Source organism: Castellaniella defragrans (assembly GCF_014203015.1).
Lineage (GTDB): Bacteria > Pseudomonadota > Gammaproteobacteria > Burkholderiales > Burkholderiaceae_B > Castellaniella > Castellaniella defragrans.
The window spans coordinates 1-57082 of the sequence record NZ_JACHIB010000021.1 but is presented as its reverse complement, the minus strand read 5'-3'; the positions used below and the strand labels follow the sequence as shown (position 1 = coordinate 57082).

Sequence of the window (57082 nt, the reverse complement as noted above, 5' to 3'; positions counted from 1 at the left end):
TCCTCTTGAGTGTGACCAACCCGGCGTCGTTCGACAGCCGGTATTTCGGGCCGGTCAGCGCATCCGCCGTGATCGGCGTCGCGCATCCGGTCTGGCTGGAATCCCGCCCATGAAGGCCGTCGATTCGCTGCACGTCGCCGTGCATCTCATCGTGCCATCGGGCGTGTCGTTCTGCTGTTCGTCGCCGTGTCGTCGCGCGTGCAGTGCGGGTGCCAATCCTACGCATTGGGCACCGCACTTCGCGTTGCCTTCGGCGCAGCCGTCCAACGTGCAGGCGTCTTGCCTCGAACGCGCCCGGCCTGCGGCCGTGTCCGCGTTCGCCGGCGCGCTGGCTGCTCGCGCAGCAGCGCCGCCGGGCCGCCGCTGCCCGGAGCGCCAGCGAGGGGCAAAGGCGGAAGGCAAGACAAAAGGACGCGGCACCGGGCCGCGTCAAAAGCCAGTCTGCACATGGGGGTTGCGCGGCACGCAGCGGCTTCGCCGCCGTGCCGCTTGTGGCGCGAAGCCGGCGCCGATGCGGGCATGTCTGCGTGCTTCGCACGACCGGACACGCCGGAGCTTGCAGGGAACGCAGCCATGACCGACCGCCGCGACGACGATTTCCGCATCCGCCCCAGCGCCCCGAAGAATCGGGGCCAGGGCTTCGTCTCCAAGGTGCTCAAGCAGGCAGGCAAGGCCAGCAGCGGCAAGTCCGCTGTGCGCCGTCCTGGCACTGCCAGCGGCACCGGGAGGGGCACCGGCCAGCGGCCCGGCTCGCGCCTGGGGCGCGGCCACACGGCGGCGCGCTTCGCCGGGGCGAAGCTGACGCCCATGTCTCGGCGTGTGACCATCAAGACGCTGTTGGTCAACCAGCGCCAGGCCAGCCCGCAGTCGCTTGCCAAGCACCTGCGCTACATCGAGCGCGACGGTGTGGGCCGCGATGGCGAGCCGGGCCAAGCCTACGGGCCGCAGACCGATGCCGCCGACCTCGACGCCTTCAAGGAACGCTGCGCCGACGACCGGCACCATTTCCGCTTCATCCTCGCCCCCGAGGACGGCGCGGAACTGGAAGACCTGCGCACCTACACGCGCCACCTCATGGGCCGCATGAAGGCCGATCTGGGCACCGGCCTCGATTGGGTGGCGGTCAACCACTGGAACACCGACAACCCGCACACGCACATCGTCGTGCGCGGACGTGACGACACGGGCAAAGACCTCATCATCGCGGGCGACTACATCGCCGACGGCCTCCGCCACCGGGCCGCCGAACTGGCGACCGAATGGCTGGGGCCGCGCACCGAGCTGGAGATCCAGCAGACCTTGCAGCGCGAGGTGGAGCAAGAGCGGTGGACGAGCCTGGATCGCACCTTGAAGCGCGAGGCCGGCGACGATGGCCTGGTGCATGTCGAACGGCTCAACGAACCCCGCTTGCAGCGCCAACGCCTGCTGCTGATCGGCCGCCTGCAACGCTTGCAGCGCATGGGCCTGGCCGACGAGACGCAGCCGGGCACCTGGGCCGTTCATGCCGATGCAGAGAAGACCCTGCGCGCCCTGGGCGAGCGTGGCGACATCATCCGCACGATGCAGCGGGCAATGAGTGGGCAGCCGCGAGAACTGGTGGTGTTCGAGCCGGGCGACGATGGCCGAACTATCCTCGGGCGCGTGGCCGCGAAGGGGCTGGCCGACGAGCTGCGCGACCGGGGCTATCTGGTCATCGACGGGGTGGACGGCAAGGCGCACTACGTCGCGCTCAATGCCCGCGACGAGCTGGCGAACTACCCGACCGGGGCCGTGGTGGAGGTGAAGGGATCGGCCGACGTGCGCGCGGCCGACAGGAACATCGCCGCGCTGGCGAGCAATGGCCTGTACCGTACCGACCATCACTTGGCCGTGGCACAGGGCCAGGCCGTGCCGGGCCGCGACCCGCAGGAGGTTGTGGCGGCCCACGTTCGCCGGCTTGAAGCCCTGCGCCGGGCCGGCATCGTGGAGCGCGTGACCGAGGGGCTATGGAAGGTGCCGGGCGATCTGCCCGAGCAAGGCCGCCAGTACGACGCGCAGCGCCTGGGCGGCGTGGCCGTGGAACTGAAATCGCACCTGCCCATCGAGCGGCAGGCCCGCGTGATCGGGTCCACCTGGCTCGACCAGCAGTTGATCGGCGGCGGCTCGGGCCTGGGCGATCTGGGCTTTGGTGGCGACGCCAAGCAGGCCATGCAACAGCGCGCCGACTTTCTGGTCGAGCAGGGGCTGGCCGAGCGGCGCGGGCAGCGCGTGATCCTGGCGCGCAACCTGCTGGGCACGCTGCGCAACCGGGAGTTGGCACAGGTCGCCAAGGACATTACGGCCGAAACGGGCCTGGAGCATCGCCCCGTGGCCGACGGACAGCGCGTGGCTGGCATCTACCGGCGCTCCGTCATGCTTGCCAGCGGGCGCTATGCGATGCTCGATGACGGCATGGGGTTCAGCCTGGTGCCCTGGAAGCCGGTGATCGAGCAGCGGTTAGGGCAGCAGATTGCAGCGACAGTGCGCAGCGGCAGGGCGACTTGGGAAGTTGGTCGGCAACGCGGGCAATCAATCGGCTAACCACTTGCTACCGATCACAGTATTCAGTTCAAGCCGTTTGTCGTTCCTTGGCGATGAATCTCAGTCCAACCCCAGGTTCAGTCACGATATAACGGGGTGCGGAAGCATCGTCTCCAAGTTTGTGACGCAACTTGCCGACAAGAATGCGTAAGTAGTGAGCATCTTCGTCGTGCGTCGGTCCCCACAGTTCCCTTAAAATTTGCGTTTGCGTGATCAACCGTCCTGGTTGGAGAGCCAATAGAGACAGTAGAGAAAACTCCTTACGACTTAAAGTGACGATCTGGCCATGAACCGTCACTTCCCGGTTTACCAGATCTATGCTGACAGTCCCATCGTCATAGACTGGACCTTCCTCCAGACCAGATCCTACGGTTCGCAGGAATGCGCGAATACGCGCCATGAGTTCCTCGACACCGAATGGTTTGGTCACGTAATCGTTAGCGCCCGCATCTAACAAGGCTACCTTTTCCTCCTCGCCGGACCGCACCGTCAACACTATGACAGGCACGCGTGACCACTGCCGAAGCTCTTTGAGAACTTCCTTTCCGTCCTTGTCCGGCAGCCCCAGATCAAGAACGACGAGATCCGCCCCCTTACTGGCTAGCAGCGTTAGTCCCTCGCGTCCCGTTCCTGCCAACAGGGTGGCATAGCCCTGCGAACGCAAACTGATGTCGATGAACTTGCGAATCTGCGGTTCATCATCGATTACAAGAATCCTGGCAGCCGGCGCGCTCGCAGTCGATTCATTAGGTCGTCCCATCATCTTCTTTCGCCTCTTGCTTGGCATATTCGCCCCACGGCAAGGTCAGACGGATCGTGGTTCCCTTGCCTTCCCGTCCGGGCAGTGCCTGGACGCTGCCCATATGGGCGCCCACGATGCCTTGGACTATCGTCAATCCCAGACCAGTCCCTTGCTTGCCCCGGTCGCCACGCTCCACGCTGTAGAACATATCGAAGATGCGTCGTCGTTCGTCTTCTGGAATGCCGGGACCACGGTCCGAGACGTCTACTTGCAATTGACCATCTTCATTGCGCTGGACCTTCACGTGGATGGGAACTTCCAGAGGGGAGAACTTTGCCGCGTTTTCCATCACGTTGAACAAAGCCTGCTCGATTAGGGCGGGATGGACATGAATCGGCGGCAGCCCCGAGGGAATGTCGAGCTCCAGGCGGATATTCGGCTCGTACCGTTGCAGACGCCTTGACGCCGACCCCACTAATTCGTCTATACCGATCCAGTCGCGCGTCAACGTCAGGCCCTGCTGCCCAAGTCGCGTCATGTCGAGCAGGTTCTGAATGTAGCGATCCAGGCGTTCGCCCTCAATATGAATGGTTTCCAGCAAACTCTGCTGATCCTCCGTTCCCATGTTCTTGCCGTACCGCGCCAGACTGTCGGCCGCCCCTATCATCGATGACAAGGGCGAGCGCAGATCGTGCGACACGGATGACAACAACGCGGACCGCAGACGCTCCGTTTCTCCCGTGACCCGCGCCTCCTCCAATTGTGATACCAACCGCGTGCGTAGCGCCGCCTGACCAATGTCTTCCACCATGCTTTCTGCGAGGCGGCGCTGCTCAAACGATAGACGACCCATATCCGACCGGAACCTTAGTCCGGCCACGCCTAGCGCGTCTTTGTCCGAACGCACTGGGAGGAACAGCCAACTGGAACTACTCAAGGTGTCTGTGTAACGCCCGCTCATTTGTCCGTGTTGTTGCGTCCAGTCCGCCGCCATCAAATCTTTATCGGTAAGCGGGGTTGTGGCTGCGGTAGGCCCCGATTCCCCGTTGATGCGTATCCATGCTTCGGCATGAAGGGTCGATCTTAGTATCGAGGCGCCTGACGCAATAACCTGTCCAAGATCGGCTGCCTTGGCAAGTTGGCGTCCCAATTTCTGCATTGCTGTAGCGTGAGTGTTGGCGGCTCGCAGTGCCACTACTTGTCTGCGTAGTTGCGAAGCCAAGCGCCCCGCGATCAGTGCTGCTGCGAGAAACAGCATTACGGTTGCGACGCCCCGAGGGGCGCTGATCAGAAAGGTAAGCTTTGGCTCGATAAAGAAGAAATCATAGGCCAAGAAGCAGAGAACTGCAGTGATAACTGCTGACGCCATGCGAGTGCGTGACGCGACCAGCACAACGGCGACGAGAAAGATCAGCGACAGATCCTGTAATCCTAGAACTCGTTCAGCCAAGGCTGCTGAACCTATGGCGGCAGCGCTGGCCAGAAGAATCAGCGAGACTTCCCGTTTCGTAATTCGGCTGCTGGCCGTGTCCGTCCAATATATCGTCTGCTGCCGCGCCTGCGGTGTGCTGACAATCGTCAGTTCGTAGCGAGCGCCGCGCTGAAGCAGTTGCTGCGTCAATGTACGGTTGAACATTCGGGCGAAAGGACGCTCGCGTGTGCGACCGATCACAATGGATCTTGCGCCGCGCGCTTCCGCAGCGTCCAGCAATGCCTGCGTGACGTCGGTGTTGTTCATCACCTCCGTCTCCCCGCCAAGATTGCGCGCTAGCGCAAAAGCCTTGTCGATCTCCATCAAACGTTGCTGCTCAGCACGCGCGTTCCTTCTGAGCCATGAGATCGGCTGGGCGATGCTGCCTACTTGCTGTGTCGCGTCGGCAGACCTTCCTGTGTCTACGGTGACCACTGACCATGGCGAGCCACGTCGCTCGGCCATTCTGGAACCCGCTCTCACGAGATATTCGGATTGTCCCCGGCCATCAATGGCGATCAGCACATGGTGTTGGATGGGACTGCCTGCCAGCCCGCGTGCGGCACGCTTTTCGCGAAGGTCGACATCGACGTGCTCCGCCACCGTTTGCATTGCAAGCTCACGCAAGGCGGTGAGATTGGACGGTGAGAAGAACGCCTGTAGCGCTCTCGCAGCCTGTTCGGGAATATAGACTTTCCCATCGTTCAGACGTTCTATCAGTTCGCGCGCAGGCAAATCGACCAGACGAATGTCACGCAAACGCTCAAAAATAGTGTCAGGAACAGTCTCGCTTACTCGAATACCTGTAATCTGGTGCACAACGTCGTTCACACTCTCCAGATGCTGGATATTGACCGTCGTGTAAACGTCGATACCGGCGTTGAGCAATTCCTCCACATCCTGCCAGCGCCGCTCATGACGGCTTCCAGGGGCATTGCGATGGGCCAGCTCATCTACTAAGGCAATTGCCGGCTTGCGTGCTAGCAAGCCATCCAGGTCCATTTCCTCCAGTTGCCGCCCTCGATACTCAATTGTTTTGCGAGGCAGCAGTGGGAGCCCCTCGACCAGAGCCCGGGTCTCGCCACGGCCATGGGTTTCGACGATACCAATAACGACATCCACCCCTTGGCGGTGCAGTTCTCGCGCACGGGCCAGCATGGCGTAGGTCTTGCCAACGCCAGGCGCAGCACCCAGAAATACCGTCAACCGCCCGGCAGATTCTCGCTTGAGTTCACCCAGTATGGCGTCGGATTTTATGGGTTGGGTCGCTCCCATAAGGCGGTCCTCGTAACTCGGTAACGTCCTAGAGTTTTGGGCAACGTTTTTAGCGTTGCCCAATTATTCCATAGGATTAAATTTCAGAAGAATGGGGTCAGTAGAATGTCTATCAGCTTGATTCCAATGAACGGCGCGATGAGGCCACCGACCCCGTAGATCAGTAGATTGCGCCTGAGCAGGTGGGATGCAGGTTCGGACCGATATTTCACGCCACGTAGGGCAAGCGGTATCAAGGCGACGATGATCAGCGCATTGAAGATCACCGCGGATAGAATCGCCGAGCTGGGACTGTGCAAGCCCATCACGTTCAATGCTCCCAATGCCGGATAAGTGGCGACGAACGCGGCCGGAATGATCGCGAAGTACTTCGCCAGGTCATTCGCTACACTGAACGTGGTCAATGCCCCTCGCGTCATGATCATCTGCTTGCCCACCTCGACGACACGCAGAAGCTTGGTGGGATTGCTGTCCAGATCCACCATGTTGCCCGCTTCTTTCGCGGCTTGAGTGCCGCTGTTCATGGCCACTGCCACGTCAGCCTGTGCAAGGGCGGGTGCGTCGTTGGTGCCGTCTCCCGTCATCGCCACCAAGCGGCCTTCGGCCTGGTATTTGCGGATCAGGCTGAGCTTGTCTTCAGGCGTCGCTTCTGCAAGAAAGTCGTCCACTCCAGCATCAGCGGCAATCGAGGCAGCGGTAAGCCTGTTGTCACCCGTGATCATGACCGTCTTGATGCCCATGGAACGCAGCTGGGCGAAGCGCTCCTTGATTCCATGCTTGATGATGTCCTTGAGTTCAACCACACCGATGACGCGGGGGCCGTCAGCCACAACCAGGGGGGTGCTGCCGCGCCGAGAAATTTCCTCGACTGTCAGATTGACGGCCTCAGGGAACGTCCCACCGGCATGCTCCACATAGGCACGAATCGCCGATGCAGCCCCTTTGCGCAGTTGCCGATTATCGATGTCGATGCCACTCATGCGTGTCATCGCACTGAATGCAATGGGCTGCGCACCATCCAGTGTCCGAGGCTTGACATTGAAGCTGCGCTTGGCCAGCGTCACGATGGAACGGCCTTCCGGCGTTTCGTCGGCCAGCGAAGCCAGGTAGGCAGCGTCGGCAACAGCCTGCTCCGAGAGGCCTGGAGCGGGTACAAACCTGACGGCTTCACGGTTGCCTAGGGTGATTGTGCCAGTCTTGTCGAGCAGGAGCACGTCAACGTCACCAGCAGCTTCGATCGCACGGCCGGAGGTCGCCAGAACATTGGCGTTCATCATCCGGCTCATGCCGGCGATGCCGACCGCCGATAGCAGCGCGCCGATGGTGGTCGGGATCAGGCACACGAGCAAGGCAATGAGGACCGTGATGCTCACCGGCTGCCCTGCGCCATTGACCTGTACGCCGAACATGGAGAACGGCAACAGGGTCACGCACACCAGCAGGAAGATCAGCGTCAGGGCGACCAACAGGATGTTCAGCGCAAGCTCGTTAGGTGTCTTGCCTCGCTTGGCACCCTCAACCATGGCGATCATGCGGTCAAGGAACGCCTCACCAGGCTTCGCTGTGACGCGCATGATGATCCAGTCTGAGAGCACGCGGGTTCCGCCGGTAACTGAGCTGAGATCGCCCCCAGCCTCGCGGATCACCGGGGCCGACTCCCCTGTGATGGCTGACTCATCGACGGAGGCAACCCCAACCAGTACCTCACCGTCCGCTGGGATGGTTTCTCCGGCGTTGACGTGGACGTAAGCACCCACGGCCAATTCGTCGCTGGGGACGGGCCAGCTCGTACCGTCTAGCTTAGGTTCCTTGAGCACACGGGCAACCACTCGCCGCCGAGAGGCGCGCAGCGCTTGAGCATGCGCTTTGCCGCGGCCCTCGGCCAATGCCTCGGCTGCGTTGGCGAAGAGCACGGTGAACCAGAGCCAGGCAGCCACTGCAAAGATGAAGCCCGCCGGGGCGTCGCCATCTCCTCGCACAGCCTGAATCCCCAGAACCGTTGCCACGATGCTGCCGATATACACGACAAACATCACTGGGTTCTTCATCTGCACCCTTGGAGACAGCTTACGGAACGCTTCACCAATAATCGAGGACCATGGCAGGGCGCCGGGCTGAGGGTTTGGCGGCTTACCAGATGGGCCGGTGCTATTAGTAGACGTGATGACTTTTGTTTGGGACATAAAAACTCCCAGCTTTATTGAGTGACTGGCCGGGCCTTGAAGGCCTCGTCCAGTGCAAGGTTGAGTTCCAGCACATTGACGCGGGGTTCGCCAAGAACGCCGAGCTGACGTTGCGCTGTGTTCTGTTCCAGCACCGACAGCACATCCTTCTCAGGCACATTGCGCGCCTTTGCCACCCGGGGCACTTGCAGCCGGGCGTTCGCTAACGAAATGTGCGGGTCAAGGCCGGAGGCAGATGCGGTCACCGCATCGACCGGTACCTTCGCGTCAGCTGCCAGACCGTTTTCCTCCCGGTAGGCTTTGGTGCGCTCTGCCACGGCGTCGAGCAGTTTCTTGCTCAGCGCCCCCTGGTTGCTCGCGCCGCTGTTGGCAGCGTTGTACGGCTGGTCGATCGAATTGGCTGGATCGTTCGGGTCAGTGCCGGAGGTGGCACTGGGGCGGCCATGGAAATACTGAGGCTGCGTGAAAAGCTGGCCAATGACACGCGAGCCGACGGCCTGTCCGTTGCGAGTAATCAAACTGCCTTGCGCCTGATCGCTAAAGAGCAGTTGGGCCACACCAGTAGTGGCCAGTGGATACACCAGTCCGGTCACGATCATGAAGAGCACGGCAGAAACAAGCACCGGGCGGGTGACACCGCTGAATGCCGATGTCACAGCCGGGCTGACTTGTGTTTGAATTTCAGTCATAGCTACTCCTTAGAAGGTCTGGCCCGTGAGCAACAGTAAGTGCTCCACGATGGGACCCAGAGCGAGAGCGGGCAGGAAAGTCAGTCCGCCGACGATGAGGACGATGAAAACCAGCAGCCCCGTGAACAGGGGCGTGGCTGTCGAGAGCGTTCCTGCGCTGGCCGGAATGCTGTTCTTGGCTGCCATTACTCCAGCGACCGCGAGCATGGGCAGCAGCGTGAAGTAGCGGCCCACGAGCATGGCCAGGCCGATGGTCGTATTGAAGAAAGGCGTATTGGCATTCAGGCCCGCAAACGCAGAGCCGTTGTTCGCCGTGCCTGACGTATACGCATACAGGACTTCACTGAAGCCGTGTGGCCCGAGGTTGGCCAAGCTTTCCATGGTGGCCGGGACCAGGCATGCGATGGCCGTGAATCCGAGGATGCTCAACGGATGGGCGAGCACGGCGATCATCACGTACTTCATCTCCCGTGCCTCGACTTTCTTGCCAAGAAACTCAGGAGTGCGGCCGATCATCATGCCCACAAGGAACACCGTGAGGATGGCGTAAGTGACCAGATTGATCAGACCCACGCCATCACCACCGAATACGTTGTTGAGCATCATCTGCGCCAACGGAACGAAACCGCCCATCGGGGTGTAGGAGTCGTGCATCGAGTCCACCGAGCCGGTGGTTGCGGCTGTGGTTACTGCTGCAAACATGCTGCTTTGAGCCACGCCAAAGCGCAGTTCCTTGCCTTCCATGTTGCCGCCACCCTGCAGAGCGCTTTGCGTCTGATCCACGCCCAGGGGCGTCAACATCGGATTGCCGCTATGCTCCGCGTTGTAGATCAACGCAAGAAAGCCTACGAACATCACAACGAAGGCGCCAAAGAAGGCCCAGCCTTGCCTGCGGCGCATGATCATCGAGCCGAACGTGTAAGTCAGCGCAGATGGGATCAGCAGCATGCTGAGCATGTGCAGCGTGTTGGTCAGCGGCGTCGGATTCTCGAACGGATGTGCGGCATTCATGCCGAAAAAGCCACCGCCGTTGGTGCCGATGTGCTTGATCGTCTCGAAGCTCGCGACCGGCCCCATGATGATCTGCTGCTTGGCTCCTTCGAGCGTGGCGACAACTGCGTCGGCACTCAGCGTTTGCGGCATGCCTTGCCAGACATAAACCAGTGCCATCACGAAGCACAGTGGCAGCAGGAGCCGATAGAGCACACGAGTGAAATCCACCCAGTAGTTACCGATGTCGCCGGTGGACCTGCGGCTCAGGCCCCGGATGAACCCCCCTGCGGCAGCCACGCCCGTTGTTGCGCTAACGGACATCAAGAAGGTGATGACCGCCATTTGTGAGAAGTTGGACAGGCTGCTTTCGCCTGAATAGGCTTGCCAGTTGGTGTTGGTGATGAAAGAAGCCGCAGTATTGAATGCCAGATCAGGCGTTTGAGACGCCCTCTCCAGCGCATCGCCAGGCAAATACTGCTGCACGCGCAGCAGAACGTAGCCAAGGAGCATCATGGTGGCGTTGCTCAGGACGAGCACCATCCCGTAGCGTTTCCATGACATCTTCTCCGACGGGTCAACGCCAAGAACTCGATAGGTACCACGCTCCAGAAAACTATGCGCAGGACTTGTGAAAAGACGTGCCATCCATTTCCCGAGCACCACGACCAGGCCGGTCATGATCACAAGGATGATGGCGAATTGGACAATGTCGACAGTCATCTTGGACTCCGATCAAATTTTTTCGAGGCCAACGATGAACCCCGCCGTGATTACGAAAAATCCGCAAGCCAATGCCAAAAACAAGAAATCACCCATAAATGCACCTCGATTGATTTGAATAATTTTGTGATCAGAATTTTTCAGGCCTAATCAGTGCGTAAAGCAAATATGCAAATAATCCGAACGATATCAATCCGATAATCAAATTCATGATCCACCTTTATTGAGAATTGCCAGGCTGCTGGCAAGTTAATGATTTCTAGAAAGAGGCTTGCAGAGCGAACTCAACACGAGAGCCCGCCATACTGGGAAACATTCTTTTTGCGGCGGAGTCCGTCCCGTGCAGCGTCAGCCTTGCCTCGAATGGGGCTTGAAATCCCCACACCACGCCCAGGGAGCCGTGGGTGTAGCTATCCGCGTAGGCGCTGTCCAGGAAGTAGCGCGCTAGCGTGCCCTCGAAACGCCATTTTTCATTGACGGGGTATCGCACGCCGATGAGCGCATAGGTACCAGTTGTCTTGCTGGCCATCGCGTTCGTGGAGCGCCCCACCGACAGCCAGTAGTTGTCGCGCCAAGTAAGCGCCGCGTTGACTTCGTTCCAGTTGGGGGAGCCTTGTGTACCGGGGTATTGATAGCGCAGGTAATACGCATCAAGCGCCCAGTCTTCTGCCAGCTTGCCGCTCCAGCCCAGAGCGATATCGAATTCGCTACTGGCATTGTTATCTGGCTTGAACTTGACGTTGGAACCCCAGGCCGAAGCATAGAAGCCGGAGTCGTGGGCGTACTTGACTCCTGCTTGAACCGCTGGCTTCTCACGTGTCTGTGAAGAGCCGCGCCACACGTAGTCCGACGTCAATGCAACATTGCCGGAGACTTGCGCTTGAACGCTGGTTGCCGCCCCAAGCAGCAGCACGCTGATCGCAGCAACGACCTTTCTAATCGCCTGAATTTTTTCGAAATGCATGATTTTTCTCGCGAACGAATAGCGAAATGCCCATGCAACCAAGTATTCAGTGAAGGCGCGTAAATTTTCCATTCATGAACAATCTCCACGCATAAATTCTACGTAAATTATGAGGATCTTCGCTGTCGCACACGAGTTTAGTGAAGTCGGTCAAGCGCCTCGACGTTCGCGTACGCGCGCGGCGGCTGTGATCGTAAATTTATGTTGAATTTACGACGAGCGGAGTCTGCTTGAGGTATGGTTTTCAGGCCTCCGGCGTAAGAGTATTCAATCAAATACAAGACGCTATCCTCATTGACACTGTTGTGGTTGGATTCGTCTCCTTTTTGCGCACTGCAAAAATGAGCTGCATGGCTTGCAAGTCGACTTAAAGAATCGCTACCGAGCTGAAATTTTCAAATATGCGCCAATCTTCTTAAAGCTGCATATATGGGTGATTGATTTGACCGAAAATGAAACGTCAGCGAGATAGAAAGAATGGAGTTACGCCACCTTCGATACTTTCTCGCAGTTGCAGAGGAGCTTCGCTTTGTTCGTGCTGCCGAGCGACTGCACATCGAGCAATCACCGTTGTCGCGCGCAATCAAGGAGCTTGAGGAGGAGTTGGGTGTCCTGCTATTTGCGCGCACCACGCGCAGCACGCAATTGACCCGTTCTGGCAAGTTGTTCTTGGAGCATGTGCGCCGTGTATTCACCGCCTTGGAGCAAGCACGGGATAGCGTGCGAGCGGCAGCTAACGGCTTTCACGGACAATTGCGCGTAGCATTATCGGACGGCATTACACCGTCGCGCTTGCCGGCATTGCTGGCGCAATGCCGGCAGGAAGAACCCGAAGTGGAACTCAGATTCTTCGAGATTCCACTGTCGCAGCAGATCAAGGGACTGCATGACGACTCGTACGACGTGGGATTTGCGCAGTCCGACGAGGTAGGCGATGGCATCTTCGCTCTACCTGTCTGGAGCGATCCGCTCATGGTTGCGGTGCCAGCTCGGCATCCACTGCTGGCCCACAAGCGGATTCCTCTGGACGAACTGCTGCGCTATCCGCTTGTCCTGTGTGACCCACAAATCTGTGAAGGCCATGCCAAGCATGTCGAGCGAGTATTGCGCCGTACCGAAATGGAGCCGCTGATCGCGGAACGAGTGGCATCCGCCGACCTGATGATGGCGCTGGTGGCGGCAGGCTTTGCGCTTGGGCTGGCAGGTGCGGCGCGCATTGCTGCCAGCCGTGAACCTGGCGTAGTGGCCCGGCCTCTGGCGTCGCGCGTACCGCCGCTGACCACTTATTTGCTGTATCCCGAAAGTGAGCCGCTGGAAGTGCTAGAACGATTTATTGGGCGCGTACAGGCGATCGAATCCCTGGAATCTCCCAGGCCTATGCGAGGCCGCTGTTCTGACATATCGGAGGAACCCGCATCATGAGGAAGATACTTCCGCTTTTACTGGCTGCCGCGTTGACTGCTTGCGGCCCGTCTGAGATGCCTCAGAAGGCCGACACCTCGGAAGCGAATATCCCGACGGTGGAAGAACTGGCGGCCAATCCCGAGCGGCTCAAAGAGCTGCGCCAGCAATGCAAGACCGACCGACCGAAGCTGGGCGACTTGCTGTGCAACCGGGTGACCGAGGCCACGCGCAAGCGGTTCTACGGCGATGGCGAAACCCCTTACACGCCGCCGAAGGAATCGCCCAAGTTCTGATTGTTGGTGGATAGCCGCTTCGCCTTCATTTTTTTGTTCGACACGCCGCAACGCGCCTTCGCTTGCGGCGTTTTTCTTTGGTTAGACACCGCGCGAACTCTGTCCTTTTGCTCGACCTTTCTGCTGAAAACGGTCTTTGACCGGCACTGACCCGGCACCGAACCTGACGCCTGCGGCACGTCCTTGTGCCGCTCTTTCCATGAGGAAAAAGCGCAGGAGAAATCGGAGGCCAGGTCATGCAAGGGACGAACGTGCTGTTCGGTCAGATCGCCGTGGTATTCGGCATCGTGATCGCCGGAGTGTGGGGCGCCACACAATGGACAGCAGCGGCCCTTGGCTACCAAGTACGCCTTGGCTCGCCCTGGTTCGACTTTCTTGGCACGTCGATCTACCACCCGTGGAAGCTGTTTGAGTGGTGGTTCTTCTTCGGCGCCTATGCGCCGGAAGTCTTCGACACCGGCGGCGCCATTGCCGGTGCCAGCGGCATGGTCGCCGTGGGCGTTGCCATCGCCATGTCGGTCTGGCGCTCGCGCCAAGCGCGCCTGGTCACGACCTACGGCTCCGCGCGCTGGGCCAACGCACAGGACATTCGCAGGGCTGGCCTCACGCAGCCTGCCGGAGTGTTCCTGGGCCAGCACGATCGCCAGTACCTGCGACATGAAGGCCCGGAACACGTCCTGACCTTCGCGCCCACGCGCTCGGGTAAGGGCGTGGGCCTGGTAGTTCCCACCTTGTTGAGCTGGCCCGCGTCGGCCGTCATCCACGACATCAAGGGCGAGAACTGGCAGATCACCGCCGGCTGGCGCTCGCGCTTCTCGCATTGCCTGCTGTTCAACCCCACGGATGCGAAGTCGGCGGCCTACAACCCGCTGCTGGAGGTTCGGCGCGGCATGCATGAAGTGCGCGACGTGCAGAACATCGCGGACATTCTGGTCGATCCCGAAGGCGCGCTGGAGAAGCGCAACCATTGGGAAAAGACCTCGCACGCGCTGCTGGTTGGCGCGATCCTGCATGTGCTCTACGCGGGTGCAGACAAGACGCTGCGCGGCGTCGCCAACTTTCTGTCCGACCCGGCCCGCCCGTTCGAGCTGACCTTACACCGGATGATGACCACGCCGCACCTCGGCGATGGGCCGCATCCGGTCGTCGCATCGGCGGCGCGTGAAGTCCTCAACAAGAGCGACAACGAACGCTCGGGCGTTCTGTCCACGGCCATGTCGTTCCTCGGCCTGTACCGCGACCCGACCGTGGCCGAAGTCACCTCGCGCTGCGACTGGCGCATCGCTGACCTGATCGCGGCCGAGCATCCGGTATCGCTGTATCTGGTGGTGCCGCCTTCGGACATATCGCGGACGAAACCGCTCATTCGCCTGATTCTCAACCAGATCGGGCGGCGCCTCACCGAATCGCTCGATGGCTCCGATGGGATCGAGCGCCGCCACAAGCTGCTGCTGATGCTCGATGAGTTCCCTGCGCTGGGGCGCCTGGACTTCTTCGAGACGGCGCTGGCCTTCATGGCGGGCTACGGCATCCGCAGCTTCCTCATCGCGCAGTCGCTCAACCAGATCGACAAGGCGTATGGGCAAAACCACTCCATCCTCGACAACTGCCATGTGCGCGTGACGTTCGCCACGAACGACGAGCGCACCGCCAAACGGATCTCCGAGACGCTGGGCACGGCCACCGAGCTGCGCGCCCAGCGCAACTACGCGGGCCATCGGCTCGCGCCGTGGCTGGGGCACCTGATGGTGTCGCGCCAGGAAACCGCGCGCCCGCTGCTGACGCCGGGCGAAGTCATGCAGCTTCCGCCTGAGGAGGCCGTGGTGATGGTGTCCAGCGTGGCGCCGATCAAGGCGAAGAAGCTGCGCTACTACGCGGACGCTAATTTCAAGCGTCGCGTGCTGCCACCGCCCGCGCTGGCGGATGGGCAGTACGCCGACGCGCCGCCATCGCGGCCCGACGACTGGAGCGGGCTGGCGATTCCTGCCGTGCCCGCCACACCGGCCACGGCATCCGCCGATGGCCTGGAGAACTTGGGAGCAGCCGACGACGGCGGCCCGCGCCGTCAGCCCGAACTCTCCGAAACCGTCGCCTACGACCCCGAGCTGGCCGCGCCTGTGGCCGACCTCGGCCTGCTGGACGACGACGACCTGCCGCTTCCCCTTCCTCGCCAGCTTGATCCGGCCATGCAGCGCACGGCCCGGCTGGCTTCCCTCGACCCCAACGACGGCATCGAGCTATGACCCAGCACCGTTTGAATCTCTTCATTCAGCCCGAGCACGCCAAGCGGCTGGACGAACTGGCCGCCAAGAAAGGCGTGTCCAAGTCGTCCATTGTCGCAGCGGCGCTCGCATCGTGGCTGTCGCCCGATGCCGCCGACCAGCGCGAGGCGGCCATCGCCAAACGCCTTGATCGCCTGTCGCGCCAGGCGGAGCGCATGGAACGTGACCAGAACATCGCCATCGAGACGCTGGCACTGTTCATTCGCTACTACCTCACGGTCAGCACGCCAGTCCCCGAAGCGCACCAAGAGGCCGCTCGCGCCCAGGGGAAGGCGCGCTTCGAGCAGTTCGTTGAACAGTTGGGCCGCCACCTGCTGCGCGGGCGCAGCCTGGTGCGCGACGTGGTGGAGGAGCTGCATCCCGACCCGATGCGGATGGAGGACGCGGCGGCAGCCGCGCAAGCGCGGGAGCGTGCGTCATGAGCGCCGCTCCGCAGTCCATGAGCGCCACGTCGCTCGACCGCCGCATCCAGATGTTGCGCACGGCGATGGGGCCGCTGATCGCCACCGCGCTCGAAGACCCGGACGTGGTGGAGGTGATGCTGAATCCCGATCGCACCCTTTGGGTGGATCGGCTGTCCAGCGGGCGCGCACCGATGGGCGTGGAGCTGTCCGAAGCGGACGGCGAGCGAATCATCCGCCTCGTGGCCGCCCACGTCGGCGCGGAGGTGCATCGCGGCCAACCACTGCTGTCGGCCGAGTTGCCCGAAACGGGCGAACGCTTCGAGGGCATCTTGCCGCCCGCCTCACCGGGGCCGGCCTTCGCGTTGCGCAAGCGCGCCATCGGCGTGATCCCGCTGGAGCGATACGTCATCGACGGCATGATGACCAGCGCCCAGGCGGGCTTTCTCGTTCGCGCGGTGCGCGAGCGGCAGAACGTCTTGATCGCCGGCGCCACCAGCAGCGGCAAGACCACGCTCGCCAATGCCTTGCTCGCGGAGATCGCCGCCACCGGCGACCGCGTGCTGGTGCTCGAAGACACGGTGGAGCTGCAATGCGCGGCTCGCGACCACGTACCGCTGCGCACGCGCGCAGGCGTGGTGTCCATGACGGAGCTGGTGCGTTCGTCCATGCGCCTGCGCCCGGATCGTGTCGTCGTCGGCGAGGTGCGCGGCGCCGAGGCACTGGATCTCATCAAGGTGTGGGGCACGGGCCACCCCGGCGGCATCGCCACGATCCATGCCGGCTCCGCGCTCGGCGCGCTGCTGCGCCTGGAGCAACTGATTCTCGAAGTGGCGGTGAACCCGCCGCGTGCGCTGATCGCCGAGGCGGTCAACGTGGTGATCCACATCGCCGGGCGCGGGCGCAAGCGCCGCATCGAGAGCATTGCCCGCGTCGTCGGCTTCGACGGCGTGGGCTACCAACTGGCGGATGCCCTGGAAACGCCGTTCCCCGAGCTGCTGCCGATCCCCGATGCCGCACCTGCTGCGGCGACATCCCTGTCCCCTGACTCTCTTGGAGAACTGCCATGACACACGCCCATGCTTTCCGTGTTTCCGTAAATCCGCCTTCCCACCTGGCCGAGCTGTCCGGCTTCGCGCGGTTGCGCAGTCTGGCCCGCCCTGCGGCGCAAGGGCTGCTGCTGGCCGCGCTGCTGCTGTTCCTGGCCGGAACCGCGCAGGCCGCCGGTTCCTCGATGCCGTGGGAAGGCCCGCTGCAATCCATCCTTGAATCCATCCAGGGGCCGGTGGCGCGCATCGTCGCGGTCATCATCATCATCGCCACCGGCCTCGCGCTCGCCTTCGGCGACACGTCGGGCGGATTCCGCAAGCTGATCCAGATCGTGTTCGGTCTGACTATCGCATTCGCGGCTTCGAGCTTCTTCCTGTCGTTCTTCAGCTTCTCCGGCGGGGCCGTCGTATGAGTGCCCCGGATACCTTCGCAGCCGGCTTCGAGGTGCCGCTGCATCGCTCGCTGACCGAGCCGATCCTACTGGGCGGCGCACCACGAACGGTCGCCATTGCGAACGGCACGCTGGCCGCCGCTGTCGGGCTGGGCCTGCAACTGTGGATTCCGGGTGTGGTGCTCTGGATCGTCGGCCATTCGCTGGCGGTGTGGGGAGCGCGCGTCGATCCGCAGTTCATGGCCGTGTTCGCCCGGCACATCAAGCACCGCCCGCTGCTGGACGTGTGAGGGGACGCCGCCATGCTGAACCTTGCCGAATACCGCCAGCGCCCGGCCTTGCTCGCCGACTGGCTGCCGTGGGCCGGATTGGTTGCGCCGGGCGTCGTCTTGAACAAGGACGGCAGTTTCCAGCGCACGGCCCGGTTTCGTGGGCCCGACCTCGACAGCGCGACGCAAGGCGAGCTGATCGCCACGTCGGCACGGTTGAACAACGCGCTGCGCCGCATGGGATCGGGCTGGGCGCTGTTCATCGAAGCCGAGCGTCGGCCTGCGGCCGATTATCCGCACTCGGAGTTTCCCGAGCCGCTTTCCTGGGTGGTGGAGGAAGAACGCCGGGCCGCCTTCGAGGAATCGGGCAATCACTTCGAGAGCGGCTATCACCTGACGCTGCTTTACCTGCCGCCGGAAGAATCCCGCGCCCGTGCAGCCAAGATGCTCTACGAGAACACGCCAACGAATGGCGTGGACTGGCGCGAGCGGCTGCAAGCCTTCGTCGCGGAAACGGATCGCGTCTTTGACCTGCTCGACGGCGTGATGCCGGAGATTGACTGGCTCGATGACGCGCAGACGCTGACCTACCTGCACGCGACCATCTCGACGCGGCGCTATCGCGTCGGCGTGCCCGAAGTGCCGTTCCACATCGACGCGCTGCTGACCGACTCGCCGCTGGTCGGTGGCCTGGCGCCCATGCTGGGCGACCAGCACCTGCGCGTGGTGTCGGTGCGGGGCTTCCCGACCTCGACCTGGCCGGGGATTCTGGACGACCTCAACCGCCTTGGCTTTGCGTACCGCTGGAGCACGCGCTTTCTCTGCCTCGACAAAGCCGAGGCGGAAAGAGAACTCGCCCGCCTGCGCCGCCAGTGGTTCGCCAAGCGCAAGAACGTCATCGCGCTGCTACGCGAAACGATCTTCCAGCAGGAAAGCCCGCTGGTCGATACCGACGCCAACAACAAGGCCGCCGACGCCGACGCTGCCTTGCAGGAGCTGGGCAGCGATCAAGTTGCCTTCGGCTATCTGACGGCGACCGTCACCGTCACGGACGAGGACGCCGCCGTCGCAGACGAGAAGCTGCGCATGGTGGAGCGCGCCATCCAGGGCCGGGGCTTCGTCACCATCCCCGAAACGCTCAATGCCGTGGATGCCTGGCTGTCTTCGATCCCTGGCAACGCCTATGCGAACGTGCGCCAGCCCATCGTCTCGACGCTGAACCTGGCGCACATGATGCCGGTGTCGGCGGTATGGGCCGGGCCAGAGAAGAACGACCACCTCGCCGGCCCGCCGCTGATCGTCACGCGCACCGATGGCGCGACGCCGTTCCGGCTGGTGACGCACATCGGCGACGTGGGCCACACGCTGGTCGCAGGCCCGACCGGCATGGGCAAGTCGGTCTTGCTCGCCACGCTGGCGATGCAGTTCCGCCGCTATCGCGGCTCGCGCATCTTCGCCTTCGACATGGGCCGCTCCATGCGGGCCGCCATCCTCGGCCTGGGCGGCGAACACTACGACCTGGGCACGGATGGCGAAATCGCCTTCCAGCCGCTCGCGCGCATCGACCGCGAGGGCTACCGCACCTGGGCCGCTGAATGGATCGAAGGCCGCTTGCTGCACGAAGGCGTGGCGGTCGGCCCCGATGAGAAAGCGGCCATCTGGTCGGCGCTGGGAAGTCTCGCCGGTGCGCCGCTGGAGCAGCGCACGATGACGGGGCTTTCCGTGCTGCTGCAATCGAACGCGCTGCGGCAGGCGCTGTCGCCTTACGTGCTCGGCGGCGCCCACGGCAAGCTGCTGGACGCCGATCACGATCGGATGGGCATGGCCGACGTGCAGTGCTTCGAGATGGAGGAGTTGATGCACAGCAAGGCCGCCGTCATGGCCGTGCTGCATTACCTCTTTGCGCGTTTCGATGAACGCTTCGACGGTGCGCCCACGCTGCTGATCCTCGATGAAGCCTGGCTGTTCCTCGATGACCCGGCGTTTGCCGCGCGTATCCGCCAGTGGCTCAAGACGCTGCGCAAGAAGAACGTCAGCGTCATCTTCGCCACGCAGAGCCTCGCCGACATCAAGGATTCGAGCATCGCGCCCGCGATCATCGAGAGCTGCGCGAGTCGGATTTTCTTGCCCAACCCGCAGGCCACCGAACCGCAGATTCGCACGATCTACGAGGGCTTCGGCCTCAACAAGCGGCAGATCGAAATCGTCGCCACCGCGCAGCCCAAGCGCGACTACTACTACCAATCCCGCCTCGGCAACCGCCTGTTCGACCTCGACCTGGGGCCGGCGGCGCTGGCCTTCGCGGGCGCATCCACGCCGCAAGACCAGCGCGACATAGACCGCGTGCTGCTGGACGCCGGCGTACCCGGTTTCGCGGGCGCGTGGCTGCGCCATCGCGGCCTCGATTGGGCGGCCGACCTGCTGCCCTCGTTCCCCGGCCTCGCGCCGGGTTCCCTCGCTGACCAACCCCAGGAGAACCTGCCATGAAGAAGCGCCTTATCGCCGCCGCCATCGCGGCCATGCTTTGCACTGCCACCGCCCATGCGCAATGGGTGGTGATCGACCCCACGAACCTCGTGCAGAACACGCTGACTGCAATCCGCACGCTGGAGCAGATCAACAACCAGATCCAGCAGCTTCAGAACGAAGCGCAGATGCTGATGAACCAGGCGCGCAACCTCGCCAGCCTGCCGTCCAGCGTGGTCGGCCAGTTGCGCGCCAATCTGGCGACGACCGAGCGGCTGATCGCCCAGGCTCGCGGCTTGGCCTACGACGTGACGAATCTGGATCGGGAGTTCGCGCGCCTGTATCCCGAGCAGTACGCCGCCACGGTGAGCGGCGACCAGATGTACCGCGACGCGCAGGAGCGTTGGAAGAACACCCTCAACGGCTTGCAGACCACGATGCAGATGCAGGCCCAGGTGTCGCAGAACCTGGGCGAAGACGAAAGCGTGCTGGCCGATCTCGTGGGCAAGAGCCAGTCGGCTCAAGGTGCGTTGCAAGCCATGCAGGCCATGAACCAGTTGCTGGCATTGCAGGCCAAGCAGTCGATCCAGTCGCAACGGCTCCAGATCACGCAGGATCGTGCGGCCTCGCTGGAACTGGCGCGGCAGGCGGCGGCCACCGAGCGCGCCCGCGAGGTGCGGCGACGTTTCCTGGGCGATGGCACGCAGTACACGCCGCAGCGCGTGGATTTCTACGGCAACTGACGGGAGGCCGCCATGCGATGCGTCCTCGCCCTTGGTGTCGTGCTGCTGGCCGCTTGCGGCGAGCAGCCGGCCGACCACCATGTCGATGCCCTGGCCGCCGATCCCATGCGGCTCAAGGCATTGCGCGCGCAATGCGCGGCCGACCGGCAGGCCACGGGCGAGGACGCTTGTCGCGCCGCCGCCGAAGCCTTCCGACGGCGCTTCTTTTCCGGCGAGGCCGGGCCAGATGAATACCAGACGCTGGCCGACCTGCCGTCGATCCCACCGAGCTTCGATGAGCCAGCCGATGGCGTAGCGCCGGCACCGCCGACCGAACCGGAGGGCACGCCATGAATGACGTGACCATCATCGACCAGTTCCTCAACACCTTCTCCGCCTACATCGACTCGGGTTTCGGGCTGCTGCGGGGCGAAGTGGCGTTCCTCACGGCCACGCTGATCGTCATCGACATGACGATCGCCGGCCTGTATTGGGCCATGAGCCACGCCACCGGCCAGGGCGAGGACGTGATCGCCAAGCTGCTGCGCAAGGTGCTGTACGTCGGCGCCTTCGCCTACATCATCAACAACTTCAACTGGCTGGCGAGCATCGTCTTCCGCTCGTTCGCGGGATTGGGCATCACCGCCACCGGCTCTGCCATCACGATGGAGAACTTCTTGCAGCCGGGCCGGCTGGCGAAAACCGGCCTTGACGCGGGCGGGCCGATCTTCCTCCAGCTCGACGACATGATGGGATTTCCCGAGGTGTTCTTGAACCTCGATGCCATCTTGGTGTTGTTCCTCGCCTGGCTGGTCGTGGTGCTCTGCTTCTTCGTGCTGGCGATCCAGCTATTCATCACGCTGATCGAGTTCAAGCTGACCACGCTCGCGGGCTTCGTGCTGGTGCCGTTCGCGCTTTGGAACAAGACCTCGTTCCTGGCCGAAAAGGTCTTGGGCAACGTGGTGGCCTCCGGCGTCAAGGTGCTGGTGCTGGCCGTGATCGTCGGTATCGGCTCGGGCCTGTTCACTCAGTTCCAAGTCCATCCCGATGAGCCGTCGCTCGACCACGCACTGGTCATCATGCTGGCCTCGCTCACCTTGCTGGCGCTGGGGATCTTCGGCCCTGGCATCGCCACGGGCCTTGTGTCCGGTGCGCCGCAGCTCGGCGCGGGTGCGATGGCCGGTGCTGCTGTCGGCGCTGCCGGCACGGCCGTCGCCATCGGCGCTGCCGCGACGGGCGTAGGCGGTGCCGTGGCCGCTGGCGCGCGCATGGCACCGGCTGCCGCCAAGCTGGCCGGCGCTGGTGCGCGTGCGGCCACGTCGGCGGCTGGCAGTGCGAAATCGGCGTTCCAGGCTGGCTCCGCCGCCGCAGGCGGTGGTGCGAAAGGCGCAATGGCAGGCCTAGGCAACGTCGCCAAGACCGGCGCGCAGGCAGCCGGGCGAGGCGCGGCATCCCGCGCCTCCGCTGCCGGGCAGCGCATGGCCGCTCCCTTCCGCGCTGGCTGGAATGGCGCTGCTGCCGATGGCAGTGCGGCATCCGGTCAGGGTGGCGCAGGCGAGGCCGCAGCCAGCGCCGCTACCGCACAGAAACAGGAACAGCCCGCTTGGGCCAAACGCCTGCATCGCCGCCAGCAACTCACCCATGCCGCGACCACCACCGCCCACACGCTACGCGGTGGCGATGGCGGCGGCTCCGGCCAGGGGCCGAGCCTGCGCGATTCCGATTCATAAGGAGAACTGACCATGCGATTCAAGAAACCGCAGGTGCGCTATGCCGACACGCCGCAGCCTGCCACGCCGTACCAAGCTGCCGGCCAGGTGTGGGACGAGCGCATCGGCTCGCCGCGCGTGCAGGCGAAGAACTGGCGCCTCATGGCCTTCGGCTGCCTGACGCTCGCGTTGCTGATGGCTGGCGGCCTGGTGTGGCGCTCGGCGCAGTCCTTCGTGACGCCCTACGTCGTGGAGGTGGACAACGCTGGCCAGGTGCGCGCCGTGGGCGAAGCCGCCACGCCGTACCGGCCCAACGATGCGCAGACCGCGCACCACATCGCGCGCTTCGTGACGCTGGTGCGCTCGCTGTCCATCGACCCCATCGTCGTCCGCCAGAACTGGCTGGACGCCTACGACTACACGACCGACAAGGGCGCGGCCGTGCTCAACGACTACGCGCGGGTCAACGACCCGTTCGCGCGCATCGGCAAGGAGTCGGTGACGGTACAGATCACCAGCGTCGTGCGCGCCAGCGACACGTCTTTCAACGTGCGCTGGACGGAACGCCGCTACGTCAACGGCGCCGCGGCGGGCTTAGAGCGGTGGACGGCCGTGGTGTCCATCGTGCTCCAGCCGCCGCGCACCGAAGAACGCCTGCGCAAGAACCCCCTGGGCATCTACGTCAACGGCCTGTCGTGGAGCCGCGAACTGGATTCTTCCGAAGGAGCCAAGCCATGAATGATCTTTTCCGTAAATCCGCCTTGCCGGTGATCTTGCTTGCCCTGGCGGGCTGCGCCACGCAGGGCAAGCCACCGCCGACCATCTCGCTCGATGAGCCGGTGCAGGCCCAGCCGCTACCCGAGCCACCCGCGCCGGTGGAGGTGGTGGCGGTGCCCGAGGTGCTGCCGATGCCGGCGCAGTTGAAGCCATTGCCCGAAGCCGAGGACACCAAGCCCACGCCGGAACCAGCCGACGAGAAGGTGCGCGTCTCACGGGCCAATGCCGAGGCGCGCGTCGCACCCACGCGCGAGGGATACGTCAACGCGATTCAGGTGTGGCCGTTCACCGATGGCGCGCTCTACCAAGTCTATGCAGCCGTGGGCCGCGTGACCGTGATTTCGCTCCAGCCGGGCGAGGAGCTGGTGACGGTGGCCGCTGGTGATACCGTGCGCTGGATCGTGGGCGATACGTCGAGCGGCAGCGGTGCTGACCTGCGCGTCAATGTGCTGGTCAAGCCGATCCGCTCGGGCCTCAAGACCAATCTCGTCATCACCACCAACCGCAGGACGTACCTGCTGGAGTTGGCTTCGACGGAAAAGACGTGGATGGCGTCGGCTTCTTGGGAGTATCCGCGTGACCGGATGCTGGCCTTGCAGCGCCAGGCGCAGGCGGCCAGCGCCGCCGCGCCGGTGGACTCCGGCTTGTCGCTGGAAAACCTGCGCTTCCGCTACGCGGTCAGCGGTAGCAACCCGCCGTGGAAGCCGCTACGCGCCTTCGACGACGGGCAGAAGGTCTATATCCAGTTCCCCGCCGGCATCGCGCAAGGCGAGCTGCCGCCGCTGTTCGTGATCGGGCCGGAAGGCGACGGGCAACTGGTCAACTACCGCTTCCGTTCGCCGTACTACATCGTGGATCGGCTGTTCGGTGCCGCCGAACTGCGCCTGGGCGGGGACAAGGGCGACGTGGTGCGAATTGAGCGCACGGACGGCGTTGCGCGGAGGAACTGACCATGAGCCAGGACGACACCCCCGACCTCGCCACGCCGCAGGCAGGCAAGGTCGCGCCGGAAGCGGTGGCGCTGCGCGCCCAGCCGCGCCCGGTCACTCGCCTGAACCGGCGCACGCTGGCCATCCTCGTCGGCGGCCTGTCGGTCGCCGTCCTTGGGGCCACGATCTGGTCGCTACAACCGCAGCGACGCAGTGCGGGCGAGCAAACCGAGCTTTACAACGTCGATCGCGTCTCGAAGTCCGAAGGGCTGGATGCGCTGCCGACGGACTACTCGAAGCTGCCACCAGCCTTGCCGCCCGATGTGCCCGAGCTGGGGCCGCCGCTGCCCGGCGACCTTGGCCCGGCCATCGTCGCTTCGCAGCAGCCGGTGACGCCGGGCTATTCGCCGCCAGGCCATGATCCCGAAGATGCCTTGCGCAAGGAGGCGGACGCGGCGGCGGCCTCGTCGGTGTTCTTCCGCTCGGGCGGCCAGGGCCAAGCCGCCGCCACGGTTGCGCAAGCTGCGCCGGGTGCGCCTGGTGTTGCAAACACACTTGCGGCCTTTGATCCTCTCGCTGCCGGGCCTGCCTCGACGGCGGCCCAGCCCGCCGACCCGACGACCGTGCAGAACCGGCAAGACCAGAAAGAGGCGTTCCTGAAAGCCGGTTCTACGGAAACCCGCAATTCCGGCAATCTGGCGCTGCCCGCGTCGCCTTATCAGGTGATGGCCGGAACGGTGATCGCCGGCGCGCTGGTGACAGGCATCAAGTCGGACTTGCCGGGCGACGTGATCGGCACTGTGACGGAGCCGGTCTATGACACAGCCACCGGCAAGTTCCTGCTGATTCCGCAGGGGTCGCGCATCCTCGGGCGCTACAACAGCCAGGTCAGCTACGGACAGAGCCGCGTGCAGGTGGTGTGGAATCGGATCATCCTGCCCGACACGTCCTCGCTGACGCTCGACAACCTTGTCGGCACCGACCCGGCCGGCTACGCGGGCTTGGAGGATGACGTGGACTGGCACTGGAACCGCATCTTTGCCGGTGCGGTGCTGACGACGCTGCTGGGCGTCGGCGCAGAGCTGGCCGCGCCAGAGAACCGCCAGGACGGCAACCGCATCGTCATTGCCGGGCGTGACAGCGCCCAGGACAGCATCAATCAGGTCGGCCAGGAGATCACCCGACGCAACATGAACATCCAGCCGACGCTGACCGAGCGGCCTGGCCTGCCCGTGCGGATCATCGTCAACCGGGATCTGGTGCTGCGGCCGTACCAGCCGCTGTTCTTCAATCGGGGAGCTTCGCAATGAGCACGACCAAGAAGCTGCGGCTCGGGCCGCTGCCCAAGACCGAGAACGTCAAGCTGACCTTCGCGTGTCCGGCCAGCCTGAAAGCAGACCTCGATCGCTACGCCGCGCTGCACGCGCAGGCGTATGGCGAGGCGGTCGATGCCGTGACGCTGATCCCGCACATGCTGGAGGCGTTCATGGTGGGGGATCGGGGATTCAAGCGCACACAGCCCAAGAACGGAAAAGCCGCCCCTGCGTGAACAGGGGCGGCTTTGGATTGGTGCCCGAGGCCGGAATCGAACCGGCACGCCTTTCGGCGAGGGATTTTCTTACCACTTCGACTTTCGCCGCCGCCCTGCTCAACGCAGGGCGTTCGTGGTCTGGAGCACGCCTTCACCATAGCCTTGCGGCCGTAGGTGCCCGCCGTCTGCTCTCTACACCTTCCCAAGCTGTAGCTTGGGCTTGGCTCGGCGTTGGCTCGGATGCAAAAGCATCCAGGGCGTTCGCCGACTTTGACGGGCTTCACTTCGGGCGTTTCCCCCCGAAGGCTCAAATTGTTCAAGTCCCTTGTGTCTACCGATTTCACCACTCGGGCGTAGTGCTCAACACACTGAAAACACCTACCTCCATCTACTGGCGCCTAGCTGGCCCCTGGCCGTCAAGCCTAGCTGCAAAGCTACAGCTCGGATGCCCGCAAACCGTTGTCACTATTGACCTTCTGGCTCGGCAGTTCTAGCAGGAAGGACTTGACAAAACAGATTTTAAGTCCCTTGTGTCTACCGATTTCACCACTCGGGCGCGATGCGATGCGGCATTGTACCGAATGCTCAATCCAGCACGACGGCGTGGACGCGATCCCGCCCCGCCCGCTTGGCGGCGTACAGCTGCGCATCGGCGGCGGCCAGCAGATCCTGGGCGCCGGCGTGGCCGCCCGCCAGGGTGGCGATGCCGATGCTCAGGCGCACGGGAGCGTGGTCCGCCTCGGGGACGCCCGGCAGGGCGAGCCGCGCCACCTCCTCCCGGATGCGCTCGGCCACGGCCCGCGCGGCCTCGGAACCGGTGTCGGGCATCAGGCAGGCGAACTCCTCGCCGCCGTAGCGCGCCGTCAGGTCGGCGGGCCGGACCACGCTGCTGCGCAGCGCCTGGGCGATGGCGCGCAGATAGTCGTCGCCGACCTGATGGCCGTAGTGATCGTTCACGCGCTTGAAATGATCCACGTCCAGCAGCATCAGACTCAGCGGCGCTCCCGTGCGCCGCCAGCGTGCGTGTTCGCGCGCCAGCGCCTGGTCGAAATGCCGGCGGTTGGCCAGCCGGGTCAGGCCATCGGTCTGGCTCTGCCGCTCCAGCTCCCGGTTGGCGGCCCGCAGGGCCTCCTGCTGGCGCAGGATGTACTGGTTGCGCTCGGCCAGCAGGCGGGACAGGCGGCGGTATCGGCGCAGGGCCAGAAAGGACGCCAGGGCCAGCAGCACGGCGACGCCGCTGGCGACCTGCAGCAGCACCCGCTGGCTGCGCTGGGCCACGTAGCGCTCGATGAGCTGGCTCTCGCCCTCTTCGTGCTGCGCGACGGAGTCCGACACGTCCATCGCCGCGAGGTAGCGATCGAACGCCCGCACCAGGCGCCGGTGCTCGGGCGTGTCGCTGAAGTAGAACCGGTAGGCACGCGGGTATTCGCGCAGGATCAGGACGACTTCCAGGTCGAAATACTCGTGGCTGTAGCGCTTCTCGGCGAAAATGCCCCGGTTGTACACCGCCACGTCGATCGCGCCCTCGCGCAATGCCTCGAACATCCCGTCGCTGGAGGCCTGATCGTAGGCGACCAGCCGCTCCGCCGGCACGAGCCCCCTGAGGATGGGCTCGAACGCGACGCCGTGCACGACGCCGACCCGGTAGCGCGCCAGGTCTGCCATCTGGTGGATCGCCAGTTCCCGCCCCTTGCGGGCGATGATGGCGTAGCGGCTTTCGTAATAGGGCCGGGTGAACAGGCCGCGCCGTGCGCGCTCGGACTGCAGGCTCAGCGGCACCAGGACGTCGGCGCCGCCCTCCTGGATCCGGCCGATCTTCTCCGCCACCGTCAGGCCCGGTTCCGGCTCGATCACGTAACGCAGACCGAGCCGCAGCGCGACGAAACACCACACGTCGATGCCGATGCCGGTATAGGTGCGTCCATCCGCCTCGCGGCGCGCCATGGGCGGCGCATCCAGCGCGAGCACGCGCAGGGGCGGCAGGGCGCTGAATTCCGCCAGCGCCTCGGGACTGACGACGACGGATTCCCGCAGGTGCACGCGCCGCGCGCCATCGCAATCGGCGACCGCCGCCGCCGACGCGGGCGCCTGCTGCAGGCCTCCCAGCAGCAGGCCCGCAATGGCCGCCGCCGTCCTCGGGCTCACAGCAGGGAGCCTTCCCCGGTGTCCAGGAAGCGCTCGATGCGCGCGCGCCAGCCACCGATGTCCAGCCGCTGCGCGCGCAGCCAGCCCTCGTCGTAGTAGCTCGTGGCGTACCGGTCGCCGCTGTCGCAGATCAGGGTGACCAGCGAGCCGGTGCGCCCCTGCTCGCGCATGAGCGAGGCCATGCACAGCACGCCCATGAAATTCGTCCCCGTCGAGCCGCCCACGCGGCGGAACAGGCGGTCGGACAGCACGTGCGCCGCGGCGATCGAGGCCTCGTCGGGCACGCGGATCATCTCGTCGATGACGGTCGGGATGAAGGAGGGCTCGACGCGCGGGCGCCCGATCCCCTCGATGCGCGAGCCGGTCGCGGTGACGTCCATGTCGCCGCTCTGCCAGGCCTCGTAGAAGGCCGAGCCCTCGACGTCGACCACGCACAGCCGGGTGTCCAGGTTGCGGTAGCGGATGAAGCGCCCGATGGTGGCCGAGGTGCCGCCCGTGCCGGCGCTCATGACCACCCAGGCCGGGACGGCGTGGTGCTCGCCCGACATCTGGCGGAAGATGCTTTCGGCGATGTTGTTGTTGCCGCGCCAGTCCGTGGCCCGCTCGGCGTGCGTGAACTGGTCCAGGTAATAGCCGCCGGCCTCGTCGGCGATGGCCTGGGCCGCGCCGTAGACCTCGCGGGCGTGCTCCACGAAATGGCAGCGCCCGCCGAAGCGCTCGATCGCCTGGATCTTCTGCTGGCTCGTCGAGCGCGTCATCACGGCGACGAAGGGCAGCCCCAGCAGGCGGGCGAAATAGGCTTCCGACACGGCCGTCGAGCCCGAGGAGGCCTCGACCAGGAGAGTGCCCTCGCGGATGCGGCCGTTGCAGATGCCGTACAGGAACAGGGAACGCGCCAGGCGGTGCTTGAGGCTGCCGGTGGGGTGCGTGCTCTCGTCCTTGAAGTAGATGTCGATGCCGCGCAGCCCCGGAAAGTCCGGCTTGACCAGGTGCGTATCGGCGGAACGCCTGCCGTCGGCTTCGAGCACGCGGATGGCCCGGCGCGTCCATTCCCGGTTTTCCGGCGTCAGCGCGCTGCGCCCCTTGATGCAGTGATCCATGTCGTGGCTTCCCCGATCAGTGGCGGAAGCGGTGAGATTCGAACTCACGGATGGGTTGCCCCATCGCCGGTTTTCAAGACCGGTCCATTCAACCGCTCTGGCACGCTTCCGCATCGAAGACCGAAAGTGTAGCGCATAATGCCCCGTGCACATTCCAAGGAGCGCCATATGCAAGCCATTGAAATCACTGCGCCGGGCGGCCCCGAAGTCCTGCGCATGGCGGACCGCCCCACCCCCGTTCCCGGTCCCGGCGAAGTCCTGATCGAGGTCGAGGCCGCCGGGGTCAACCGGCCCGACGTGTTCCAGCGCCAGGGCAGCTATCCGCCTCCGGCCGGCGCATCCGACCTGCCCGGCCTGGAAGTCGCCGGCCGCATCGTCGGCGGCGCGCCGGAATCCGCCGGATTCAAGCCGGGCGACGCGGTCTGCGCCCTGGTGGCCGGCGGCGGCTACGCGCAATTCTGCACGGCGCCGGCCGCGCAGTGCCTGCCGGTGCCGGCCGGGCTGTCCATGGTCGAAGCCGCCGCGCTGCCGGAAACCTATTTCACCGTCTGGAGCAACGTCTTCGACCGCGGCGCCCTGGCGCCCGGCGAGACCCTGCTGGTCCACGGCGGCGCGAGCGGCATCGGCACGACGGCCATCGCGCTGGCGCGCGCCTTCGGCCACACGGTCTACGCCACCGCCGGCAGCGCCGAGCGCGTGCGGGCCATCGAAGCGCTGGGCTGCACGCGCGGCATCGACTACCGCGCGCAGGACTTCGTCGCGGAAATCAAGGCGCTGACGAACGGACGCGGCGTGGACGTGATCCTGGACATGGTCGCGGGCGACTACCTGGCGCGCAACATCGAGGCCCTGGCCGACGACGGCCGGCTGGTGATGATCGCCCTGCTGGGCGGCGCGCGCGGCACGCTGAACTGCGGCCAGGTGATGCGCCGCCGCCTGACGGTGACGGGCTCGACGCTGCGGGCGCGCCCGGTGGAATTCAAGGCCCGCATCGCCCGCGCGCTGCGCGAGCGCGTCTGGCCGCTGCTGGAATCCGGCGCGGTGCGGCCCTCGATCCACGCGACCTTCCCGCTGTCCGAGGCCGCGCGCGCCCACGCCATGATGGACGCGGGCGAACAGATCGGCAAGATCGTGCTGACCCTGCGGTAGCGCGGCGTGCCTGCGGGGGCCGGCCCGGCCGCCGCCGCGCAGCGGTCCGGCGAAGGGGGCCTCCACCCATCGCACGGCCGGGCCCGGCGCCCCACGGCGGAAACACTCATTTACCAATGGATCACTGAACTTTTCCGCCGGGCCGCTGCCCCAGGGAAACCGCTCACCGGAGTTCATCATGGCCTTGTCCGCAATTTCAGCCGGTTCCTCTGATGTCTCCACGATTTCGTCGCTGGGCGTGGGCTCGGGCCTGCCGCTCGGCACCCTCCTCGAACAGCTGGAAACTGGCGAAGACGCGGCCTTGCAGCCCATCCAGAACCAGGAAGACTCGCTCAACGCCACCCTGTCGGCCTACGGCAAGCTGCAAGGCGCACTCGGCGGCCTGCAGACCGCCGCGCAGACCCTGGCCGACGCGTCCGCCTTCGACACGCTGCAGGCCAGCGTCGGCAGTCCCGCCTTCACGGCCAGCGTCGGCAGCGGGGCCATCGCCGGGCAATACAGCATCTCGGTCGATCAATTGGCAAGCGCGCAGACCCTGGCGAGCGCCGGGCAAGCCAGCCGCACCGCCAGCAACGGCACGGGCGGCACGATCACCTTCACCCTGGCCGACGGCACGAGCCACGTACTCGACCTCACGGGCAAGGACACTTCGCTCGGCGGCCTGGCCAGCGCCATCAACGCGGATGCGTCGCTCGGCGTATCGGCCACGATCATCAACGACGGCTCGGGCACCCCCTATCACCTGCTGCTCATCGCCCGGCAGACCGGCACCCAGGCGGCGGTCGCCAGCATCGGCAGCGACAACGCCAGCCTGCAGGACATCCTGGGCTTCACCCAGGGCGCCGGTTCGAGCGTCACCGAAAACCCGGCCAGCAACGCCCTGCTGCACATCGACGGCATCGCCATCACCAGCCAGAGCAACACGGTGGACGGCGCGGTGACGGGCGTCACGCTCGACCTGAACGCGGTGGACGCCTCGCCCGCCACGCTCTCCCTCACCCACGACGACGCGCAGACGATACAGGCCGCGCAAGGCCTGGTGACGGCATACAACAGCGTGCTCTCGACCCTGCAGTCGCTCACCGCCTACGACACCACGACCCAGACCGGCAGTCCCCTCACGGGCGATCCGCTCGCCCTGGAAGTCCAGGAACGGCTGTTCGACGCGCTCGACACGTCCGTCCCGGGCGGCGCCATCGGCTCCCTGTTCAACCTCGGCCTGAGCACCGATCCCGCCAGCGGGCAGCTTTCGCTGAATGCCGATACCCTGTCCGACCTGCTCGCCAGCGATCCCGCGGACGTGCGAAGCCTCCTGGGCGGATCGACCGGCATCGGCGGCGCCTTCCAGACCCTGACGGCCGATCTCCTGCAAAGCGGCGGGTCGTTTTCATCGGCCACCGCCGGCGCCAACGACATGTTGAACGACCTGAAGGCCCAGTACGACCAGACCTCCGACCGCATCGCCGCCCAGATGGACACCTATCGCCAGCAGTTCACCGCGCTGGACGCCGCGATGGCGCAGATGAACTCATTGAGCACCTACCTGACGCAGCAGCTGTCCGGCCTGGGATAGGCGGGCGCACAGACAGGCGGACACGCGGGCAGGCGCCCCGCGCCACGGCGCAAGACACGCGGCGCACGCCCGAAGACACGCGGCGCACGCCGGTTTTCCGGCGCCACATGCGCCTTTTCTCCGGCCGGAACGAAAAAAACGCCACGAAGGCGTCTTTTTCGTTCGCTTCCGCGGCCCCGCGGGCCGCGGAGACGATGCGGGATTACTGCGCGGCCGGAGCGGAGGGACCGCCCTGGGCCTCGATCCCGCCGATCGCCTTGACCGACAGGCGCAGGCGGCCGCGTTCGTCGGCTTCCAGGATCTTGACGCGCAGCGTCTGGCCGACCTTCAGCACGTCGTTGATGTCGGCGATGCGGTAGTTGGCGATCTCCGAGATGTGCAGCAGGCCGTCGCGGCCGGGCAGGACCTGGACGATGGCGCCGAAATCCAGCAGGCGCTGGACGGTGCCCTGGTATTCCTGCCCCACCTCGACGTCGGCGGTCAGTTCCTTGATGCGGCGCTCGGCTTCGTGGGCGCGGTCCAGGTCGGCGCTGGCGATGGTGATGCTGCCATCGTCGCTGATGTCGATCTGGCAGCCGGTTTCTTCGGTCAGCGCGCGGATGGTGGCGCCGCCCTTGCCGATCACGTCGCGGATCTTTTCCGGGTTGATCTTGATGCTCAGCATGCGCGGCGCGAAGTCGGACAGTTCCTGGCGGGAGCCGTCGATGGCCTCGCGCATCTTGCCCAGGATGTGCAGACGGCCTTCGCGGGCCTGGGCCAGCGCCACCTGCATGATTTCCTTGGTGATGCCCTGGATCTTGATGTCCATCTGCAGGGCGGTGATGCCGCCGACGGTGCCGGCCACCTTGAAGTCCATGTCGCCCAGGTGATCCTCGTCGCCCAGGATGTCGGTCAGGACGGCGAACTTGCCGCCTTCCTTGATCAGGCCCATGGCGACGCCCGCCACGTGGTCCTTGACCGGCACGCCGGCGTCCATCATGGACAGGCTGCCGCCGCAGACCGAGGCCATGGACGAGGAGCCGTTGGACTCGGTGATCTCGGACACCAGGCGCAGGGTGTACTGGAAGTCTTCCGCGGCGGGCAGCAGCGGCGACAGGGCGCGCTTGGCCAGGCGGCCGTGGCCGATCTCGCGGCGCTTGGGCACGCCGAAGCGGCCGGTCTCGCCGGTGGCGAACGGCGGCATGTTGTAGTGCATCATGAAGCGGTCGCGGTACTCGCCCATGATCGAATCGATGATCTGCTCGTCCTGCTTGGTGCCCAGGGTGGTGACCACCAGCGCCTGGGTTTCGCCGCGCGTGAACAGCGCCGAGCCGTGGGCGCGCGGCAGCACGCCCAGGCGGATGCTGATCGGGCGCACGGTGCGCGTGTCGCGGCCGTCGATGCGCGGCTCGCCGTTCAGGATCTGGCCGCGGACGATTTCCGATTCCAGGGCGAACAGCATGTTCTCGACTTCGACGCTGTCGGGGGCGTCGTCGCCCCGGGCCGCCGCGTGCTCGGCCAGCTTGGCCTTGACGTCGGCGTAGACCTGGCGCAGGCGCGTGGTGCGCTCCTGCTTGTCGCGCAGCTGGTAGACGGCCTTCAGGGGCTCGAAGGCGGCCGCGCGCACGGCGGTGGCCAGGACCTCGTTGCGCGGGGCGGGCTGCCAGTCCCATTCGGGCTTGCCGGCCTCGGCCACCAGTTCATGGATGGCGTTGATGGCGGCCTGCATCTGCTCGTGGCCGAACACCACGGCGCCGAGCATGACTTCCTCGGACAGCTGTTTGGCTTCGGATTCGACCATCAGCACGGCGGCCTCGGTCCCGGCCACCACCAGGTCCAGCTGGGATTCGCCACGCACCTGCGAGGCGCTGGGGTTGAGGACGTACTGGCCGTCGATGTAGCCCACGCGGGCGGCGCCCACCGGGCCGTTGAAGGGGATGCCGGAGATCGCCAGGGCGGCCGATGCGCCGATCAGGGCGGGGATGTCGGGATCGACTTCGGGATTGACCGACACCGTATGGATGATGATCTGGACTTCGTTGTAGAAGCCTTCCGGGAACAGCGGACGCAGCGGACGGTCGATCAGGCGGGAGGTGAGGATTTCCTTTTCGGAGGGCTTGCCTTCGCGCTTGAAGAAGCCGCCCGGGATCTTGCCGGCCGCATAGGTCTTCTCGACGTAATCGACGGTCAGCGGGAAGAAGTCCTGGCCGGGCTTGGCGGTCTTGGCGGCCACCACCGTGGCCAGCACCACCGTGTCGTCGACGGACACCATCACGGCGCCGCCGGCCTGGCGGGCGACTTCGCCGGTTTCCAGGACGACAGTGTGCTGACCGTACTGGAACGACTTGCTCACTTTATTGAACATTTTCTGATCCTATAAAAGGGGCGCCCGCGAGGCTCCTGCCCGCGACCCGCCCACCGGAGGCGGGGCTGATTGCGGCGACCCATGACAAAAAGCCGCGCACGCTGCGCAAAACGATGCAGCGGGCACGGCTCGTGCGAAGGGGAGCAAAGCCCCCGGGCATTACTTGCGCAGGCCGAGTTTTTCGATCAGCGCGCGATACGAATCCGGGTTGCGGCCCTTCAGGTAGTCCAGCAGCTTGCGGCGGCGGCTGACCATGCGCAGCAGGCCGCGACGCGAATGGTGGTCCTTCTTGTGGGTCTTGAAGTGGCCGGTCAGCTCGTTGATGCGGGCCGTGAGCAGGGCCACCTGGACTTCGGGAGAGCCGGTGTCGCTGGCGGCGCGCTGGAATTGCGCAACGATGTCGGATTTGACGATATCTGCAACAGACATTTTATTCCTCAATGGACAGGCGGCAGCACCGAGGCGCGCTGCCGTGGGATGAAATGAAAACGCCACGCAAATCGTGGCGCGGGGAAGATTATAGCGGATTGCGGCCCGGAACGCGCACATCCGTTCAGGATGGCCCGCTCCCGGCGTCGTCGGCGCCTTCGGCGCTGCGCATGCGCTGCCCCAGGCGGCGCGCCCGGCGCACGCGCCACAGCAGCAGCACCCAGCCCGACAGGCTGTAGAGCACGAACAGGGCGAACAGCACCACCGGCGGATCGCTGGAGACGAAGACGAACACCGCCACCACCACCAGCATGACCCAGAAGGGCACGCTGCGGCCCAGCGCGAAGGACTTGCCGCTGAAGAACGGCGCGTTGGACACCATGGCCACGCCGGCGTAGACCGTCATTGCGAAGGCGGCCCAGGGGATGACGCCGTCGGACAGGGACAGCTTGTTGTCCACCGACAGCCAGACGAAGCCGGCGACCAGCGCCGCCGCCGCGGGGCTGGGCAGGCCCTGGAAGTACTGCTTGTCGACCTTGCCGATGTTGGCGTTGAAGCGCGCCAGGCGCAGGGCGGCGCCCACCACGTAGACGAAGGCGGCCAGCCAGCCCCAGCGGCCCAGGCCCTGCAGCGACCATTCGTACATCACCAGCGCGGGCGCCATGCCGAAGGAAATCATGTCGGCCAGGGAGTCGTACTGCTCGCCGAAGGCGGACTGGGTGTTGGTGAGCCGCGCCACGCGCCCGTCCATGCTGTCGAACACCATCGCCAGGAAGATGGCGATGGCCGCCACGTCGAAGTGCTGGTTCATGGCCTGGACGACGGCGTAGAAGCCCGCGAACAGGTTGGCGGTGGTGAAGGCGTTGGGCAGCAGGTAGATGCTGCGGCGGCGCTGCGGTTCGTCAGGCATGGATTCAGGCTGCTGAGGCGTCATCGCGGGGCGGGACGGGCAGTTCGGCCAGGACCGTGCGGGTGGCCTTGACCTTGTCGCCCAGGGCGACCCTGGGCCGGGTCCCTGGAGGCAAGTATACGTCCACCCGCGAACCGAAGCGGATGAAACCGTAGCGCTGCCCCGCGTACAGCTTCTGCCCCACCTGGGCATGGCACAGGATGCGCTTGGCCACCAGGCCGGCCACCTGCACGGCCGTGACGATGTGGCCGCCGGGCGTGCGCAGCACCATGGCGTTGCGCTCGTTCTCCAGCGAGGACTTGTCCAGGGCCGCGTTGAAGAACCGGCCCGGGAAGTATTCGATGGACTGGACCTCGCCGTCGACCGGGACGCGGTTCGAGTGGACGTTGAACACGTTCATGAAGACGCTGATCTTCAAGGCGGGACGCCCGCCCGCGTAGGGATCGGCCGCGTCCACGACGCAGACGACGCGGCCGTCGGCCGGGCACAGCACCAGGCCTTCGCCCTCCGGCGCCTCGCGCGCGGGATCGCGGAAGAACTGCAGGGCGAACAGCGTGAACACCCAGAACGGGATGGAGACCCAGGGCGACCACCAGGTCACCAGCAGGGAAACGATCGCCGCGCCGGCCAGGATGAGCCAGCCCTCGCGGGCGATCAGGGGATGGGGATACGGGGGGATTTTCATGGTAGGCGCAAGAATAACCCAATTCGGCATGGGGAGACACGCAAGCGGCATGCCGCCGGATGCCGGATGCCGGATGCCGGACGCCGCGCCGGATCCGCGCCGCGCGCGGGCCGGGCCGGGCCGGCGCGGGGGCATGCCCGCGCGCGGACCCGCCGGCGCCCCAACGAAAAACAGCCGGCCCCTCGGCAAGGTGGCCGGCTGTCCGCAGCGTGGAAAGGATCAGTTCTTGGACTGGTCCACCAGCTTGTTGGCCGCGATCCACGGCATCATGGCGCGCAGCTTGGAGCCGACCTGCTCGATCTGCGATTCCGCGTTCAGGCGGCGGCGCGAGGTCAGTTCCGGGGCGCCGGCGGCGTTTTCCAGGATGAAGTTCTTGGCGTAGACGCCGGACTGGATGTCGGCCAGGCACTGGCGCATGGCGGCGCGCGTCGCGTCGGTGACGATGCGCGGGCCGGTGACGTACTCGCCGTATTCCGCGTTGTTGGAGATCGAGTAGTTCATGTTGGCGATGCCGCCTTCGTAGATCAGGTCCACGATCAGCTTCAGCTCGTGCAGGCACTCGAAGTAGGCCATCTCCGGCGCGTAGCCGGCCTCGACCAGGGTCTGGAAGCCGGCCTTGATCAGTTCGACGGTGCCGCCGCACAGCACGGCCTGCTCGCCGAACAGGTCGGTCTCGGTCTCCTCGCGGAAGTTGGTCTCGATGATGCCGGCGCGGCCGCCGCCGTTAGCCATGGCGTAGGACAGGGCCAGGTCGCGGGCCTTGCCCGAGACGTCCTGGTGCACGGCCACCAGGTGCGGCACGCCGCCGCCCTGGGTGTAGGTGTTGCGCACGGTGTGGCCCGGGGCCTTGGGGGCGATCATGATGACGTCCACGTCGGCGCGCGGCACGACCTGGCCGTAGTGCACGTTGAAGCCGTGGGCGAAGGCCAGCGCGGCGCCCGCCTTCAGGTGGGCGGCGACTTCGCTGCGGTAGACCTGGGCGATGTTCTCGTCGGGCAGCAGCATCATGACCAGGTCGGCGCCCTTGACGGCCTCGGCGACTTCCTTGACGGCCAGGCCGGCGTTCTCGGCCTTCTTCCAGGACGCGCCGCCCTTGCGCAGGCCGACGACGACCTTGACGCCGGAATCGTTCAGGTTCTGCGCGTGCGCGTGGCCCTGCGAGCCGTAGCCGATGATGGCGACGGTCTTGCCCTTGATCAGGGACAGGTCGCAGTCTTTGTCGTAGAAAACTTTCATGTTGGATACTCCGATTTATTGATTCTGAAACGAGAGGTTGGGATGAGGGGGGGACATGAAATAGCCCCTGCGGACTATTTCATGCCTGAAGCATCCGAGCGGCATGCAAGCCGCGAGACGGGCCGCAGCAGGGGGCTCACAACTTCAATACGCGCTCGCCGCGCCCCACCCCGGAGACGCCGGTGCGGACCGTCTCCAGGATGGCGCTGCGGTCCAGCGCCCCGATGAAGGCGGCGATCTTGTCCTGCACCCCGGTCAGCTCGATGGTGTAGGTCTTGTCGGTGACGTCGATGATGCGCCCGCGGAAGATCTCCGCCATGCGCTTCATTTCCTCGCGTTCCTTGCCGACCGCGCGCACCTTGATCAGCATGAGCTCGCGCTCGACGTGGGGGCCTTCGGACAGGTCCACGACCTTGACCACGTCCACCAGCCGGTTCAGGTGCTTGGTGATCTGCTCGATGATCTCGTCGGAGCCGACCGTGACGATGGTCATGCGCGACAGGGTGGCGTCCTCGGTGGGCGCGACGGTGAGCGTCTCGATGTTGTAGCCGCGCGCCGAAAACAGCCCCACCACGCGCGACAGGGCGCCGGGTTCGTTTTCCAGCAGGATGGAAATCACGTGTTTCATGTCTTATCCCCTCACAGATCCTCGGAACCCAGCAGCATCTCGGTCAGGCCGCGGCCCGCCTTCACCATGGGCCAGACGTTCTCGGTCTGATCGGTGATGAAATCCATGAACACCAGACGGTCCTTGTATTTCGTGAACGCCTCGCGCAGGGCCGGCTCGACGTCGGCCGGCTTGTCGATGCGCATGCCGATGTGGCCGTAGCTCTCGGCGAGCTTGACGAAGTCCGGCAGGGCGTCGACGTAGGATTCCGAATAGCGCGAACCGTACTCGATTTCCTGCCACTGGCGCACCATGCCCAGGTAGCGGTTGTTCAGGCACAGGATCTTGGGCGTGAGGCGGTACTGGCTGCAGGTGGACAGCTCCTGGATGTTCATCTGGATCGAGCCCTCGCCGGTGATGACGGCGACGTCGCGGTCCGGATTGGCCATCTGCACCCCCATGGCGTAGGGCAGGCCCACGCCCATGGTGCCCAGGCCGCCGGAATTGATCCAGCGGCGCGGCTCCGGGAAGGGATAGTACTGGGCCGCCCACATCTGGTGCTGGCCCACGTCGGACGTGACGAAGGCCTGGCCGCGCGTGATTTCCCACAGCTTCTGGACCACGAACTGGGGCTTGATCACCGTGTCGGACGCCTCGTAGTCCAGGCACTTGCGGCCGCGCCAGGCGTCGATCTGCTTCCACCAGGCATCCAGGCGCCGTTCCGCCGCGCCCTGTTCGGCCATGGACTGGGCGTACAGGCCGAGCAGGTCCTGCAGGACTTCCTTGACGTCGCCCACGATGGGCACGTCCACCCGCACCCGCTTGGAGATCGAGGACGGGTCGATGTCCACGTGCACGATCTTGCGCGGCACCTGGGCGAAATGCTTGGGATTGCCGATGACGCGGTCGTCGAAGCGCGCGCCGATGCCGATCAGCACGTCGCAGTGCTGCATCGCCATGTTGGCTTCGTAGGTGCCGTGCATGCCGGGCATGCCGACGAAGCGCTCGTCCGTGCCCGGATAGGCGCCCAGGCCCATCAGGGTCGTGGTGCAGGGCGCGCCGGTCATGCGCACCAGCTTGCGCAGCTCGTCGGCGGCGTCGGCCAGCACGACCCCGCCGCCGGCGTAGATCATCGGACGCTCGGCGGCCAGCAGCATCTGCACGGCCTTCTTGATCTGGCCCTGGTGACCCTTGGTGACCGGCGCGTAGGAACGCAGCTGGACCGGGGCGCGCGGCGGCGTGTACTTGCACATCGCCACGGAGACGTCCTTGGGGATGTCCACCAGCACCGGGCCGGGACGGCCGGAGCGCGCGATGTAGAAGGCGCGGCGCATGGTCTCGGCCAGGTCCTTGACGTCGCGCACCAGGAAGTTGTGCTTGACGCAGGGCCGGGTGATGCCGACCGTGTCGCATTCCTGGAAGGCGTCCTGGCCGATGGCGTGCGTGGGCACCTGGCCGCTGATCACGACCATGGGGATCGAGTCCATGTAGGCCGTGGCGATGCCGGTGACGGCATTGGTCACGCCCGGACCGCTGGTCACGAGGCAGACGCCGACTTTGTTGGAGGAGCGGGAATAGGCATCGGCGGCGTGGACGGCCGCCTGTTCGTGCCGCACGAGCACGTGCTGGAATTTGTCTTGCTTGTAGATCGCGTCGTAGATGTAGAGGACCGCGCCGCCGGGGTAGCCAAACACATGGTCTACGCCTTCCTCGATCAGACAACGCACGACGATGTCGGCGCCATTGAGTTCCATGATGATTCCTTTCTTGACCCGTATCGAGCACCAAGCGGCCTGATCGGCGGCCCGGGCCAGTCCCGGCGATCCGCGACATGATCCGACGCTGGGCGATTCACGGAATCGCTTTGCCCGGACACATTGCGGGACCAGTCTGCGCCCCTTGGCACAAGACACACGCGCCCATGGGGCGCAACGTGGTGGAAATGGACGCCCCGGACCGCGCTTGTGACACATCCTGGGACATAAAGACGGAAGACGAAAAAAACCGGGCGTGTGACCCGGGAGCATTCGCCGTATCGGATGGCCGCCATGGGGCCGGCCGATGGGCTAATTTACCGCGTTGCAACATCGGCCGCAAGCGAGCCGGTGCACGGGCCGTGCAAGAGCCGGTGCGCGGGCGGGTCCATGGACCGCGGCAAGGGCCGATGCGAGGACCGGTGCGAGGACCGGTGCAAGGACCGATACAAGGACCGATGCACAAGCCGGTGCGCGGGCCGGTGCCAGGGTGCAAAGACGCAGCCGGACACCGTTTTTCGCCGCGCACCCGGCCGATCCGGCGGCAATTTTCTATACTGGCGCCATCGCCCCTCCCCTCCTTCCCGGACGCGGCCCGCATGATCTCGCCCACCTCGCAGCTGCAGCGCTTCTTCTACAGCCACTATTTCTTCGGCGGGCTGCGCCAGGCCACGGGCGTGCTGCTGCCGGCCCTGGTGCTGTCCGGCGTCTTCGGCTGGCACGCCGGCGGCTTCGTGGCGGCGGTCGGCGCGGCCTGCGTGGCCATCCTGGACCAGCCCGGCGGCCCGCGGCGCTACGGCATCAACGGCATGTTCGCCGCCCTGTGCCTGGGTTCGGCCACCACGGCCCTGACCGGCCTGGCCTCCAGCCACGTCCTGGCCGTCTGGCTGATCGTGCCCGCCCTGTGCTTCGGCTTCTCGATGCTGACGGTCTACGGCAAGCACGGCGGCCTGCTGGGCTTCGCCTGCCTGCTGATCATGACCCTGACCCTGCGCACGCCGCTGACGCCGGCCGACGTGCTGCAGCACACGCTGACCTCGTTCCTGGGCGGAGCCTTCTACCTGCTCTACAGCGCCGCCGCCCACCGGCTGCTGTGGCACCGCGAAGAACAGCAGGCCCTGTCCGTGGCGCTGTTCGCCACGGCCGACTACATCGCCGCGCGGGCCCGCTTCTACGACGTCCACCAGGACCTGGACGACAGCTACCGCAACCTGATCCGCCGCCAGGCCCTCATGACCGAGGCCCACCAGGCCGCGCGCGACATGGTGCTGCGCGAGCAGCCGCGCGGCACCGCCTCGCGCGCCGACCGCCTGCGCCAGGGGCTGCTGAACCTGTTCGTGGACATGATCAACCTGCTCGACAGCATGGTGGCCACCCACACGGACTACGCCACCCTGCGGCGCGCGCTGCCCGACAGCGACGTCCTGCTGTTCGTGCGCGACGCCATGATGAAGCTCGCCGCCAACCTCGACGGCCTGGCCCTGAACGTGGCGCGCAACCGCCACCACCGGGTGCGCAACAGCGTCAAGGCCGAACTGCGCGCCCTGGAATTCGAGCTGCAGCAGCTGCGCGAGGGCGGCATGCCGCAGTCCGATCCGGAACTCTACGCCCTGCTGGTCCAGGTGCTGCGCCGGCTGCGCAACATGACCCGCCAGGTGGACCGCATGGCCGACCATTCCGTGAACCCGGTCCCGCCGCAAACCGATCCGGAACGCGCGCGCCAGTCGCTGAACCGCTTCCTCACGCGGCAGAAATGGCGCGCGGGGCTGCTGACGCGCAACCTGAACCGCAAGTCCGCGCATTTCCGCTACGCGCTGCGCGTGGCGGTCGCGGCGCTGCTGGCGATGATGGTGGGCGCCCTGCTGGCGCGCACCCCGCTGGTGAACGCGCTGGACCCGGGCATGGCGGGCCACGGCTACTGGATCATCCTGACGGTGCTGGTCATCATGAAGCCCGGCTTCGCGCTGACGCGCCAGCGCAACGGCTGGCGCCTGATGGGCACGCTGATCGGCTGCGGCCTGTCGCTGCCGCTGTTCGCCCTGGTGCACAGCCCCGACGCCTACCTGGTCATCCTGGTGGCCTGCAGCATCCTGGGCTACAGCCTGGTCCAGGTGAACTACACCCTGTCGGCGGTGTTCAATACCCTATTCGTGCTGCTGGTGTTCCATTTCCTGGCGCCGGGCTCCAACGCCGTGGTGGGCGAGCGCCTGGCGGACACCGTGATCGGCAGCATCCTGGCGCTCACCTGCAGCTACATCCTGCCGTCCTGGGAACGCAACACCCTGGGCGAACTGGCCCGGACGCTGCGCGCCGCCAACCAGGCCTTCCTGGACAGCGGGCTGGAGCACGTGCGCGCCTGCCGCGCCGCGCGGGCGGCGGGCGCGGCCGACTCTCCGGAGCGCCAGGAAACCGAGGTGCGCTGGAAGCTGGCCCGCAAGAACGTGCACATCGCCTTCAGCAACTTCGCCTCGGCCTTCTACCGCATGATGGACGAGCCCGTCAGCCGCCAGCGCCACGTGCCGGAACTGAACCGCCTGCTGATCCAGAACCACACCCTGGCCTCGCAGATCGCCGCCGTGATCCCGCACCTGGCGCTGATCGACGACGCCCCCGCGGGCATCCGGCAGGCCCTGGCGGCCACGCAGGACGCGCTGGCGGGCCGGGCGGCCGCGCCGCCCAACGTCATCGAGACCGAGGGCGATCACGCCGCCCTCGCCTATCCCCTGCGCCAGATGATCAAGGCCGCGCAGCGCATCGACGAGGAAATGCGGGCGCTGGAAGCGCCGCCGGCCCCGGCGGCCGCGCGGAGCCGGACGGCCGTCTCCGCAGGCTGAGGGCGCGGCCGGGAGCCGGCGGCGCAAGCGGCCCCCGGCCCCCGGCCGACGGCGAAGATGAAGGGATGCCGGCTGGACCGCCCTCAGTCCAGGCCGGCGTACTGCTGCCGCAGCACGTTCTTCTGGACCTTGCCCATGGCATTGCGCGGCAGCGCATCGATCACGTGGATCTTCTTCGGAACCTTGAAATTGGCCAGGCCGGATCTCAGGCCCGCCTGGATGGCGGCCGGATCCACCGACGCCCCGGCGCGCGGCACCACCACCGCCACCACGGCCTCGCCGAAATCCGCATGCGGCACGCCGATCACGGCCGATTCCTGGACGCCGGGCATGGCATCGATGACCATCTCGATTTCCTTGGGGTAGACGTTGTAGCCCCCGGAGATGATCAGGTCCTTGCTGCGGCCCACGATGCTCAGGTAGTCGTCCGGGATGCCCGGCCCGCCCAGCGCGCCGATGTCGCCGGTGCGGAACCAGCCGTCGGCGGTGAATTCCTCGCGCGTCTTTTCCGGCATGCGCCAGTAGCCGGCGAAGACATTGGGGCCGCGCACCTGGATGTGGCCCGGTTCGCCGACCGGGGCCGGCCGGCCGGCGTCGTCCACCACCCGCACGGCCTGGCCGGGCAGCGCCGGCCCCACGGTGCCGGGGATGCGCTCGCCGCGCGCGGCGTCCCAGGGGTTGGAGGCGATCATGCCGGTCTCGCTCATGCCGTAGCGCTCCAGGATGGTCATGCCGGTGCGCGCCTGGAATTCGCGGAAGGTGTCCACCAGCAGCGGCGCCGAGCCGGAGATGAAGAGCCGCATGTGGGCGCAGGTCTCGCGCGTGAAGCGGGGGTCGGCCAGCAGCCGGACATAGTAGGTGGGCACGCCCATCATCAGGGTGCAGCGCGGCAGGTAGCGCAAGGCCTGGTCCACGTCCAGCTTCGGCAGCCAGATCATCCGCGCGCCGGCCAGCAGCGCCCCGTGGGACGCCACGAACAGCCCATGGATGTGGAAGATCGGCAGCATGTGCAGCAGCACGTCGTCGGCGCGCCAGCCCCAGAAGTCCCGCAGGGTGAGCGCGTTGGCGGCCAGGTTGGCGTGCGTCAGCATGGCGCCCTTGCTGCGCCCCGTGGTGCCGGAGGTGTACAGGATGGCGGCCAGGTCGCCGGGGGCGCTGTGCGCGGTCTCGAACGCCGGGTCCATCTTCGCGGCGGCCTCGGCCAGGGAGCCGCCGCCGTCGGCGTTCAGGGTCAGCACCCGGACGGCGCCCCGGGCGCGCGCCAGGGATTCGCACCCGCTTTGGGCGCCGTCCCCGCAGACCACCACGGCGGGCTCGGCATCGCCCAGGAAATAGGCCACCTCGGCCTCGCGGTAGGCGGTGTTCAGCGGCAGGTAGACCAGGCCGGCGCGCAGGGTCGCCAGGTACAGCATCAGGGCCTCGGGGGATTTCTCGACCTGGACGGCGACGCGCGCGCCCGCCGGCACGCCGAACGAGCGCAGCAGCGCGGCCATGCGGCCGCTGATGGCATCGATGTCCGCCCAGCTGTAGGTGCGCCCGGGCGTCTCGATCGCCACGGCGTCCAGGTCGGCGGGGAAGCCGCCCCGCAGCACGGTGTAGAGGTTCGCATTCGCGTCGCGTGCCAATTCATGTCTCCTGTGAGAGCGGCGCGGCGCCGGGCCGCCGCCCGGACCGCCGAACCGCTCAGGCCGGGCGCCGGAACACCAGCCGGTCGGCGGTGGATTCGCGCGGCGCGTAGGCGTAGCCTTCCGCTGCGAAATCGCGCAGGCCCGCGACGGCGTCGATGCCGTGGTCGATGACGTGGCGCGCCATCAGGCCGCGCGCCCGCTTGGCGTGGAAGCTGACGACCTTCCAGGCGCCGTTCTTCTCGTCCTGGAAGACGCATTCGACCACGCGCGCGTCCAGCGCCCGGCGGTCCACGGATTTGAAGTATTCGCCCGAGGCGAGGTTCAGCAGGATGCGCTCGCCGGGCAGCGCGTCCAGGCGCCGGTTCAGTTCGCGGGCGATCCGGTCGCCCCACCAGGCGTACAGGGTGGCGCCCCGGCCGGTGCGCAGCCGCGTGCCCATCTCCAGCCGGTGGGGCTGGATCAGGTCCAGCGGCCGCAGCACGCCGTACAGGCCGCTCAAGATGGCCAGATGGTCCTGCGCCCAGGCCAGCCGGGCGTCGGACAGCTCCGCCGCCCGCAGGCCCTCGTAGACGTCGCCGTTGAAGGCCAGCACCGCCTGGCGCGCATGGCGCGCGTCGGGCGCGTCCACCCAGGCGGCGTAGCGCTGGGCGTTCAGGCGCGCCAGCGCGTCGGACAGGCCCATCAGGGCGGCCAGGTCGTCCGCCGACAGCGTGCGCAGGATCCCGGCCAGTTCGCGCGTCTGCTCGGGAAACACCGGCTGCGACTGCAGCGTCGTGCGCACCGGCGAGTCGTAGTCCAGCTTCTTCGCCGGGGACAGGACCATCAGCATGCGTCGGCCCCCGGGTTCAGCGGGCGGTCCAGCCGCCGTCGATGGACAGCGTGGTGCCGGTCATCTGCGCGGCGGCGTCCGAGGCGATGAACACGGCGGCCTGGCCGAGCTGCTCGGGCGTGACGAATTCCAGCGACGGCTGCTTTTCGGCCAGCAGGTCCTTGGCGGCGGCTTCGATGTCGATGCCCTTCTGCTGCGCCAGCGCCTGGATCTGCTTTTCCACCAGGGGGGTGCGCACCCAGCCCGGGCAGATGGCGTTGCAGGTCACGCCGGTGCCGGCGTTCTCCAGCGCGGTGACCTTGGTCAGGCCGACCACGCCGTGCTTGGCGGCGACGTAGGCCGATTTGTTGACCGAGGCCACCAGGCCGTGAGCCGAGGCGATGTTGATGACGCGGCCGGATTTCTGCTTTTTCATCGCCGGCAGCGCGGCGGCGGTGCAGTGGAACACGGCCGAGAGGTTCAGGGCGATGATGGCGTTCCACTTGTCGACCGGGAAGTCCTCGATCAGGGCGGTGTGCTGGATGCCGGCGTTGTTGACCAGGATGTCGATGCCGCCCAGCGCCTGGATCGACTGCGCGATGAAGTCGCGCGCGGCCTGCGCGTCCATCAGGTCGGCGTTCAGGTAGACGGCCTTGACGCCGAAGTCCTTTTCCAGGCCGGCGCGCTCGCGCTCGATGGCGTCGGCCTCGCCGAAGCCGTTGATGACCAGGTCGGCGCCCTGGCGGGCCAGTTCACGGGCGATGGCCAGGCCGATGCCGCTGGTGGAACCGGTGACGACCGCTTTTTTACCTTTGAGCATGGATGCACTCCTTCCGCAAGATTCGGGAAAACGACCGGTCCAGTGTAACGCGGGACCGCTGAACGGCGCCTTTTGCCACCGGGCCGCCCCAAGGCAAAAGCGCCCCCGTGAGAACCAGCAAGCGGCCGCTGCGCAGCGGGGGGCCCCAGCGTGGGGCACCTTGCGGAACCGGCGGCGGCGCTGCTAACATCGCCCTCATCTGGAGATGGCATTCCTCCACGAAACCGCCGCGCGCGCCGCGGCTGATGATGCCTACGGCCCCCGGCGCACCGCCGGGCCCGTAGGCATTTTTCATTGTCAGACACCGGAGATCGCCATGCCCAGTTCCATCCTCGCCATCTCGCTCGGCGCCTCGCTCGGCGCCCTCCTGCGCTGGGTGCTGGGGCACGCCCTGAACGACGTATTCCCCAATCTGACGCTGGGCACGCTGGCGGCCAACCTGCTGGGCGGCTACATCATCGGCGCGGCCATCGCCGCATTCGGCGGGCACACGGGCCTGTCGCCCCAGATGCGGCTGTTCGTCATCACGGGGTTCTGCGGCGGCCTGACGACGTTCTCGACCTTTTCCGCCGAGCTGGCGGTGATGCTGGAACAGGGCCGGCTGGGGTGGATGGCCACCGCCATCGTCGTGCACGTCGCCGGCTCGCTGGCCATGACGCTGCTGGGCATGGCCACGGTGGCCTGGCTGCGCGCCCTGTCCTGAGACGGGCGCCGCGGCCCGGCCCGCGGGCTCGGCCGGGACAACCTCCGAGGCGCCCCGCACGGGCGCCCCAGGCCCGCGTCCCGGCCCCTTCGGTCAGCCAGCGCTGCCGGCCGCCCGCGCCGCCTTGCGGCTCGCCAGCCAGCGGCCGAGCACGACGACCAGCAGCGCGCCGGCGGCTTCCACGGCCAGCTTCAGCGCCGTGGAGGGCGGGCCCAGGCGATCCGTGACGACGACGTCGGTGACGAGCATGCCGCCCGCGATCCAGCCCAGCAGTCCGGCGCCGAAGGTGACCACCAGCGGATAGCGGTCGATGAGCTTCAAGACCAGCGTGCTGCCCCAGATGATGATGGGCACGCTGACCAGCAGCCCGAAGATCACCAGGCCGAGCTGGTGATCGAGATGGGCGCCCTGGGCCGCGCCGGCGATGGCGATGACGTTGTCCAGGCTCATGACGAAGTCGGCGACGAGGATCGTCTTGACCGCTGCCAGGACCGAGGCGCCTCCGGCGATCTTGCCGTGTCCGCCGTCCTCGGGCAGCAGCAGCTTGATGCCGATCCACAGCAGCAGCAGCGCGCCGACGATCTTCAGGAAGGGGATGTCGAGCAGCGTCAGGGCGAAGGCGATCAGCGCCACGCGCAGGATGATGGCCCCGGCGGTGCCCCACAGGATGCCCTGCATGCGCTGCGCGCGCGGCAGGTTGCGGCAGGCCAGGGCGATGACCACGGCGTTGTCGCCACCCAGCAGGATGTCGATCAGGATGATCTGGAAAACGGCCGCCCAATGGAGCGTCTGAAGAAATTCGAGCATGGGTCCCCCGGTTGCGGGTAGTCGGTTGTCGGAAAAACCGCCGGGAGGATCGGGCCATCTGCATGGCGGGAAGACGAACCTTGCCCTGGGCGGCAAGGTCTTGCTCGCAACCGGATCCGTTCGCTGGATCCCGGGCTGCCCGGGCACCGGGCGCCGCGCAAGCGCGAGACGCCGTCATGACGATGCCGCGGAAAGTGAGCTACTCCCCTTGAGGAGCGGATTATAGACGAATTGCGCCCGTGCGCGGGCTTGCGCTGCGTCAGCCGGGCGCGCGCGGCCGAACCGCACAGGACCCCGGGCCTGGGATAAGATGGGGGGAACGCAGCACAGATTCCACCACACCACGAGGGAGTTTCGTATGCCGGGCCGTATTGCCATCCACCTCAACGACGACACCGTTTGCGAACGCCGCATGGACATCGGCCTGCGGCTGGCCAGGGAGCGCGAGGCCGAAGTCGTCGGCGTCTACCCCTCCGCCAGCGTCGCCGGCCTCCAGCAGGATGAAAACATCCTGCCCCAGGACATCCGCAACAGCCTGCGCAAGCGGCGCGACGAGCACCGGGAGGCCACCCGCACGCTGTTCCTCGACAAGGCCCGTGAAGCGGGCGTGCGGGCCCACTGGCGCGCGCCCCACGGCGACTCCGAGGACGGCCTGACGATGCACGCCCGCCACTGCGACCTGCTCCTGATGAGCAAGGCCGACCCGAACGACAACCTGTCGGCGCTGCGGCCCAATCTGCCGGAATCCGTGGTCATGGCCTCGGGCCGACCGGTGCTGCTCATCCCCAACTTCGGCCCCATCGACACCATCGGCCGGCGCATCCTGTTCTGCTGGGACCAGCGCCGCGAGGCCGCGCGCGCCTTCTCCGACGCCGCGCCGCTGCTGCGCCACTGCCAGGCGCTCGTCGTGCTGGAAATCGACCGCGACGACAAGCTGATGCGCGAGCGCGACATCCACGAGGACGACTTCTCCGACTACTGCGTCAGCCTGGGCTATCCCAAGCCCCGCCACCTGCTGAAGGACAGCAAGGGCTACGGCGTCGGCAACGTCATCCTGAACACCGCCACCGACACCGACACCGACCTGATCGTCATGGGCGCCTACGGCCACAGCCGCATGCGCCAATGGATCATGGGCGGCGCCACCAGCACCCTGCTGGCCTCCATGACGGTGCCGGTGCTGCTCGCCAACTAGATGGAAAAAGGACGGGCGGATCCTCGTCCGCCCGCCGGAGCTTCATTTGCTGCACAGGTTTGAACGTCTGCTCGACCCGTTCCCGCCCGAGGACGCGCCGCTGCCGCCCCAGGGCCTGTTCCCCTTTCTGTGGGCCTGCACGCGCGGCACGCGGCGCTACATCGCCGCCCTGGCGGCGCTGAGCGCGGCCGTCTCGATCTACGAGGCCTGGCTGTTCGCCTTCCTCGGCCAGGTGGTGGACCTGCTGGCCGCCTGGCAGACGGGCACGCAGGCCGCCGCGCACGTCCAGCGCGTGCTGTGGGGCATCGCCATCGTGCTCGTCGCCAGCATCGCCCTGGTGGCGCTGCGCACCACGATGCAGCACCAGGTGCTGGCGATCAACCTCCCCCTGCGGCTGCGCTGGGACTTCCACCGGCTGATGCTGCGCCAGAGCCTGTCCTTCTTCTCCAACGAGTTCGCCGGCCGGGTCACCACCAAGGTCATGCAGACCGCCCTGGCGGTGCGCGACGTGCTGCTGACCTTCAGCGAGATCGTGCTCGGCATCGGCGTGTATTTCTTCACCCTGATCGCGGTGGCGGGCGGCTTCGACGGGCGGCTGATGCTGCCCTTCATCGGCTGGCTCGCGCTCTACGGGCTGGCCATGGCGTATTTCGTGCCGCGCCTGGGCAAGGTCGGGCAGGAGCAGGCCCACGCCCGCTCCTCGATGACCGGGCGCGTGACCGACGCCTACGCCAACATCGCCACCGTCAAGCTGTTCTCGCACACCCGGCGCGAGGCCCGCTTCGCGCGCGCCGCGATGGAGGACTTCCAGGACACGGGCTACCGCCAGATGCGCCTGGTCAGCCAGTTCGAGATCGTCAACCAGACGCTGGTGGCGGGCCTGATCCTGTCGGCGGGCGGCTACGCCCTGTGGCTCTGGCAGGGCGGGCACGTCGGCACCGGCGCGGTCGCCGCGGTCACGGCCATGGCCCTGCGGGTCAACGGCATGTCGCACTGGATCATGTGGCAGATGGCCACGCTCTTCGAGAACATCGGCACCGTGCAGGACGGCATCGCCACCCTCACCCACCCGCCGAAGGTGCTGGACGCGCCCGATGCGCGGCCCCTGGAAGTGCGCCGCGGCGAAGTGGTCTTCGAGGCGGTGTCCTTCAACTACAACGGCGAACGGCAGGTGTTCGACGGGCTCGACCTGACCGTGCGCCCCGGCGAGAAGATCGGCCTGGTCGGGCGCTCCGGCGCCGGCAAGTCCACGCTGATCAACCTGCTGCTGCGCTTCTACGACGTGGACGGCGGCCGCATCCTGATCGACGGCCAGGACATCGCCCACGTGACGCAGGACAGCCTGCGCGGCGCCATCGGCATGGTGACGCAGGACACCTCGCTGCTGCACCGCTCGATCCGCGACAACATCGCCTACGGGCGCCCCGACGCCAGCGACGCGGAGATCCGCGCGGCGGCGGTCCGCGCCCAGGCCGACGAGTTCATCCGCGAACTGGGCGACCCGGGCGGGCGCACGGGCTACGACACCCTGGTGGGCGAGCGCGGCGTCAAGCTGTCGGGCGGCCAGCGCCAGCGCGTCGCCATCGCCCGCGTCATGCTCAAGAACGCGCCGATCCTGCTGCTGGACGAAGCCACCAGCGCGCTGGACTCCGAGGTCGAGGCGGCGATCCAGGAAAGCCTGGACGAAATCATGCAGGGCAAGACGGTGATCGCCATCGCCCACCGCCTGTCCACCATCGCCGCCATGGACCGGCTCGTCGTCCTGGACGAAGGCCGCATCATCGAGCAGGGCAGCCACGCGGAACTGCTGGCGAAGGACGGCACGTACGCGCGCCTGTGGCGCCACCAGAGCGGCGGCTTCCTGGCGCAGGAGCCCGACGAGGCCCTGGAAGCGGCGTCGTGACGCCGCGCGGATTCAGCCGTACGCGCGCACGAAGAACGCCACCGTGATGGCGATCGTCAGGGCCAGCGTACCGTAGCGGACCACCGGCCCCGGGATGCGCCTGCCCACGAGCGCCCCGGCGTAGCCGCCCAGGCTGGCGGTCACCAGCATGACGGCGGTGGCCGGCCAGTCCACGGCGCCGGCGGCGATGAAGATCAGCACGGCCATGGTGTTGGCCGCCGTCACCATCAGCACGCGCGGCCCGCTCATGCGCTTGAGGTCGTGCGCGCCCAGCAGGCCCCACACCGCCACCATCATGATGCCCACGGCGCCGCCGAAGTAGCCGCCGTAGGCGCCCAGGCAGAACTGCAGGCACAGCACCACCGCGCGCGGCAGGCGGCAGCGGGTGCGCACCCATTCCCCGATCCGCCGCCCGAACCCCAGGGCGAACGTCGCCATCAGCAGCAGCCAGGGCAGCGCCGCGTCGAAGGAGCGCGAGGGCAGGGTCAGCAGCAGCAGCGCCCCCGCGATGCCGCCCAGCACCGTCACGATCAGCAGCGGCCGCAGGGGCACCTCGGCCACCCCCGAGAGATTGTCGCGGTAGGCCCAGGCGCTCGCCATGCTGCCCGGGTACAGCGCCACCGTGCTGGACGTGTTGGCCAGCACCGGCGGCACGCCGGCCGCGATCAGCGCCGGCAGGCTGACGAAGGTGCCGCCGCCGGCCAGGGCGTTCATGGCGCCGGCCATGAAGCCGGCGCCGGCCAGCAGCCACAGGGAGTCCATGCGCCTATTTCCCCGCCCGCAGCACGATCCGGGTGATCTCGGACGGCCGCCCCAGGCGGATCGCCAGGCCGTTCCACAGGCCCGTGCCGTTGCTGACGTACAGCTGCATGGGCCCCACGCGGTACAGGCCGGAGACGTAGCCCTCGTTGGCCCACTGCGTCAGCAGGTGCGGCCCCAGGATCTGCCCGCCATGCGTGTGGCCCGACAGCTGCAGCGCCACCCCGGCCTGCGCGTGCCGCGCCGCGCCCTCCGGGCGGTGGGCCAGCAGGATCACCGGCACGCCCGGCGGCAGGCCTTTCAGGGCCGCGTCCAGGTCGGGCCGCGGCTGGCCGAACGACGCCGCCTGGCGGTCCGTGATGCCGGCCACCGCCAGCGCCGCGTCGCCGCGCCGGATGACGACGTGGGCGTTTTCCAGCATGTCCAGGCCCAGCGCCCGGTAGGCGGCCATCCAGCGCCGGTAGTCGGCGTAGTATTCGTGGTTCCCGGGGATCGCCAGCACGCCGTCGCGCGCCCGCAGGTCGTGCAGGGGGCGCACGTCGGCCGCCCGGGCCTCGGGCGAGCCGTCGGCCAGGTCGCCCGTGATCACCACCAGGTCGGCGTCCAGCGCATTGGTCTTCGCCACCACGGCGGCCACCCAGGGCTCGGGCAGCAGGCGGCTGACGTGCAGGTCGGTCAGCTGCACGACGCGGTAGCCGTCGAAGGCCGGCGGCAGGCCGGGCACGGTCAGCTCCAGGTCCTTGACGTCCGGCACCCGCACCGCCTGCCAGGTGCCGATGGCCGACAGGACCAGGGCCAGCGCCCCCAGGGACAAGTTCAGCGTCCGCCCGACCAGCATGGCCCGCCCCGCGCCGCGCGCGAACAGGAACACCAGCCCCGCCGCCACGTCGCGCAGCAGCAGGAGCATCGCCAGCAGCAGGAGCGCGCCGAAGGCCCAGCCCAGGCCGACGAGGATGTCCTGGGGCAGCTCAGGGGAAGCCAGCGAGCCGAAGAAGCTGCGGACGATCCAGTGGTACTGGGCCACCAGGAGAAGCACGCAGGCCAGCGCGGCGCGCGCGCCGATCCCCCACGGCAGAGGCCAGACGAAGCGCACCAGCACGTACAGCCAGATGGTGCCGGTGATGAGCGGCAGCAAAGTACCCATGGATCGAAGCGGAATGCGGTAAAGGCGTCATCTTAACAACAACGCCGCCGCGGCCCCGTTCAGGAGTCTCCCAGGGCCCGGTTGACGCGCTCGGGCTCCACGGCCGACACGCCTTCGACCCGCGCCAGGCCGGGCACCCGGTCTTCCTCGATGCTGCCGGCGATGACGCCCACGGCGACCAGTTCCCGCTCCACCGCCAGCCCCGCCTGCCGGCAATGCTCCACGACCAGGGGATAACGGTCGCGCCACGTCTCGCGCACCAGGACGGTCAGGCGGATCCGGGCCATGTCATGCCTCCGCGGGCGCCCGCGCCAGGCCGGCGCCCACGTCGCGGGCGGGGTCGCTCAGGGCCTGCGCGGACTGCGCCAGCCGCTCGCCCAGGCGGGCGGCGCGGGCGGCGGGATCGGCCTGCGCATGCAGCGCGGCCACGCCCGCCACGAACGGCGTGGCCATGCTGGTGCCGCTGATGCGGTGGTGCAGCTCCGGCGCGGGCCAGGCCGAAAGGACATCGACGCCGGGCGCGGCGATGTCCACCTCGCCGCCCTCGCCCGCCAGGCCGCCGCAGGAGAACGGCGCCACGCGCAGCGCCTCGTCCACGGCGGCCACGGCCAGGATCGAGGGGCAGTTGGCCGGATGGCCCACCGGCGCCACGGATTCCGGGCGATGGCTCTCGTTGCCCGCGGCCGCCACGATCAGGGTGCCGGCCGCCAGCGCGCGCCGGGCAACCGCCTCGAACACGGCCGAATGGCCCTGGCCCGGCTCCACGGGACTGCCCAGCGACATGGAAACGATGTGGCAGCCGTGCTCGACGGCCCAGTCGATGCCTTCCAGGATGCCGCCGTCGCCGCCGCTGCCCTCGTCGTTCAGGACCTTGCCCACGTACAGTTCCGCCTCGCCGGCCACGCCGTAGCGCGGCTGCGCGGCGGGGGCCGCCGGGCCGGCGGCGATGCCCGCGCAATGCGTGCCGTGGCCGTTGCCGTCCTGCACGGACTGGCCTTCCACGAAGGAGCGCGTCTCGATGGCGCGGCCGGAGAAATCCGGGTGGGACAGGTCCAGGCCGGTGTCCAGCACCGCGATGCGGATGCCCTTGCCGGTATAGGGCGAGACATCGGCGCCGACCGCGCGCACGCCCCAGGTCGCGCCGGAGCCGGCCTGGCCGCCGGACCGGCTGCCGCTCCGGCCGCGCCCGGCGCGCCCGCCTCCGGCCGGCGCGTCCCCGGCCTGGCCGCACACGGGCGCCCGCATGCGGAAACCGGCGGCGATGGCGTAGACCGTCCGCTCGGGCTCGACGGCCAGGATGGTGCCGTCGCCAGCCGCCGCCGCCTCGGCCAGGCGCTGCCCGACCTGCTCGGTGCAATGCACGCGCGCGGCGCCGATGCGTTCAAAGACCAGGGCGCATGGGGCTTGCCGCGTAAAAGCCGCCATGGCGGCCTCGTCCGAACGGCTGACCACGGGCACCCGGGTCAGCTCGGCGAGTGTCCGGACGCTTCCCGCGGGGTCGTCGGACCGCAACAGGACGAGATAGCGCCGCGTTCCGGCCTGGTCCGTGGACTGTGTGCTGGGCATGGCTTCCTCGCTGCCGGCTGAGGGGATGTTCCACCTTAGCACGGCGGCCGCCGCCGTCCGGCTCCCCGATACGCGCGCTTGCAACATGAAGGATCCTGCCACGTCCGGGGCTACCGCTCCGCTCCACGGGCGGGTCGGCCGTCCCGCCCTGCTGCCCTGCCCCGCTATCCTGCGGCGCTACCTTGCCCGGCTACCTTGCCCTGCCGCGCCGTTCTGCCTCGCCGCGCTACTCCCCGCCTCGCCAGCATGAACCGCGGATGAATGCCGGCTTCACCGCCGATTCAGGCGCCGGATCCCATACTGCCTCCATCGCCGAACCGTTCGGCCATGCGAATGATGAACATGGAACCCCTCATGAAAACCCGGCACCTGCTGCTCGCCTTCCTCGGCATCCTGACCCTGGCGTGGTCCTGGGACGCCTTCTTCCTGAACCCCATCGCCGGCGACGCCCCCTGGGTCGCCCGCACCCAGGCGATCTACCTGACCGGCGTCTGGTCCATGGGCCTGATGTCCCTGGTCATGATCCTGGCCACCCGCCCCGCCTGGCTCGAACCGGCCCTGGGCGGCATGGACCGCATCTACCGCTTGCACAAGTGGGCCGGCATCCTCGCCATCGGCCTGGGCGTGGCGCACTGGCTCATCAAGCTGAGCAAGGGGGTGATGACCGGCCTGATCGGCGCCGCGATCCAGAAGCCCGAGAAATTCCCCGCCCTGGATTTCCTGCAGCCCGGCCACGGACTGGCCAAGGACGTCGGCGAATGGGTCATCTACGCGCTCATCGCCTCGCTGGTGGTCACGCTGTGGAAAGCCTTTCCCTATAAGTCCTGGCGCATCCTGCACCGCGTGATGCCCGCCCTCTATCTCGCCCTGGTGTTCCACACCGCCGCCCTGACCCCGGCCAACTGGTGGCTGCAGCCCCTGGGCCTGATCATGGGCGCGCTGATGCTGGGCGGCAGCGTGGCGGCCGTCCTGGCCCTGGGCCAGCGCATCGGCACCCGCCGCCGCCACGCCGGCCGGATCGAATCCGTGCGCGCCCTGCCCTCGGGCATCACCGAAGTCGAATGCGCGATGGACGCCGGCTGGCCCGGCCACCGAGCGGGCCAGTTCGCCTTCGTCACCTTCGATGCCGCGGAAGGCGCCCACCCCTTCACGATCGCCTGTGCCGACCAGCCGGGGGCGCGGCGCCTGTGCTTCCAGATCAAGGCCCTGGGCGACTACACCAACGGGCTGGCGCGGCACCTGCGCCCCGGCCAGCCGGTGCAGGTGGAAGGCCCCTACGGCCGCTTCGACCACCAGCGCGGCGGCGCCAGCCAGGCCTGGGTCGCGGGCGGCATCGGGATCACGCCGTTCCTGGCCTGGCTCGAATCGCTGCAGGCCCAGCCCGAACGGGCGCCGTGCGTCCAGCTGCACTACTGCGTCCGGGACGCCGCGCACGATCCCTTCGTCGAGCGCCTGCGGCGCCTGTGCGCCCCCCTGCCCCGGATCACCCTGCACGTGCACGACGCCAGCGCGGGCCAGCACCTGGACGCCGAGACCCTGCGGCGCGACCACGCCCAGGCCGGCGGCACACTCGACGTCTGGTTCTGCGGCCCCGCCGGGCTCGCCCACAGCCTGGAGTCCGGCCTGCGCTCCCTGGGCCTGGGAGACGTGTCGGTGCACCGGGAGGCGTTCGAGATGCGGTAACGAGAAATATCGTATAATGCTGGACTTGGCCGGGCCTCACCCGGCCATCGGACATCACCGGCGCAATGGCAGAGTGGTGATGCAGCGGATTGCAAATCCGTGTACGTCGGTTCGATTCCGGCTTGCGCCTCCAAATGAAATCAAGGACTTGCGTTTATGGCGTAGGTCCTTTTTTCGTTTGGGTGCCAACGAAGTGTCAACCGGTGGCGGGCAACGGCCAGGCAGTGGCAGGCTGTGGCGGTTGTTGACACTCGAGGGGCGCTTGGTGCTGGGTGCGGTTGCGGTCTCATATCACAATGGAACCTTAGAGACAAATTTGAGTCCTATGTGATAGAGTCGTGGTACTGCGCTGGTTGGGGGAGCTCTCCTGCAAGTCCTCCGAAGCGCCGAATCTCGTATGTGGATAACTGACCTTCTTGTCTGTTTCCGCTCTTTCGCTGTGCGCGAAACATACCCAAAAATTAGGCTATCCACAACCAGATTAGCGATTCTGGAGCGGTTCGTGCGTCAGAAAATGGTGGTGAGGTTAAAAATGCAAAATCAGAAAAGAGTACAAGTCGGCTTAGTCCGATTCGTTGTCGAGGGCGCAGCCCAAGATAGCGCGCGCTCTCTGGATTTGCTGCGAGACATCGAAACAACCGTCGAAGTCAACGCAATGCTATCTGAGCTGTTCGGAACGGTGGCGGAACGCTGCAAGACGGCCACCCGGGCCATCTGCGCCAAAGACGTGCATGCTGCAAACGAACCGATTGATGATGACGGCGGCCGACTCCACGACATTTTCGACCACGCAATGAGCGTTTTTGAAAGCCTGTATGGCATCATCTCCTCGCGACAAAAATCTGCCATAAGCGATCGATCCCTGCGTCCCGATGACGGAGTTGTTGAGTCCTTTGAACAAGTGCTGATAAACCTAAAAGACGCTCACGATTCTCTCAACGAGATGCTGTGGGCAGTTCTTGAGCACGACGCGAATCTATCTCCTTTATCCGGGAAAGGTCCATTCACGTCCGTAGCGGACCTAATGGCGGCGATCAAGTCCTGATTCAATGGGGCGCGTTCAGATAGACGCCATAGACTACCGTGCGTCGTTCAAGCAGGATCTTTTCAAGGCGCCATCAGATGTGCAGCGTGCCGTCCCGAGGGTTCTGGCACTGCTACTGCAAAACCCGCAGCCGGCAAAATTGCGTCTCCACTCCCTGCAAGGATGTTTCGACCCAAGAATCCTCAAGGTCGATGTTTTTCCGAACAGGTCCTGGCAAATAACCTTCGAAATGGACGGCACAACCGCCACGCTTCGACGTTTGGCCAGGCACAGGGACATAGACCGCCGCCCATAGACCATCAGCCCTCTTCAGAGGGCTTTTTCATGCCATGGCAGGCCTTTGTCAAGCGACACCAGGAATTGACCCCCTGGCGACACCTAAAACTGACCCCCCCTACGGTTGAACGAACGGCTGCCCGATGGCAGCAGAACTGG

Annotated in this window: 50 protein-coding genes, 2 tRNA genes and 1 riboswitch (1 of these 53 cut by a window edge); of the genes, 26 read left to right on the top strand and 26 right to left on the bottom strand. The window is 66.5% G+C overall.

From position 1 onward, the window contains the following. Both HNR28_RS16225 and HNR28_RS16220 read left to right on the top strand, forming a co-directional pair. Positions 1–113, top strand: partial view of a S26 family signal peptidase gene (locus HNR28_RS16225; protein WP_151023899.1) — the final stretch only. 484 nt of this gene lie to the left of the window's left edge; the window shows 113 of its 597 coding nt (coding positions 485–597); the start codon falls outside the window, past its left edge; the stop codon is at positions 111–113. A 460-nt stretch (positions 114–573) separates the two neighbouring features. Beyond that, complete coding sequence (locus HNR28_RS16220) at positions 574–2559, top strand: relaxase/mobilization nuclease domain-containing protein (RefSeq protein ID WP_113931811.1); 1986 nt, start codon at positions 574–576, stop codon at positions 2557–2559. A gap of 28 nt (positions 2560–2587) precedes the next feature. On the opposite strand, the gene HNR28_RS16215 is transcribed toward HNR28_RS16220, so the two are convergent. The 7 genes from HNR28_RS16215 to HNR28_RS16185 form a co-directional block, all read right to left on the bottom strand. Continuing rightward, on the bottom strand, positions 2588–3322 hold the full coding sequence (locus tag HNR28_RS16215) for a response regulator (RefSeq protein WP_113931810.1): 735 nt from the start codon (positions 3320–3322) through the stop codon (positions 2588–2590). Further along, positions 3306–6047 (bottom strand): sensor histidine kinase, encoded by a 2742-nt coding sequence (locus HNR28_RS16210; protein ID WP_113931893.1) that lies wholly within the window; start codon positions 6045–6047, stop codon positions 3306–3308. The genes HNR28_RS16215 and HNR28_RS16210 overlap by 17 nt, the downstream gene beginning before the upstream one ends. 83 nt (positions 6048–6130) lie before the next feature. Further along, positions 6131–8230 (bottom strand): potassium-transporting ATPase subunit KdpB, encoded by a 2100-nt coding sequence (gene kdpB / locus HNR28_RS16205; protein ID WP_113931809.1) that lies wholly within the window; start codon positions 8228–8230, stop codon positions 6131–6133. Positions 8231–8244: 14 nt separating this feature from the next. Continuing rightward, positions 8245–8919, bottom strand: a complete 675-nt coding sequence (gene kdpC, locus HNR28_RS16200) for a K(+)-transporting ATPase subunit C (RefSeq protein ID WP_113931808.1) — start codon at positions 8917–8919, stop codon at positions 8245–8247. Between the two features lie 9 nt (positions 8920–8928). Further along, a complete protein-coding gene (gene kdpA / locus HNR28_RS16195) occupies positions 8929–10632 on the bottom strand; it encodes a potassium-transporting ATPase subunit KdpA (protein WP_113931807.1) in 1704 nt (567 codons plus the stop codon). A gap of 130 nt (positions 10633–10762) precedes the next feature. Continuing rightward, the gene (gene kdpF, locus HNR28_RS16190) at positions 10763–10843 is read right to left on the bottom strand and encodes a K(+)-transporting ATPase subunit F (protein WP_113931806.1); all 81 of its coding nucleotides are present in this window, start codon (positions 10841–10843) and stop codon (positions 10763–10765) included. A gap of 48 nt (positions 10844–10891) precedes the next feature. Beyond that, a complete protein-coding gene (locus tag HNR28_RS16185) occupies positions 10892–11668 on the bottom strand; it encodes a TorF family putative porin (RefSeq protein ID WP_244978335.1) in 777 nt (258 codons plus the stop codon). Between the two features lie 405 nt (positions 11669–12073). Here HNR28_RS16185 and HNR28_RS16180 point away from each other — a divergent pair, with 405 nt between their 5' ends. Both HNR28_RS16180 and HNR28_RS16175 read left to right on the top strand, forming a co-directional pair. Then, a complete protein-coding gene (locus tag HNR28_RS16180) occupies positions 12074–13018 on the top strand; it encodes a LysR family transcriptional regulator (RefSeq protein WP_113931805.1) in 945 nt (314 codons plus the stop codon). After that, entirely contained in the window at positions 13015–13293 is a 279-nt protein-coding gene (locus HNR28_RS16175) for an EexN family lipoprotein (RefSeq protein ID WP_151023900.1), read from the top strand. The genes HNR28_RS16180 and HNR28_RS16175 overlap by 4 nt, the downstream gene beginning before the upstream one ends. Here the strand turns inward: HNR28_RS16175 and HNR28_RS16170 are convergent. After that, positions 13260–13535, bottom strand: coding sequence for a hypothetical protein (locus tag HNR28_RS16170; RefSeq protein WP_151023901.1), 276 nt, complete (start codon positions 13533–13535; stop codon positions 13260–13262). The two genes, HNR28_RS16175 and HNR28_RS16170, sit on opposite strands and share 34 nt — an antisense overlap. Here HNR28_RS16170 and HNR28_RS16165 point away from each other — a divergent pair. From HNR28_RS16165 to HNR28_RS16105, 13 genes are read left to right on the top strand one after another with little or no spacing between them, the layout of a single operon-like run. Beyond that, positions 13530–15536 carry a conjugal transfer protein TraG gene (locus HNR28_RS16165; RefSeq protein ID WP_151023902.1) on the top strand — a complete coding sequence of 669 codons (2007 nt, stop codon included), beginning with the start codon at positions 13530–13532 and terminating at the stop codon, positions 15534–15536. The two genes, HNR28_RS16170 and HNR28_RS16165, sit on opposite strands and share 6 nt — an antisense overlap. Further along, positions 15533–15997, top strand: coding sequence for a ribbon-helix-helix protein, CopG family (locus tag HNR28_RS16160; protein ID WP_092700971.1), 465 nt, complete (start codon positions 15533–15535; stop codon positions 15995–15997). The genes HNR28_RS16165 and HNR28_RS16160 overlap by 4 nt, the downstream gene beginning before the upstream one ends. After that, complete coding sequence (trbB, locus tag HNR28_RS16155) at positions 15994–17046, top strand: P-type conjugative transfer ATPase TrbB (RefSeq protein WP_113931802.1); 1053 nt, start codon at positions 15994–15996, stop codon at positions 17044–17046. Before HNR28_RS16160 ends, trbB begins: the two co-directional genes overlap by 4 nt. Then, complete coding sequence (locus HNR28_RS16150) at positions 17043–17438, top strand: TrbC/VirB2 family type IV secretion system protein (RefSeq protein ID WP_035481269.1); 396 nt, start codon at positions 17043–17045, stop codon at positions 17436–17438. Before trbB ends, HNR28_RS16150 begins: the two co-directional genes overlap by 4 nt. After that, positions 17435–17707 (top strand): VirB3 family type IV secretion system protein, encoded by a 273-nt coding sequence (locus tag HNR28_RS16145; RefSeq protein ID WP_033453500.1) that lies wholly within the window; start codon positions 17435–17437, stop codon positions 17705–17707. The genes HNR28_RS16150 and HNR28_RS16145 overlap by 4 nt, the downstream gene beginning before the upstream one ends. Before the next feature lie 12 nt (positions 17708–17719). Further along, complete coding sequence (trbE, locus tag HNR28_RS16140) at positions 17720–20173, top strand: conjugal transfer protein TrbE (RefSeq protein WP_074231538.1); 2454 nt, start codon at positions 17720–17722, stop codon at positions 20171–20173. After that, positions 20170–20895, top strand: a complete 726-nt coding sequence (gene trbJ / locus HNR28_RS16135) for a P-type conjugative transfer protein TrbJ (RefSeq protein ID WP_023087421.1) — start codon at positions 20170–20172, stop codon at positions 20893–20895. Before trbE ends, trbJ begins: the two co-directional genes overlap by 4 nt. A gap of 12 nt (positions 20896–20907) precedes the next feature. After that, on the top strand, positions 20908–21228 hold the full coding sequence (locus tag HNR28_RS16130; protein ID WP_041110920.1) for an EexN family lipoprotein: 321 nt from the start codon (positions 20908–20910) through the stop codon (positions 21226–21228). Then, positions 21225–22604, top strand: coding sequence for a P-type conjugative transfer protein TrbL (gene trbL / locus HNR28_RS16125; protein WP_151023903.1), 1380 nt, complete (start codon positions 21225–21227; stop codon positions 22602–22604). Before HNR28_RS16130 ends, trbL begins: the two co-directional genes overlap by 4 nt. 12 nt (positions 22605–22616) lie before the next feature. Further along, the gene (gene trbF, locus HNR28_RS16120) at positions 22617–23321 is read left to right on the top strand and encodes a conjugal transfer protein TrbF (protein ID WP_031656899.1); all 705 of its coding nucleotides are present in this window, start codon (positions 22617–22619) and stop codon (positions 23319–23321) included. Beyond that, complete coding sequence (trbG, locus tag HNR28_RS16115; protein WP_151023904.1) at positions 23318–24310, top strand: P-type conjugative transfer protein TrbG; 993 nt, start codon at positions 23318–23320, stop codon at positions 24308–24310. The genes trbF and trbG overlap by 4 nt, the downstream gene beginning before the upstream one ends. A 2-nt stretch (positions 24311–24312) precedes the next feature. Continuing rightward, the gene (locus tag HNR28_RS16110) at positions 24313–25599 is read left to right on the top strand and encodes a TraB/TrbI/VirB10 family type IV secretion system protein (RefSeq protein WP_031656895.1); all 1287 of its coding nucleotides are present in this window, start codon (positions 24313–24315) and stop codon (positions 25597–25599) included. Next, positions 25596–25838: a DUF2274 domain-containing protein gene (locus tag HNR28_RS16105; protein ID WP_151023905.1), complete on the top strand. Its 243-nt coding sequence runs from the start codon at positions 25596–25598 to the stop codon at positions 25836–25838. Before HNR28_RS16110 ends, HNR28_RS16105 begins: the two co-directional genes overlap by 4 nt. Before the next feature lie 567 nt (positions 25839–26405). Here the strand turns inward: HNR28_RS16105 and HNR28_RS16100 are convergent. The 3 genes from HNR28_RS16100 to HNR28_RS16090 all read right to left on the bottom strand — a co-directional run bounded on the left by HNR28_RS16100 (position 26406) and on the right by HNR28_RS16090 (position 29175). Further along, on the bottom strand, positions 26406–27965 hold the full coding sequence (locus HNR28_RS16100) for a GGDEF domain-containing protein (protein ID WP_249043872.1): 1560 nt from the start codon (positions 27963–27965) through the stop codon (positions 26406–26408). Continuing rightward, complete coding sequence (locus HNR28_RS16095; protein ID WP_052355861.1) at positions 27962–29065, bottom strand: PLP-dependent cysteine synthase family protein; 1104 nt, start codon at positions 29063–29065, stop codon at positions 27962–27964. The genes HNR28_RS16100 and HNR28_RS16095 overlap by 4 nt, the downstream gene beginning before the upstream one ends. Before the next feature lie 20 nt (positions 29066–29085). Further along, a tRNA-Ser gene (locus tag HNR28_RS16090) sits at positions 29086–29175 on the bottom strand. A gap of 58 nt (positions 29176–29233) precedes the next feature. Here HNR28_RS16090 and HNR28_RS16085 point away from each other — a divergent pair. Together HNR28_RS16085 and fliD are read left to right on the top strand one after the other, a co-directional pair. Next, positions 29234–30214 carry an NAD(P)H-quinone oxidoreductase gene (locus HNR28_RS16085; RefSeq protein WP_043683841.1) on the top strand — a complete coding sequence of 327 codons (981 nt, stop codon included), beginning with the start codon at positions 29234–29236 and terminating at the stop codon, positions 30212–30214. A 178-nt stretch (positions 30215–30392) separates the two neighbouring features. Next, on the top strand, positions 30393–31787 hold the full coding sequence (fliD, locus tag HNR28_RS16080) for a flagellar filament capping protein FliD (RefSeq protein ID WP_151023906.1): 1395 nt from the start codon (positions 30393–30395) through the stop codon (positions 31785–31787). A gap of 202 nt (positions 31788–31989) precedes the next feature. Here the strand turns inward: fliD and pnp are convergent, their stop codons facing one another. The 7 genes from pnp to HNR28_RS16045 form a co-directional block, all read right to left on the bottom strand. Then, positions 31990–34131 carry a polyribonucleotide nucleotidyltransferase gene (gene pnp, locus HNR28_RS16075; protein ID WP_043683845.1) on the bottom strand — a complete coding sequence of 714 codons (2142 nt, stop codon included), beginning with the start codon at positions 34129–34131 and terminating at the stop codon, positions 31990–31992. A 159-nt stretch (positions 34132–34290) separates the two neighbouring features. Next, complete coding sequence (rpsO, locus tag HNR28_RS16070) at positions 34291–34560, bottom strand: 30S ribosomal protein S15 (RefSeq protein WP_043683847.1); 270 nt, start codon at positions 34558–34560, stop codon at positions 34291–34293. Between the two features lie 124 nt (positions 34561–34684). Beyond that, positions 34685–35494: a CDP-diacylglycerol--serine O-phosphatidyltransferase gene (pssA, locus tag HNR28_RS16065; protein ID WP_052355863.1), complete on the bottom strand. Its 810-nt coding sequence runs from the start codon at positions 35492–35494 to the stop codon at positions 34685–34687. Continuing rightward, positions 35475–36155, bottom strand: coding sequence for a phosphatidylserine decarboxylase (locus tag HNR28_RS16060; protein ID WP_043683849.1), 681 nt, complete (start codon positions 36153–36155; stop codon positions 35475–35477). The genes pssA and HNR28_RS16060 overlap by 20 nt, the downstream gene beginning before the upstream one ends. Before the next feature lie 219 nt (positions 36156–36374). Then, positions 36375–37391: a ketol-acid reductoisomerase gene (gene ilvC / locus HNR28_RS16055; RefSeq protein WP_151024981.1), complete on the bottom strand. Its 1017-nt coding sequence runs from the start codon at positions 37389–37391 to the stop codon at positions 36375–36377. Between the two features lie 136 nt (positions 37392–37527). Beyond that, positions 37528–38019: an acetolactate synthase small subunit gene (gene ilvN / locus HNR28_RS16050; protein WP_043683853.1), complete on the bottom strand. Its 492-nt coding sequence runs from the start codon at positions 38017–38019 to the stop codon at positions 37528–37530. Positions 38020–38030: 11 nt separating this feature from the next. After that, positions 38031–39752 carry an acetolactate synthase 3 catalytic subunit gene (locus HNR28_RS16045; RefSeq protein WP_151024980.1) on the bottom strand — a complete coding sequence of 574 codons (1722 nt, stop codon included), beginning with the start codon at positions 39750–39752 and terminating at the stop codon, positions 38031–38033. 599 nt (positions 39753–40351) lie between these two features. Between HNR28_RS16045 and HNR28_RS16040 the strand changes: the two genes are divergently transcribed. After that, the gene (locus HNR28_RS16040; RefSeq protein WP_151024979.1) at positions 40352–42586 is read left to right on the top strand and encodes an FUSC family protein; all 2235 of its coding nucleotides are present in this window, start codon (positions 40352–40354) and stop codon (positions 42584–42586) included. Between the two features lie 83 nt (positions 42587–42669). Here the strand turns inward: HNR28_RS16040 and HNR28_RS16035 are convergent, their stop codons facing one another. The 3 genes from HNR28_RS16035 to HNR28_RS16025 are packed head-to-tail and all read right to left on the bottom strand — an operon-like array spanning position 42670 to position 45842. Further along, positions 42670–44211 carry a malonate--CoA ligase gene (locus HNR28_RS16035; RefSeq protein ID WP_043683858.1) on the bottom strand — a complete coding sequence of 514 codons (1542 nt, stop codon included), beginning with the start codon at positions 44209–44211 and terminating at the stop codon, positions 42670–42672. 58 nt (positions 44212–44269) lie between these two features. Next, a complete protein-coding gene (yaaA, locus tag HNR28_RS16030) occupies positions 44270–45043 on the bottom strand; it encodes a peroxide stress protein YaaA (RefSeq protein ID WP_043683859.1) in 774 nt (257 codons plus the stop codon). 16 nt (positions 45044–45059) lie between these two features. Beyond that, positions 45060–45842, bottom strand: coding sequence for a 3-hydroxybutyrate dehydrogenase (locus HNR28_RS16025; RefSeq protein WP_043683860.1), 783 nt, complete (start codon positions 45840–45842; stop codon positions 45060–45062). Between the two features lie 192 nt (positions 45843–46034). Further along, positions 46035–46104: riboswitch (Fluoride riboswitch) on the top strand. Between the two features lie 54 nt (positions 46105–46158). Here HNR28_RS16025 and crcB point away from each other — a divergent pair. Further along, the gene (crcB, locus tag HNR28_RS16020; RefSeq protein WP_043683862.1) at positions 46159–46545 is read left to right on the top strand and encodes a fluoride efflux transporter CrcB; all 387 of its coding nucleotides are present in this window, start codon (positions 46159–46161) and stop codon (positions 46543–46545) included. 93 nt (positions 46546–46638) lie between these two features. Here crcB and HNR28_RS16015 read toward each other — a convergent pair whose 3' ends face one another. After that, a complete protein-coding gene (locus HNR28_RS16015) occupies positions 46639–47352 on the bottom strand; it encodes a TerC family protein (protein WP_043683864.1) in 714 nt (237 codons plus the stop codon). Between the two features lie 358 nt (positions 47353–47710). On the opposite strand from HNR28_RS16015, the gene HNR28_RS16010 reads away from it, so the two are divergent. Both HNR28_RS16010 and HNR28_RS16005 read left to right on the top strand, forming a co-directional pair. Continuing rightward, positions 47711–48547 (top strand): universal stress protein, encoded by an 837-nt coding sequence (locus HNR28_RS16010; RefSeq protein ID WP_043683867.1) that lies wholly within the window; start codon positions 47711–47713, stop codon positions 48545–48547. Between the two features lie 46 nt (positions 48548–48593). Beyond that, positions 48594–50450 carry an ABC transporter ATP-binding protein gene (locus HNR28_RS16005; protein ID WP_043683872.1) on the top strand — a complete coding sequence of 619 codons (1857 nt, stop codon included), beginning with the start codon at positions 48594–48596 and terminating at the stop codon, positions 50448–50450. A 12-nt stretch (positions 50451–50462) separates the two neighbouring features. On the opposite strand, the gene HNR28_RS16000 is transcribed toward HNR28_RS16005, so the two are convergent. The 4 genes from HNR28_RS16000 to HNR28_RS15985 are packed head-to-tail and all read right to left on the bottom strand — an operon-like array spanning position 50463 to position 53919. After that, on the bottom strand, positions 50463–51212 hold the full coding sequence (locus HNR28_RS16000) for a sulfite exporter TauE/SafE family protein (RefSeq protein WP_151024978.1): 750 nt from the start codon (positions 51210–51212) through the stop codon (positions 50463–50465). Positions 51213–51216: 4 nt separating this feature from the next. Then, positions 51217–52353, bottom strand: coding sequence for a metallophosphoesterase (locus HNR28_RS15995; RefSeq protein ID WP_043683879.1), 1137 nt, complete (start codon positions 52351–52353; stop codon positions 51217–51219). Between the two features lie 59 nt (positions 52354–52412). After that, positions 52413–52640 carry a hypothetical protein gene (locus HNR28_RS15990; protein ID WP_043683881.1) on the bottom strand — a complete coding sequence of 76 codons (228 nt, stop codon included), beginning with the start codon at positions 52638–52640 and terminating at the stop codon, positions 52413–52415. A 1-nt stretch (position 52641) separates the two neighbouring features. After that, positions 52642–53919: a S8 family serine peptidase gene (locus HNR28_RS15985; protein WP_043683882.1), complete on the bottom strand. Its 1278-nt coding sequence runs from the start codon at positions 53917–53919 to the stop codon at positions 52642–52644. Positions 53920–54273: 354 nt separating this feature from the next. Here HNR28_RS15985 and HNR28_RS15980 point away from each other — a divergent pair, with 354 nt between their 5' ends. From HNR28_RS15980 to HNR28_RS15970, 3 genes are all read left to right on the top strand, one after another. Further along, positions 54274–55602 carry a ferredoxin reductase family protein gene (locus tag HNR28_RS15980; protein WP_043687273.1) on the top strand — a complete coding sequence of 443 codons (1329 nt, stop codon included), beginning with the start codon at positions 54274–54276 and terminating at the stop codon, positions 55600–55602. A gap of 59 nt (positions 55603–55661) precedes the next feature. Further along, positions 55662–55735 (top strand) — tRNA-Cys (locus HNR28_RS15975). Positions 55736–56104: 369 nt separating this feature from the next. Further along, positions 56105–56647, top strand: coding sequence for a hypothetical protein (locus tag HNR28_RS15970; RefSeq protein WP_148304969.1), 543 nt, complete (start codon positions 56105–56107; stop codon positions 56645–56647). Positions 56648–57082 lie beyond the last annotated feature (435 nt).

Bases quoted from the DNA above. Each gene is read 5' to 3' on its own strand.
- HNR28_RS16220 (WP_113931811.1), top strand. From the start codon at position 574: ATGACCGACCGCCGCGACGACGATTTCCGCATCCGCCCCAGCGCCCCG.
- HNR28_RS16215 (WP_113931810.1), bottom strand. From the start codon at position 3,322: ATGATGGGACGACCTAATGAATCGACTGCGAGCGCGCCGGCTGCCAGG.
- HNR28_RS16210 (WP_113931893.1), bottom strand. From the start codon at position 6,047: ATGGGAGCGACCCAACCCATAAAATCCGACGCCATACTGGGTGAACTC.
- kdpB (WP_113931809.1), bottom strand. From the start codon at position 8,230: ATGTCCCAAACAAAAGTCATCACGTCTACTAATAGCACCGGCCCATCT.
- kdpC (WP_113931808.1), bottom strand. From the start codon at position 8,919: ATGACTGAAATTCAAACACAAGTCAGCCCGGCTGTGACATCGGCATTC.
- kdpA (WP_113931807.1), bottom strand. From the start codon at position 10,632: ATGACTGTCGACATTGTCCAATTCGCCATCATCCTTGTGATCATGACC.
- kdpF (WP_113931806.1), bottom strand. From the start codon at position 10,843: ATGAATTTGATTATCGGATTGATATCGTTCGGATTATTTGCATATTTG.
- HNR28_RS16185 (WP_244978335.1), bottom strand. From the start codon at position 11,668: ATGGAAAATTTACGCGCCTTCACTGAATACTTGGTTGCATGGGCATTT.
- HNR28_RS16180 (WP_113931805.1), top strand. From the start codon at position 12,074: ATGGAGTTACGCCACCTTCGATACTTTCTCGCAGTTGCAGAGGAGCTT.
- HNR28_RS16175 (WP_151023900.1), top strand. From the start codon at position 13,015: ATGAGGAAGATACTTCCGCTTTTACTGGCTGCCGCGTTGACTGCTTGC.
- HNR28_RS16165 (WP_151023902.1), top strand. From the start codon at position 13,530: ATGCAAGGGACGAACGTGCTGTTCGGTCAGATCGCCGTGGTATTCGGC.
- HNR28_RS16160 (WP_092700971.1), top strand. From the start codon at position 15,533: ATGACCCAGCACCGTTTGAATCTCTTCATTCAGCCCGAGCACGCCAAG.
- trbB (WP_113931802.1), top strand. From the start codon at position 15,994: ATGAGCGCCGCTCCGCAGTCCATGAGCGCCACGTCGCTCGACCGCCGC.
- HNR28_RS16150 (WP_035481269.1), top strand. From the start codon at position 17,043: ATGACACACGCCCATGCTTTCCGTGTTTCCGTAAATCCGCCTTCCCAC.
- HNR28_RS16145 (WP_033453500.1), top strand. From the start codon at position 17,435: ATGAGTGCCCCGGATACCTTCGCAGCCGGCTTCGAGGTGCCGCTGCAT.
- trbE (WP_074231538.1), top strand. From the start codon at position 17,720: ATGCTGAACCTTGCCGAATACCGCCAGCGCCCGGCCTTGCTCGCCGAC.
- trbJ (WP_023087421.1), top strand. From the start codon at position 20,170: ATGAAGAAGCGCCTTATCGCCGCCGCCATCGCGGCCATGCTTTGCACT.
- HNR28_RS16130 (WP_041110920.1), top strand. From the start codon at position 20,908: ATGCGATGCGTCCTCGCCCTTGGTGTCGTGCTGCTGGCCGCTTGCGGC.
- trbL (WP_151023903.1), top strand. From the start codon at position 21,225: ATGAATGACGTGACCATCATCGACCAGTTCCTCAACACCTTCTCCGCC.
- trbF (WP_031656899.1), top strand. From the start codon at position 22,617: ATGCGATTCAAGAAACCGCAGGTGCGCTATGCCGACACGCCGCAGCCT.
- trbG (WP_151023904.1), top strand. From the start codon at position 23,318: ATGAATGATCTTTTCCGTAAATCCGCCTTGCCGGTGATCTTGCTTGCC.
- HNR28_RS16110 (WP_031656895.1), top strand. From the start codon at position 24,313: ATGAGCCAGGACGACACCCCCGACCTCGCCACGCCGCAGGCAGGCAAG.
- HNR28_RS16105 (WP_151023905.1), top strand. From the start codon at position 25,596: ATGAGCACGACCAAGAAGCTGCGGCTCGGGCCGCTGCCCAAGACCGAG.
- HNR28_RS16095 (WP_052355861.1), bottom strand. From the start codon at position 29,065: ATGGATCACTGCATCAAGGGGCGCAGCGCGCTGACGCCGGAAAACCGG.
- HNR28_RS16085 (WP_043683841.1), top strand. From the start codon at position 29,234: ATGCAAGCCATTGAAATCACTGCGCCGGGCGGCCCCGAAGTCCTGCGC.
- fliD (WP_151023906.1), top strand. From the start codon at position 30,393: ATGGCCTTGTCCGCAATTTCAGCCGGTTCCTCTGATGTCTCCACGATT.
- pnp (WP_043683845.1), bottom strand. From the start codon at position 34,131: ATGTTCAATAAAGTGAGCAAGTCGTTCCAGTACGGTCAGCACACTGTC.
- rpsO (WP_043683847.1), bottom strand. From the start codon at position 34,560: ATGTCTGTTGCAGATATCGTCAAATCCGACATCGTTGCGCAATTCCAG.
- pssA (WP_052355863.1), bottom strand. From the start codon at position 35,494: ATGACGCCTCAGCAGCCTGAATCCATGCCTGACGAACCGCAGCGCCGC.
- HNR28_RS16060 (WP_043683849.1), bottom strand. From the start codon at position 36,155: ATGAAAATCCCCCCGTATCCCCATCCCCTGATCGCCCGCGAGGGCTGG.
- ilvC (WP_151024981.1), bottom strand. From the start codon at position 37,391: ATGAAAGTTTTCTACGACAAAGACTGCGACCTGTCCCTGATCAAGGGC.
- ilvN (WP_043683853.1), bottom strand. From the start codon at position 38,019: ATGAAACACGTGATTTCCATCCTGCTGGAAAACGAACCCGGCGCCCTG.
- HNR28_RS16045 (WP_151024980.1), bottom strand. From the start codon at position 39,752: ATGGAACTCAATGGCGCCGACATCGTCGTGCGTTGTCTGATCGAGGAA.
- HNR28_RS16040 (WP_151024979.1), top strand. From the start codon at position 40,352: ATGATCTCGCCCACCTCGCAGCTGCAGCGCTTCTTCTACAGCCACTAT.
- yaaA (WP_043683859.1), bottom strand. From the start codon at position 45,043: ATGCTGATGGTCCTGTCCCCGGCGAAGAAGCTGGACTACGACTCGCCG.
- HNR28_RS16025 (WP_043683860.1), bottom strand. From the start codon at position 45,842: ATGCTCAAAGGTAAAAAAGCGGTCGTCACCGGTTCCACCAGCGGCATC.
- crcB (WP_043683862.1), top strand. From the start codon at position 46,159: ATGCCCAGTTCCATCCTCGCCATCTCGCTCGGCGCCTCGCTCGGCGCC.
- HNR28_RS16015 (WP_043683864.1), bottom strand. From the start codon at position 47,352: ATGCTCGAATTTCTTCAGACGCTCCATTGGGCGGCCGTTTTCCAGATC.
- HNR28_RS16010 (WP_043683867.1), top strand. From the start codon at position 47,711: ATGCCGGGCCGTATTGCCATCCACCTCAACGACGACACCGTTTGCGAA.
- HNR28_RS16000 (WP_151024978.1), bottom strand. From the start codon at position 51,212: ATGGACTCCCTGTGGCTGCTGGCCGGCGCCGGCTTCATGGCCGGCGCC.
- HNR28_RS15995 (WP_043683879.1), bottom strand. From the start codon at position 52,353: ATGGGTACTTTGCTGCCGCTCATCACCGGCACCATCTGGCTGTACGTG.
- HNR28_RS15990 (WP_043683881.1), bottom strand. From the start codon at position 52,640: ATGGCCCGGATCCGCCTGACCGTCCTGGTGCGCGAGACGTGGCGCGAC.
- HNR28_RS15985 (WP_043683882.1), bottom strand. From the start codon at position 53,919: ATGCCCAGCACACAGTCCACGGACCAGGCCGGAACGCGGCGCTATCTC.
- HNR28_RS15980 (WP_043687273.1), top strand. From the start codon at position 54,274: ATGAAAACCCGGCACCTGCTGCTCGCCTTCCTCGGCATCCTGACCCTG.